Below are 57,671 nucleotides of genomic sequence, written 5' to 3'. Positions count from 1 at the left end.
AAGAAACACGCTGTCGGCGTTGATGCGGTGCAACAGCTGCCAGTCTTCGTAGCTGGTCGTTTCGATGCTGCCGGGCTTGAGGATAGCGGCGTTGTTGACCAGCACGTCCAGACGCCCTTCCTGCTCACGGATGCTGTTGAGTACGCTGTCCCAGTCATCCGGGTCAGCCACATCCATGGTCATGAAACGGGCACAGCGCCCCAGTGCATCGGCTTCGGCCTGCCCGCGGGCTTCCTGCAAGTCGGTCATGATCACACGGGCACCGGCCGCCACCAGGTCTTTGGCTACGGCCAGGCCCACGCCACTGGCCGCACCGGTGATCAGCGCGACCTTGTTATCCATTGAGTTACTCATCGTTGAATTCCTTATACGGTTGCCAGCGCTTCAGGCGCCTCACGTGTTGCACTTGTGTCACCAGCCGCTGCGGCAGCACCGGCACGACGGCCGGAGAACACGCAGTCTGCCAGCGAAAGCCCGCTGATATAGAGATTGGACGGGATACCCACCGCGGTACGGCCGGCGGCGTATAGCCCGGCCAGCGGACGGGCGTCGGCATCGAGTACCTGCCCGCTCTGCTCGTCCACTTTCAGGCCGCCCAGTGTCAGTGCGCCCAGTGGCAGTACCGTCGAGCTGACCGAGATATCGAGAGCATAAAAGGGCCCCTGCCGTAATGGCTGACAGGAATCGGCCGACTTGCCCATGGGGTCGTGCTGGCCACTGCTGATGGCCTGGTTGTAATCCCTCAGTGAGGCTTCCAGCAGGGCTGAATCCATGCCGGTTTTGCGCGCCAGTTCAGCCGGTGTTTTGCCCTTTTTGGCCCCGAGCAGCATCATCACCAGCGCCGGAACCGACTGGAACCACCAGTAACCGCCAAACAGCGCCTGGCGGATGGATTGACGGCGCAGCGGCTTGTCCAGAATCAACCAGGCATTGCCGTTCTGCTTTTCACATATCGCGTGGCCCAGTGTGGCGCCGTAGACTTCCTCGTTACAGAAGCGCTCGCCACGAGTGTTGACGGCGATGCCCTTGGGCCACTTCTGCGGCGGATTGATGAAGCGCCAGGCCGATACCGTATCCAGACGGTCAGCTTCGGCTCCCACGGACATACCCAATCGAAGGCCGCTGCCATCGCAGCCGGTGGCACCGATCTTGAAGTTGCGTCGGTATTTGGGGGCAAAGTGCTTCACCAGCTCCTTGTTGAAGATGAAGCCGCCGGTGCTCAGGATCACGCCCTTTCGTGCACGAACCAGCACTCGGCGTGCATGTTGATGCTCCAGTGTGGCCAGCTTCCCGCGCAGGCGGTTGCAATAGCCCGGCGCCAGATTCTGCAGTTTCTCCGCGCGCTGGCCCCACTTGGCGTGCAACCTGGCGGCCTTGCTGCCCACCGGCAGCGACCAGACTTCGGCACCAATCACACGATTGTCGGCATCAACCACCAGTCGACGGACCGCTGACTGGGTCAGACTGGCGATACCACGCTGACGACAGGCCGCCTGCAGGTGGGAGTAGAGCACCACACCGCCATGGCCCTTGCCGACGGTACGATGGCCGCGGGGTGGCGGCGGCAACTCGCCACGGTAGGCGGGCACCAGCTCGTTACCGGAGTAGTACAGGTAATAGCCGTCCTGCGGGTAGGACGTCTTGCCGCCCGGCGGCATGGTGTGGGTGTAAGGCGTGCCCATGGCTTCCAGCCATTTCAGGTTGGCAACGCTGTCATCACAAAAGCGCTTGAGGGTGGCATCACTGACGACGCCCTGCGTTTCGTGCTTGAGATAGTCGTACATCGCTGCAGGCGTATCCTCGAAACCCGCCTGCTGCTGATGCTTGGTGCCGCCTCCGGCATAGACTACGCCGCCGCTCTTGGCACTGGCACCGCCCCCCTGGAAACGATCTACTACGATCACCTCGGCACCCTGATCATGCGCCTCGATCGCGGCGCAGGCACCGGCGGCGCCCCAGCCGACGACCAGCACATCGCACTGCCGGTCCCAGCTCTGGCTGTCGGGGTTCTCGATCTCCAGCGGCGGCCCGATTTCAGTAATTGCCGATCCGCTCATGCCGATACCTTTTCCGCTGCTTTCTGTTTGGCCAGATCATTGACCGCGATGTAGGCAAAGGTCATCGCCGGCCCCAGGGTGGCGCCCGCGCCCGGATAGGTGGTTCCCATTACGGACGCCGAACAGTTGCCAATGGCGTAGAGCCCCTTGATTGCGCTGCCATCTTCACGCACCACAGAGCCCTGCTCGTTGGTCAACAGGCCGCCCTTGGTGCCGATATCACCGGCATCCATGCGCATGGCATAGAAAGGCCCCTTCTTGATCTGCACCAGACAGGGGTTGGGTTTGACGTTGCTGTCGCCGTAGTAGCGGTCGAATACGTTACCGCCGCGCTGGAAGTCCTCGTCATTGCCGCTGGCAGCAAAACGGTTGACCCGCTCTACGGTATATTTGAGCCCGTCTGCATCCACGCCGATCTCGGCGGCCAGTGCGTCCAGGCTGTCTGCTTTCCAGTAGACCGTCTTGTGCCAGGCCTTGGGCAAGCGGCTGTCCGGCATGACCTGCGACGGCATCAGCGGACCCATCGCATAGTTGAAGCGGAAGTGACCGTCGAAAATCACCCAGGCAGGAACGGTTTTGCCGTTGGTTTTGATGTTGTCCTTGTACATCTCGTCGACAAATTCGAGGTAACCCACGGCCTCGTTGACGAATCGCTTACCCTCGCCGTTAACCACAATGGCGCCGGGGAAAGCACGCTCGGCGAATACACCGCGCGCCTTTTCTTCTTTCGGAACGCTGATGGTCGGAGCCCACCAGGCCCAGTCCAGCATGGCGGTCGCGGCCCCTATGGCCTGCCCGGCTTCCAGCGCCGCTCCTGTGTTGCGTCCAGGTGGCGTGGCGCTCCACTCGACCCTGGTCGGTTTCGGCAAATACTTGTCGCGCAGGGCCTGATTCTGCTCGAAACCGCCAGAGCCCAGAATCACGCCCTGACGTACATTGATCAATTGCTCTTGCCCGTTGCGCTTGACGATCAGGCCGGTCACGCGGCCCTCATCGTTCTGCACCAGTTCACGGAAATCAGTGTTCAGCCACAGGGGAACATTGCGGTCCATCAGTGAGGCGCGCAGAGAAGCGATCAGGGCATTACCCAGCGCGGCACGACGGTCCCGCCTGGTTTTACGACGCTGCTTGAAATCCAGCTTGTAGCGCAGCATCAACCAGACCAGCAGCAGGCGCCAGCCGCGCTCACGGGCCATGGCCTTGTGGGCATGGCGGGCCGTCCAGGCGATCTTGCCCATCAACAGCGTTGTCGGCGAGGCTGGCTGCAGGTTCTCAACTTCATCACCCAGTGCAGTGGTATCGAAGAGTTCCGGGTCCAGGGTACGACCACCGGGTGCGGCGCCGGGCAGATGCTGATAATAATCGGGATACCGTTCCGCCACGGTGTAGTTGAGGCGGGTGTTCTCCTGCAGGTACTGCATCATCTTGGGTGCATTTTCGAGGTAGGCCAGCAGGCGCTTCTCATCCACCTGATCCCCAACAGATGCTTTCAGGTAGGTCAGTGCCTGTTCAAAGCTGTCCTTGCCCCCCTTGGCCTTGAAGTAATGGTTGTTGGGAACCCAGATACCACCACCCGACAATGCCGATGTACCGCCGTACTTGTCGCTTTTCTCAACAATAAGAACACTCATGCCCTGATCGGCGGCAAAAATCGCTGCCGACAAGGCCCCGGCACCGGAGCCCACCACCACCACGTCATAGGTGTCGGTGACTGTAGCCTGTGAAGTCATCTGCTATCTCCATTTTATTATTCTCAACCCGGGGGCAGCCGTGTGGCTGCGACCTGTGCCAACGCCATTGGCACTTGCTCCCCATCATGCGCAAGGGCAACAAGACCAGGCATCGTCAAAGCGGACTAAGCGAATTTGTGAGGCAGACAACGACAAGAAGCGGATACCCGGTGGGTACCCGCCATAGAGGAGGAAAGACAGTTGGATTAGAGGAAGAGCTGTTTTTTGATCTGCTGCTTAAGCAGCTTGCCGGCCGGATTGCGCGGCAGCTTTTCCTGCTGCACGGAAACCATGGATGGTACCTTGTAGGAGGCCAGATGCTCACCGACAAACGCCTGTAGCTCGGCCTCTTCCAGCTCCTCACCCGGCTGGATGGCGACAACGGCTACAACCGCTTCACCGGTTTCCTCATCCGGCACACCCAGTACCGCGGCCTCACGCACCAGCGGGTGACGCAACAGGCAGGATTCAACCTCGGCAGCGGCGATGTTTTCACCGGCACGGTTAATAACATCTTTGAGACGATCAACGATGTAGATAAAGCCATCGGCATCCACATGCCCCAGGTCACCGGTGTGCAGCCAGCCGTCACGCAGGGCGTCACGGGTCGCATTTTCGTCTCCCAGGTAACCGTCCATCAGCGTAATGGATTTCAGGCAGATCTCACCGTCCTGACCGGTTTCCAGAACTTCGCCCGCCGGATCCATCACACGAACGTCCATCAGCGGCGAAATCAGACCTGAAGCGGGTGGTTGCAACCGGAACAGATCACCTGAGATACCGGCGCCGACCCCGTTGGACTCGGTCATGCCGTAGCCAATACCAACCAGCTGATCCGGCAAGGCATCCAGCACTTCGTCGATGAGCCCCTGCGGCAAACCGGCACCACCAAAACCGAGGCCGGCCAGACCGCCCTTGATCTCGTCGGTATGAAATTCAGCCTCACGCAACAGCTGCATTACCATTGAAGGTGCGCCGTTGAACTGGGTAACCTGTTCAGCGGCCATCAGCTCCACTGCTGCCTTAGGATCCCATTTGTGCATGAAGATCAGACGACGGCCGGTACGCACGGCGGTGAGCAGCTGTGCATGCAGACCACTGACATGAAACAGCGGCACCGCAGTCAGAATGACCGGCGCACGCCTCATCTGCTGGATACGCGCCATCGCCTCCGGCGAAGTCATCACCGACATTGCACTGATGTAATCGATATTGAACAGTGCCTGACACACGGCACGCTGACTGGATACAACTGCCTTGGCGCGACTGGTAGCACCTGAGGTAAACAGGATCAGTGCCGGGTCTTCGGGTTTGGGCGTGACATCGGGCAAGGCACCAACCGGCCTTGAGATCACCTGATCATAGGGGTTGCAGCGATGACCATCGTTCTCGGGAGCCGGTCCCACGAGCAAGATGCGCGTGGTATCAGACACCGCCGATGTCTCGATTCGACTCAAACGATCACTGTCACAGGCCAGCACGGCTGCATCCAGACCCTGCAGGGCATCACGCAGCTCTTCACCGAGACCGAAACTGTTCAGGGGTGCAGGCACCGCGCCCAGACGGGCTGCAGCTATGAAGACCGCAACCCACTCGGGACGGTTTCGCATGGCGATTGCCACACGGTCACCGGGCTTGATGCCCTGGCAATACATCCAGGAGGCCAGCGCGTCCACATGCGCATAAAAACGGCGGAAGCTCCAGCGATCCCCCTGGTAGACCATAAAACAATCGTCATCGTCACGACGCGCCTGTCGAATGAGTTCAACCAGGTTGGGAGCTGCATTCTTGTAGACCCGATAGGCGCCATGATCCGTTTCGACGGTGGCCAGTTCGAAAGGCGCTCCAGGCGCTGTCAGTTGAGCCTGAATGGCCGCAACCTTTTCCGCAATGGCATTCATTGTGTTTCCTCTTATTGTTGTATTCAGAATTCAATCACTGTGCGCAGTATCGGTCCATACCATCTTCGCCGCGCTGCCGAAGGAGCTGTCCGGTTCGGCACAGGTAATTCAGGTGCGCCAGGGTTTCACCCTGCGCCAGCATCAGTTCGATCGAATTGAGCTCGCGAGTAAACAGCCAGCTCATCGCCTCCCAGGCGGTAAAGCTCTCTCCCTGGCGGGCTGGCCCCATCAACACGTCTAGCTGACGCTGGTGATGGGCGTGCAGCTGGTCGACGCGGGTATGCAAGCCGCGAAATACCAAACCATGCGCCGGCAGTACCAGCGTGTCTTCTGCCAGCGTTTTGAGCCGGTCGAGCGAGCTCATCCACAGTTTGAGCGGATCGGCCTCAGGCTCCACATCGCTAACCAATACGTTTGAGCTGATACCGGGCAGAACCTGATCCCCGGCCAGTAATATTCTGTCATCCTCAGCATAGAGGCAGGCATGCTCGGGAGAGTGTCCTTCCCCCACGACTACTCGCCACTGGCGTCCTTTTATGGTCAGCTCATCTCCATCACGGAGGCGAATGAAACTGGCCGGGAACTCCGGAATGAAAGGGTCGCGCCGGTGCGAACCCAGCATACGTTCAAACCGCTCCAGCGGCATACCGGTACGCAGAAAAAACTCCCGCTGAGAGTCTTCCTTGATGGTGGTATCGGAGCTGGCCAAAGCTCGCATGGTGAAATATTCACCGTGGGTCATGTACAGGGGCGCGCTGAACTCCTTCATCAACCAGCTGGCAAGCCCGGCGTGGTCATAATGAAAGTGGGTACAGATAATCCCCTTCAGAGGCTTACCCGAGAAATGCCGCTCGGACAAAGCCTGCCAACTGTCACGCGATGCCTGGGTATTGAGACCGGTATCGACCAGGTACCAGCCGTCGTCATCGGCGAGCAGATAGACGTTGATATGATCCAGCGCCATCGGCATGGCGATGCGCGCCCAATAGACGCCGTCAGCCACCTCGACCACTTCCCCGCTGTCTTGAGGGGGCTGGTGTGGATACTCGAGCGCATCCTTTTCGGCCACCTTGCGGGCACGCACCTGCGCTTCGGTCTCACGTTCAAGCATGACTCTCTCCTGTTATATTGGTAGGGGCAGAGCAGTTCCAGAGTCCCATCTGACGCCATCACTCCCCCTTGCCACTACGTCCAAAAGGACGATGCTGCTGTCTGGCAGTCAGGTAAGTTGTCACCAACAACAATAAATCCAAGCGGAGTTCGCCATGTCGATCATGCCACCCAAAGTGACGGTCAGGAGCCACTTTACACTGGTCTTGCTGGCCCTGGTGTACGTGTTCTCTTTTATCGACCGTAACGTCATCGCGATCGTAATTGAACCAATCAAACAGGAATTCGGCGCCTCTGATACGATGATGGGACTGCTGACCGGCCTGGCGTTTGCAGTTCTCTACGGCATTCTTGGTATTCCGCTGGGCCGCATGGTTGACCGAGGCGCCGACCGCCGCAAAATGATCTCCATCTGCTGCGGTCTCTGGAGCATCGCCACCATGGCATGCGGCATGGCATCCAGCTTTTGGCAGCTGCTGATCGCACGTATGACTGTCGCCGTTGGCGAGGCCGGCGGCATGGCACCCTCCGTTTCCATGGTCGCGGACCTCTATCCCAAGTCGCGCCGCTCAATGGCAATGAGCATTTTCATGCTGGGACCACAGCTGGGCATCCTGATTGCGATGGTCGTCGGCGGCTATATCGCCCAGACCTACGGTTGGCGCACCACCTTTCTGGTCTTCGGCATCCCCGGTGTGGCCATTGCCGCCACGCTCTGGTTCTTCACCCGTGACCCGGGCCGAGGGGTATTCGACAGCGCCGAAGAGCGGCGCCAGGCTGAAGCTGCCCGCAATATCAAGGCCGCTCCGCAAATCAAAAGCATCTTCAAGGTACGCGCATTCGTTCTGCTGTGCTTCGGCGTCGCGCTGACCGGTGTGGTGGGCTACGGCTTTGGCATCTGGGCCCCCACTTTCCTGCTGCGCACGTACGAAATGCCTCTGGCGCATGCCGGTTTCCTGTTCGGTATCTCCAGCGGCCTGTTTGCGGTTCTGGGCACCCTGTTCTGTGGCTGGCTGTGTGACCGCCTGATTCGCCGTGACACCCGCTGGCAGATCGCCCTGCCGATGCTGGGCATTCTGATCAGCCTGCCGATGGGCATTGCCTTCCTGCTCTGGCCACAGACTTCCAGCTTCAGCATGGGCCCGTTCAACGTCCCCTACGCGATGTTGTTCTGCGCCGGCTTCGCCTTTTTCCAGAGCTGGTGGCCTACCCTCACCTTTGCCGCTGTCAGCCACCTGCTAACCAGCTCGCAGCGCGCCATGGGGGCCGCTTTCGTCAACCTGTTCATGACATTGATTGGCGCAGGCCTCGGCCCCTTCATTTCAGGCACGCTGAGTGATGTATACACCCGCACGATGGGGCCGGATGGACTGCGCTGGGCGCTGGTCACCGTACTCTGCCTATTGCTGGTAACCGCTGTTCTCTATGCCCTGGCGATCAAACCCTATCAGCGTCGCCTTGAGCAATTGGATGCCAGCCTGAACTGATCTTCTCTATTGACGCAGATCAGGCGCTGGAATCCATATCGTCCAAACAGGGTATGTCCCGTTCGGAACCGAAATTCAGAATCGAACGGGTAATAACAACAAGATCAAGGAGTTTCCCCATGGCAACATCCCAGGACTACCGGCTCGGAGATTTCACGTTCCCCCGTGGCTGGTTCATGATCGCAACTTCCGATCAGATCAACACTCACAAGCCGCTGGCCGTTCGCTTCTTCGGTCGTGATTTCGCCCTTTACCGGGGCCGCGCCACTGGCAAGGTGGTACTGCTTGACGCCTACTGTCCGCACATGAAAACCCATCTTGCGGCACCGAATGACACGTCCTATGTCATCATCGACGGCGGTGGCACCAACATCGAAGGCGACAGCATCCGCTGTCCCTATCACGCCTGGCGCTTCAACGACAAAGGCGAGTGTGACGACATTCCCTATCACGACGGTGCCATTCCCAAGACCGTCTGCGTGAAGTCCTGGACCGTAAAAGAAAGCCTGGGTGCCATCTGGATATGGCACGACCCTGAGGGCGGCGAGCCGGAATGGGAATGCCCGAGCCTGCCTGAGTGGGATGATGAAGCATGGGTACAGTGGAAGTGGGACGACTTGGGCGAGCTGAAACAGCACCCTCAGGAAGTAGTTGATAACATCTGCGACTATGGCCACCTGAGCCCCATTCATGGCTCCACCGTGCAGCGCTATGAAAACGAGTTCAAAGGCCATCACGCCATCCAGCGCCAGTGTGGTCCGCACCGTACGCTGGTCGGTGATGACGGTGTCAGCCCGATCCTGCACACCATCACCAAGTACCATGGCCCGGGCGTTTTGATTTCACACCTGACCGGTTACTACGAGTCGATCCTCATGATCAACCATACACCGATCGAAGACGGCAGCGTCCACGTCTGGCACGCCCTGCTGGTGAAATCACCGAATGGCAATGCCAAAGCCACCGTTGAAGACGAGATCGCCGCCGCCCAGTTCCAGCTTGCCAGCCGTCTGGCGTTTGCACAGGACTTCGAAGTCTGGACCAACAAGGCACCCTGCCTGAACGGCATGTTCATCCCGAGTGACGGTCCGTTCATGAAGGCCCGCATCTGGTACAAGCAGTTTTACAACCCGCGTGAGCGCAGCGCCGAATTCCTCGACAAGTGTGAAGGCGTATATGTACCCAACGGCGCAGAACCCTACACTCAGCGCTGATAATTCCCGTCATTCATGACCTGAAAACGGCCCGAGAGCAGCTTCCGGGCCGTTTTTTTTTGCCATTTGCCAGCCACTCAACACGACTAGTCTTTTTAGACGATTTTTTATCCAGCCAACTCCAGAACAATCAGCGGACAACAACAATAAAACCCACTGCCACCCACTGCAGACACAATCCCGATTATGGCTGACAGCTTGGGTTCACATCTGGAGGCAAGATGAGAAAGCAGCAACTGTGGAAGCCGCTCGCAGCTTCTATCGCATTAGCCCTGTCCGCATCCGCTTATGCCAGCGTTACGCCGCAAGAGGCGTCAAAGCTGGGTAATGAACTGACTTGCATGGGTGGCATCGCCGCCGGTAACGAAGCAGGAACCATTCCAGCCTTCTCCGGCAAATGGCTCGGTACCCCGCCAGGCATCGAGTACACCCCCAATGTGGGTCAACACCCCATTGATCCTTATCCCGAAGACAAGCCACAGTTTCAGATTACCGGTCAGAACTGGGAACAGTACAAGGACAACCTGACAGAAGGCCAGATCGCACTGTTCAAGCGTTTCCCGGATACGTTCCGCATTCCGGTATACCAGGGACGTCGTGACTTCCGCTATCCGGACAATGTCTGCGAAGTCGCCAAGAAAAACGCCGTTGAAGCACAGCTGGTAGATGGCGGTATGGGCTTCAAGGGCTATATGGGCCCGGTACCCTTCCCGATCCCCTCCGGTGAAAACCAGGCGATGCAGGTACTTGCCAATCACAACTACCCGTACCGCGCCTTCACTGAAGTCATGGAACAACGTGACCTGGCCGATGTGAACACCAGCGGTGAGATCACCTGGGGCCGTACCTTCAACTCAACGCTGAACGTCATCACGCTGCCGGACCTGATCGGTAAGCCGATCGGCGACATCATGGCCTACAGTGACACCGGCACCTTGCTGCCGACCCGTGACAAGGGCAAGCGTACCGTTTCCATCGAGCCGATGAACTTTGCTCAGGGCCAGCGTCTGGCCTGGACCTATAACCCGGGTACCCGCCGTGTGCGCCAGCTGCCTGAATACGGCTTTGATACTCCGGCTGCAGGTACTTCCGGCAAGATGACCATCGACCAGGACCGCCTGATGAACGGCTCTCCGGAACGATACAACTGGGAGCTCAAGGGCAAGCGTGAAATCTACGTCCCGGCCAACGCCTACCGTATCCACGAAGAAGGCGTGTCCTACGATCAGCTGCTGACCCCGAACCACGCCAACCCTGACCTGATGCGTTACGAACTGCGCCGCGTCTGGGTGCTGGAAGGCACGCTGAAAGAGACCCACCGTCACAAGTACGGCAAGCGCGTACTGTTCATCGATGAAGACACTTGGCATGGCGTCATGAGCGATTACTACGATACCCGTGGCGAGCTGGTTAACCATGCGCTGCTGAACTACTACTACGCCTATGACATGAGTGCATGGCACGCCGGCACCAGCTTCTACCATGACCTGACAACAGGCGGCTACGTGGCCTACAACCTGTTCCAGGATCTGGAAAAGGGCCCGATCCTGAACGCTGGTGGCCTGGACCCTGAAGATTTCACACCCGCCGCGCTGCGTCGTCGCGCTCACTAAATAGCGAGGAAATATAGTCATGACAGCATTCAAACCGAACCTGTTGGCCCTCGCTGTTCTGGCCGCAGGTATCACTACTCAGGCCCATGCAGGTGAAAGCATTGATATGGGTAACGGCGTTACCCTGGACTGGAAAGGCACCCTGAGCTACGGTCTGGGCGTTCGAGTGGATGACCGGGACGACACCCTGACCAGTAGCGGCAATGGCAATTTTGACCAGGGCGACCTGATCAACAACCGCGTTGGCCTGCTGATGGAAGGTCGCCTGCACAAGGGCAACTCCGGCCTGGTGATGTCAGCCAGTACCTTCTATGACGATGTCTATCAGGATGATGACAAGTTCAGCGATGATGCGGAGAAATACCACGGAGGCTACACCCGCCTGCTGGACCTGTACGGTTATACCAGCTTTGAGTTTGACAACGGCAGCTTCCTCGACCTGCGTCTGGGCAAGCACGTAGTCGCCTGGGGCGAAGCCCTGTTCATGCCCAGCATGTCACTGGCTCAGGGTCCGTCAGACGGCACCAAGGCCGGTATCCCGGGCGTAGAGGTCAAGGATATCCTGCTGCCGGAAGACCAGATCTCCATGCAGCTGGAAGTCAATCCGAACTGGTCCATCATGGCGCATGCCCAGTATAACTGGCACCCGGTTCAGGTGCCTGAGCCCGGCAGCTACCTGAGCACCAGTGAAGCGGTCGGCAAGGGCGCAACCTGTTTGAGCGCACCCCCGGGGGCCCCTTGTTTCTTCGGCTCACGCGGCCGCAATATCGAGCCGGATGAATTTGGTCAGTGGGGTATCGGTACCCGTTTCCGCACCAGTCTGGAAACCGAGTGGGGCCTGTACTACCTCAACTATCATGACCGTATTCCGTTGACTGAAGTCACCATTAACCCGGACTTCAGTGCCGATTACAACGTTCGTTATTTCGATGATATCGAGCTGTATGGCGCGACCATGACCACCAGCCTCGGCATGGCGTCGGTTGCGGGTGAAATCACCTACAAGAAGGGTGCCCCGGTACTGGTTAATACCAGCTTCTTCGGCAGCCCGCTGCCCTCTGCAACCCGGGCAGACATCATGCAGACCAACGTGAATGCCCTGGTCAACTTTGGTCGTTCATGGCTGGCCGATACCACCACACTGGTGGCCGAGCTCTCTTACGTCGATATCATGGATGTTGAAGCGCGTGGCATCAACGGCGTTCCGGGTAGCGAAACGGATGACTTCTACTACTCCGGTCACGGCCTGGCCTTCTCGAGCAGCCTGACACTGAGCTACCCGGGCTTCACCGAGAACTGGGATCTGAGTGTGCCCATGGCCTACTCGCACCAGCTCAGCGGTCGCACCATCACCGGCGGTGTCGGTGGTGAGGGTGATCACCGCTTCAGCATCGGTGCAGACTTCACCCACCGTACCGGTGTTCAGGTCGGCCTGAACTACCTGACCTACATGGGTGACGCTGACGCGGCCATTCCGGTCGAACAGAAGCCGCTGACAGATCGTGACAACATCTCTCTGAGTGTGAAATACGCATTCTGATGCAGAACTGATACAACGTTTGTTCCTTCACTTCATTTTGCGGCCTCTCACGAGGCCGTTTTTTTTGCCAGCCGCGTCTGTCTTGCGCTGTCAGCACCGCGTAATGGTTCATCCCCCGACGCACACCATTCAATGCATCTATCCGTGTGCGACAGCCAGATCGAACACTCAGAATGTGTAATACACGAGCCATTCCCCCGAAGTGGCGTCCTGCACAAACAAAAACGGCCGCTCGATGAGCGGCCGTCGGATGCAGGCTGGCCAGAAGGTTCAGCGATTTACAAACGCCTGCAACGCCTGTTGTGCTGCTTCTCCTTGCAAAAGCTGCTCGAACAGGTCCATTTCCGCCAGCATGAGAGCGTCCAGCTGTTCGCCCGAGGCCTGCTGCAGACGACGTCGGGACTGCTGCACCGCGTCCGGGTCCAGTGCCGCCAGCTTGTACGCAGCCTTGTCGACCTGCCCGGCCAGTTGATCAACCGGCAACACGGCATTAACCAAACCGCACATGGCGGCATCCTGAGCATTGCAGGGCTGCCCCAATACCAGCCACTCAAACGCTTTCACATGCCCGGCCAGCTGCGGGATCAGCTGAGTGCTGCCGCCCTCGGGGCAAAGCCCAAGGGCAACGAAGGGAAATACCAGCGCGGCCTGCTCACTGGCATACACCAGATCACAATGCAGCAACAGAGTAGCTCCAATCCCGACCGCCTTACCGTTCACTTGGGCCACCAGGGGCTTGCGGCAAGCACGCAATGCACGCAACAGCCTCAGCGGCGGGTCGGTACGCCTTCCCTGCTCGGGCTCCGCCAGAAAGTCGGCAATATCGTTACCGGCACTGAAGCAGTCACCTTCAGCCCCGAGCACTACGACTCGAACCTCCGGGTTGCCATCGGCCGCGTTCAAAGCCGCGGTCAGGGCGGCATAGAGATCACGGTCAAATGCATTCCGCTTGTCGGCACGATTAAGCGTCAGCCTTAGAATCCCGGCATCCAGAGTCTGAATCAGCGTTGTCATCCTTATATCCTCAATCCTTGGTGACCTGGGCCCGCATCATCGCTTCGAATTGATCATGGTGCGGCGGTAACATGCCCCATTCCCCTCGCGGATCATACTGAGGCGCACGGAAGACAGTTCGAGCATGACTGAACTCGAGGAACCCCTCATAACCGTGATAATGCCCCATACCTGATGCCCCCACGCCACCAAAGGGCGCCTCGTGCATGGCCGCATGCATCATCAGATCATTAACGGTCACGCCACCGGACAGGGTATTGCTCAGTACCTTCTCCTCCTCATCAGCATCCCAGCCGAAGTAATACAGCGCCAGCGGTCTGCCACGACCATGAATATCCTCGATTGCCTGATCGAGTTCTTCGTAGGGCTTGACCACCAAGGCCGAGCCAAAAATTTCTTCCTGCATGACCAGACTGTCAGCGGGCGGGTTGATCACCAGACGAAGAGGACGCTTGCGAGTTGTTCCCGAGGCTTCAGGATGGCTGGATTCAATGCGTACACCACGCTCACGGGCATCGGTCAGATAGCTTTCCACACGCTGCAGATGGCTGTCATTGACGGCGGCCACAAGGTCCGGGTTGTCATCCACCGTTGGGTAGAACTGGCAAAAGTGCTCTTTCAGTGATGTGATCACGCTCTCCAGCTTGTCAGCCAGGACATAGAGAATGTCAGGACTGATGCAGATCTGACCACCATTGGTACCCTTGGCAATCGCCAGGCGACGGCAGGCATCATCAAGGTCGGCACTGCGCCCCATGATGACAGGGGATTTGCCCCCCAGTTCAAGCGTTACCGGCACAAGGTTCTCCGCGGCCGCACGCATGATCTTGCGCCCTACGGCGGTACTGCCGGTAAACACCAGATGATTGAAAGGTGACGACGCAAAAGCAGCACCGATTTCGGCATCTCCCACTGCCACCCCCACGATCTCGGGATCCAGGTGAGCACTGACCAGTTCGGCGACCAGCGCAGCCGTCTGGGGCACCACCTCGGAAGGCTTGAGGATCGCACGGTTGCCGGCTGCCAGCGCGCAGGCCAGCGGGCTGAACAGCGTAAACAGTGGCGCGTTCCAGGTGCCGATAATCCCCACACTGCCCTTGGGCTGATGCAGCACTTCCGCCTGCCCACCCAGCTGGTCATAGGGCACAAAGGGTTTACGTGGGTCCGCTTTCATCCATTCTTCGAGATGATCACGGGCATGCTTGAGCGACCCCAGCGAGCCCAGAACATCATTCATGATGGAAAAGGCACGAGGGCGTCCCCCGGAGGTTCCTTCACCGAAATCGGCGCCCATGGCATCGGCAAGGGCATCACAGTGATCGACCAGCAGATCGATCACCTGCTGAATGCGTGCCTTGCGGGTTTCGGCGCTGACCGCACCCTCACGATTGAAAGCCTGCTGCTGGACATCCAGAAGGGCATGGATGCCGGCGGGGGTCGTTACGGCTGCAGCCATTATGTTCTCCTTGTTTCATTCAGCCGGACAAGCGGCTGTCTTTATTGTTATGACCTCCACATTACTACCCTTAGATACGGCTGAAAACCTCGTCCAGACGGACGACAGCGGCGACATCCTCTTAGTCCATAAAGACGATGAACCCCCTTGTCACCACTGCAATACTCGGCTGAGACTCACCGGCCAGCAGAGGCATACCATGACTAATAATAATTTCGACAGCAAAGCCTTTCGTGCGGCATTGGGCACCTTCACTACAGGTGTCACCATCATCACCGCCACCGCACAGGACGGCACCAGGGTTGGCATTACCGCCAACAGCTTCAATTCGGTGTCTCTGGATCCACCCCTGGTCCTCTGGAGCCTGGCCAAGTCAGCTAACAGTCTGCCCGTTTTCACTGAAACCAAGCACTGGAACGTCCATGTCCTCTCGGTCGAGCAAGAGTCGCTTTCGGGACGCTTTGCCTCACGTGGCGAGGACAAGTTTGCCGGAATCGAGCTGGATGACGGCCTGACGGACGCCCCATTGCTGCCCGGCTGTACTGCCCGTTTTCAATGTCGCACCGCGTTTATCCATGACGGTGGTGACCACCTGATCTTCATCGGCGAGGTGCTCCGGTTCGATCACAATGACCTGCCACCACTGGTATTCCAGAGTGGTCAATACGCCCTCACCGCCCGCAAGCCCCGAGAAGAGATCCGCCTGACCCGTGCAGAGCCGCCTCCCGAGTGCAGCTATACCGAAGACCTGCTGGGGTATCTGCTCGGCCGAGCTCACTTTCAGATGGTCAACCGTCTCAAGGGCCTGCTGGATGAGCAACATCTGGCCCAGGAGCAGTTCTTTATCCTGTCAGTCCTCTGCATTCGTGACCGCCTGACTCTCGACGACATCAACGAATACATCGCCTACACCGGCTACACCGTGGACCTGAACGACATGGAGGTACTGATAACCGGTGGACACGTTGTCATCGAGGATGGTCGCTACCGCCTTACGGCAGATGGCCGTGAAGCCTCGCTACATCAGATCGCTCAGGCCAAGGCAATCGAGGAAGAGCTCGTGGAAGCACTGGGCCCCGGTGACGCCATGGCGCTGAAACTGCTGCTCAAGCGCCTGATCGAACGTACCGACCCTGGCCTGCCGGATCTCTGGGCCGTCTCTAACTGATTTTGAAGACTGAATAATAACAAGGAGTTGCCATGTCCATTCTCAACAGGTTCAACCTGGACGGTCAGGTTGCCGTGATCACCGGAGCCGGTCGCGGCCTGGGACGCGCCATCGCATTGGCCTATGCAGAAGCGGGTGCCGATGTCGTCTGCTCTGCCCGTACCCTGGCGGATGTGGAAGCAGTGGCCGAAGAAGTACGTGCTTTGGGCCGTCGTGCTCTCGCCGTCAGTTGCGACGTGAACGACCCGTCACAGCGTGAAGCTCTGGTTGCCGCTGCCGTTGAAGGCATGGGCAGGATTACGCACCTGGTCAACAACGCGGGGGGCTCCGGTCCCAACGATCCTCTGAAAATGACAGCGGAAGACTTTGCCGGTGTCCTCGAGTTCAACGTGACGTCTGCCTATTCACTGACCCAGCTGTGTGTACCGCACATGCGTGAGGCCGGCGGCGGCAACGTGATCAACATCACCTCCGGGGCTGCACGTTATATCCAGAAGCATTTCAGCGCCTATGGCACCGCCAAGGCCGCACTGACCCACCTGACCAAACTTCTGGCTCAGGACTTCTCGCCAGAAGTCCGCGTCAACGCCATCGCACCGGGCCCCATCCGTACAGCGGCTCTGGAGAACGCCGCACCTGCCGCCATGCTGGAAACCATGGCCAGAAACACGCCGCTGCAACGCATTGGCGAGCCTGAGGATATCGCGGCAGCCGCGCTGTATTTCGCCACGCCAGCGTCCAGCTGGGTCACCGGCAAGGTGATCGAGGTGGATGGTGGTGCCGAAGGCAGCGTCTGGGGTTAAGGGGAAGCGCATGAACACACCACTGATCAGCCAACTGGGTCAGGAGCTGCACATTGCGCTCAAAGAAGGCTGCACCCTTTCGCCTTTAATCGAGCGCCATCCGGAGCTGAGCATCGACGATGCCTACCATATCTCCCTGCACACGCTGAAATTGCGTGAAGCGGACGGCGAGCGGGTGATCGGCAAGAAGATTGGCGTCACCTCCAAGGCCGTACAGGAGATGCTGAACGTGCATCAGCCTGACTTCGGTTTTCTGACCGATCGCATGCACTTTGCCGATGGTGCTGAAGTGAGCCTGTCCAGGTCCGGATTGATTCAGCCCCGTGCCGAAGGTGAGATCGCCTTTTGTCTCAAGACTGACCTGACCGGCCCCGGCGTTACCGCCGAGGACGTACTTGCAGCCACCGAATGGGTTGCGCCCTGCTTCGAAATTGTGGATTCCCGTATCGATGACTGGCGCATCAGCATTGTCGATACCGTGGCTGACAATGCGTCCTGTGGCGTGTTTGTCATCGGCGAGACCCACACCGACCCGAGCACCCTCGACCTGGCCGCAGTGGCCATGGAGATCGAGAAGAACGGCCAACCAGCCGGTTCCGGTCTGGGGTCAGCGGTACAAGGGCATCCGGCGGAAGCCGTGGCCTGGCTGGCCAATACGCTGGGCGAGTACGGCATCCCTTTCCGCAAAGGGGAAATCATCCTTTCCGGTGCGCTGGCACCGCTGATTCCGGCAGCGGCAGGCGATCATTTCAGTCTCACCGCAGAAGGTCTGGGCAGCTGCTCGATCAGCTTCGTGGAATAACTACCGATTCAAGTAGAAGTGGAACTAACTATGTCCAAAAAACTGAAAGCGGCCATCATCGGCCCGGGTAACATCGGTACCGACCTGCTGATGAAAATGCAGCGCTCGGAATGGATCGAGCCGGTCTGGATGGTCGGGATCGACCCTGAATCCGAAGGACTCAAGCGCGCCGCCGAGATGGGCATCAAGACCTGCGCCACCGGCGTCGATGGTCTGCTGGAGCACGTGATCGCAGACGATATCCGCGTGGCATTCGATGCCACGTCCGCTTACGTACATGCCGAGAACAGCCGCAAGCTGAACGAACTCGGCGTGATCATGATTGACCTGACCCCGGCTGCCATTGGTCCCTACTGCGTCCCGCCGGTGAATTTGGAAGCGCACGCCAAGAACCTGGAGATGAACGTCAACATGGTCACCTGCGGTGGCCAGGCGACCATCCCGATGGTCGCGGCGGTCAGTCGTGTACAGCCGGTGGAGTACGGCGAAATCATCGCCACCGTGTCTTCCCGCTCTGTCGGTCCGGGCACGCGCCAGAACATCGACGAGTTCACCCGCACCACGGCCGGTGCCGTGGAAAAAGTGGGCGGCGCCAGGAAAGGCAAGGCCATCATCGTGATCAATCCGGCCGAGCCGCCGCTGATCATGCGTGACACCATCCATTGCCTGACCGAAAGCGAGCCGGATCAGGCCGCCATTACCGAATCCGTGCATGCCATGGTGAAAGAGGTGCAGAAGTACGTGCCGGGCTACCGCCTGGTCAACGGCCCGGTCTTCGACGGTAACCGTGTGACCTGCTTCATGGAAGTGGAAGGCCTGGGCGACTTCCTGCCGAAGTACGCCGGCAACCTGGACATCATGACCGCGGCCGGTCTGCGCACCGCCGAGATGTTCGCCGAAGAGGTGTCCAATGGCACCATTACCTTGCCTGAGCGTGGCTAACGGAGGAAAGCAAATGAATCTGAACGGTAAGAAAGTCACGCTGCACGACATGTCTCTGCGTGACGGCATGCATGCCAAGCGTCACCAGATCAGTCTCGACGAGATGGTCAATATCGCCACCGGCCTGGATGAAGCGGGCATGCCGCTGATCGAAGTCACCCATGGCGATGGTCTCGGCGGCACGTCGGTCAACTACGGTTTTCCGGCACACAGTGACGAAGAGTATCTGGGTGCAGTCATTCCCAAGATGAAAAATGCCAGGGTTTCCGCCCTGCTGCTGCCGGGTATTGGTACCGTGGATCATCTGAAGATGGCGAAAGACCTGGGTGTGTCCACCATCCGTGTGGCGACTCACTGCACCGAAGCGGATGTGTCCGAACAGCACATCGGTATGGCCGCCAGGATGGAAATGGACACCGTCGGCTTCCTGATGATGGCGCACATGGTCAGCCCGGAGAAGATCCTGGAGCAGGCCAGGCTGATGGTCAGCTACGGCGCCAACTGCATCTATGCCACTGACTCCGCCGGTTACATGCTGCCGGATGACGTGACCGCTCGTATCGGCCTGCTGCGTGCTGAACTGCCGGCGAACGTCGAAGTCGGCTTCCATGGTCATCACAATCTGGGCATGGGCATCGCCAACTCGCTGGCGGCGATCGAAGCGGGCGCGTCTCGTGTCGATGGCTCCGTCGCGGGCCTCGGTGCCGGTGCCGGCAACACGCCGCTGGAGGTGTTCTGCGCGGTTCTGGATCGCATGGGCGTCGAGACCGGGATTGATCTGTACAAGATCATGGACGTGGCTGAAGACCGGGTGTTCCCGATCATGGATCAGCCGATCCGCGTGGACCGCGATGCACTGACGCTGGGCTACGCCGGCGTCTACTCCTCCTTCCTGCTGTTTGCCCAGCGCGCGGAGAAGAAGTACGGCATACAGGCCCGTGACATTCTGGTAGAGCTGGGTCGCCGCGGCACCGTCGGTGGTCAGGAAGACATGATTGAAGACCTGGCACTGACCATGGCCAGGGAAAAAGGGCTGCTCTGACCCCTGCAAGCCCCATTATCGACAAGGAGAGTAGCCGTGGTGACAACCGGTTCCCCCAGTTCCATTCCCGCCTGGCGTCGCCACGGGCTATTACTCCTGCTGGCCGTTCTCTACATGGATACGTTTATCGGCCGCCAGATCATGGCGGTGATGATCGAGCCGATCAAGCAAGAGTTCAACGCCAGCGATACTGCCATGGGGCTTGTATCCGGTCTGGCTTTTGCCGGCGTTTACGCTCTGTTCGGGCTCGGCGCGGGCCGCCTGGCAGACCGCCTGCCGCGTACCCGCGTGCTTGCCGTCTGTGCCCTGATCTGGAGCCTGACCACGGTACTGTGCGGATTCACCACGGGATTTGCCCTGCTGGTCATGGCCCGCATGCTGGTCGCCATCGGTGAGTCGGCCGTAACACCGAGCTCGATTTCACTGATTGCCGATCTTTATCCGGCCAACCGTCGTGCCTTCGCGATCAGCTGTTACAGCACGGCTCCCACACTCGCGGCCATCATTGCCATGAGCGCCGGAGCCTGGCTGGTCGAGGCATATGGCTGGCGTACGGGTTTCATTGTAGTTGGCATTCCGGCCAGCCTGATCGCTCTGGCCATACTGCTGGTACGCGAACCGGCGCGGGGAACCTGGGACCACCCGCCAGCAGAGCCGCGAATGCCCCTGTCCTTAGTAGAAACCCTGAAATCCTTATGGGCACTGAAGCCCTATCGCTTCCTGATATTTGCCGCAGGCATGAGCACGCTGGGTGCCAACGCCTATGGCATGTGGAATGCCACCTTTCTGGTGCGCTCCCACGGTCTGGATCTGCAACAGGCCGGTGTCTTGGCCGGTTTTGTTGGCGGTGGCTCAGCTGCCATTGGCATGCTGTTCAGTGGCTGGTTCACCGATCGACTGATCAGCGCACACCCTCGCTGGCAATTGTTGATTCCACAAGTAGGCCACGGCATTGGAATCTTCGCCATGGCGGCCTATCTGCTTTGGCCTGCGGACAGCCAAATGATGCTCTTCAATCAGTCCCTGCCGACAGCCATGATATGGTGTGCGCTGAACGGTTTTTTTGCCGTCTGGTGGGTAGGTCCCTGTTTCAGCATGATTACGCGACTGGTATCACCTGACAGCCGTGCCGTAGCCATGGCGTGCCAAACGGTGCTTGTGACACTCTTTGGGGTTGGCATTGGCCCTCTGGCAGTCGGCGGCCTGAGTGACATGATGACGCCCTTCCTGGCCACCGAGTCTTTGCGCTACTCCCTGCTGTTGGGCTGTGTGAGTACCTTTGTCGCCATGCTGTTCCTGCAAAGAGCCTACTCGGCTCAGCAACAGGATCAGGCTAGCCGAGGCACAACGGCCGGAGTCAATGCCATAGTCTGAACGGACGAAGAGTCACCCGGACATCACTTGCATAGTCTGATGGGAAAAATGATAAAAATGAGGAATGCCACATGTCCACTATCGCTGTAACCGGTGCCGCTTCAGGTATCGGCGCTGCCGTCTGCAAACATCTCGAAGCGGCCGGTCACACTCTGATTCGCGTTGACCTTCGCAACGCTGACGTTAACGCCGACCTGTCCAGTTCTGAAGGCCGCCAGGCTGCCATCGAGCAAACCCTGAGTGCCTGCAATAACCAACTGGACGCAGTTGTCGCCTGCGCCGGTGTGGGCGTCACAGCTCCATCCATCGGCCTGATTGTCGGTGTCAATTATTTTGGTGTGACTGAATATCTGAACGGTCTTGAAGATGCGCTGAGCGCCAGTGGCAAGGGTACAGCCGTCATCATCGGATCGGTAGCGGGCAGCCATATGGTGGCGACACCCCATCCGATGGCCGAAGCCATGCTGGACAATGACGAAACCAAGGCTCGCCAGATGGCTGAAGAGTTCGGTGACCCTGCCGCTGCTTATGCCGCCTCCAAATACGCGGTAACCGTCTTTGGCCGTCGCAAGTCGGTTGAATGGGGCAAGCGTGGCATGCGTCTGAACATCATCGCCCCGGGAGCCGTTGAAACCCCTCTGCACCAGGCCTCCAAAGAGGATGCCCGTTTTGGCGAAGCGGTGAAAAATTTTGTTGCCCCGATGGGACGGGCCGGTATCCCCGACGAAATCGCCCACGGTGTCGACTTCCTGTTGTCTGACAAATCGGCCTTCGTGAATGGCTCGGTTCTGTTCATCGACGGTGGTATGGACGCGATGGTCCGCGCCAACAAGTTCTGATTCGGGGAGTTTTTATGTCCTGCACCAAACCCGGCCTGCTGCTGGCGGCCCTGTTCGGTTTATCCACACTGTCGGCACAGGCAAGCCAGTGCCAGGCACCTGCCGAGACGCAATTTCTGCCTGCCAAAGAGTCCGTCCCTGAGGAAATGGGCTGGATGCAGGGCAGCCCGCCGCCTGTTGACCGTCGCGTCAAACTGGCAGATGGATCTTTCTTCAAGTTTCCGGCGCTGCGCTACAGTGTTCGCCACATGAACGAATTCCTGCCCACGACGCTGGTCAGTCGGCGGAATACGCCGCCCAATGCGCTTCCATACGCACTGGATGAAAGCCTTGAGCAGCACACCTATACCCCTTGGGGATACGAGCAGCCGATCAGTCTGGAACAGGCTCTGCGCGAGACCTATACCGATGGCCTGTTGATCATGCATAAGGGTCAGGTGGTCTACGAACATTATCTGGACGGTTTCAAGGATTACGAACGTCATCTGCTGATGTCGATGACCAAGGCGGTGACCGGCACACTGGCACTGGATCTGATCAAGCGCGGGCAGATTGATGAAAACCTGCCGGTGAGCCACTACATTCCGGAACTGAAGACTTCGGGATTTGGTGATGCGACCGTCAAGCAGGTACTCGATATGACGACGGGTATCGATTTTGACGAAAACTACGCCGATCCCAAGTCCGAGATTTGGGTTTTCTCCGCTGCCGGTAACCCGCTGCCCAAACCCAAGGGCTATCAGGGCCCGACCGGATACTATGAGTACCTGCCGATGGTACAGAAGAAGGGTGAGCACGGCGAAGGCTTCCACTATCGCACGGCCAATACCGAGGTCATCGGCTGGCTGGTAGCGCGTGTCACCGGCATGTCTGTGGCCGATTATCTGGAAGAGAAAATCTGGAGCAAGATCGGCATGGAGCGCGCGGCCGTGTTCCAGATTGATGAGTACGGCACGCCCTTCTCCGGTGGTGGCCTTAACGCCAGCTTGCGTGATCTGGCCCGGTTCGGCGAACTGCTGCGCAACAATGGCCGTTTCGGTGATGAGCAGATTCTGCACCCGGATGTGCTCAAGGACATTCGCATGGGCAGTGCCTTCCCGGCTTTTGAAGCCCCCTTGCATGAAAGCATGGCCAGCTGGTCATTCCGCAGCATGTGGTGGGTTACTGGCAATGAGAATGACGCGTTTATGGCCCGGGGTGTCCACGGCCAAAGCCTCTACATTGACCCGGCCCGTGAGCTGGTCATCGCCCGCTTTGCCTCTCATCCGATAGCCGCCAACAAGTCGAATGACTGTCTGAGCCTGCCTCTTTACCAAAGCCTGTCTGACCGCTTCGCCAACCACTGATCTCCATTTCGGCCTCCAGTCATGGAGGCCTTTCCCCTAGTCAGCCTCTCCTTTACGCATTTGCAACAAGTGATACTTTTTTGACTCGAGTCAAATAACCACACTATCTAAACGGGTTACCTGACACCCGTTTTTATCCTCTACAGCGACCTCTCAATGGATCGAAATTTAATTTAAGTAATTGTTTATAAAACAAACCATTGGTCATTTTGCATATTTCGTGCCCACCCATAAAGTGATACGGAATGGATTTTTTTTGTGTTGATTTATGTATCACTTAAATCTAGATTCAAGTTGTCCTTAACAACAAGAACAGCTCAATACAGAGGTAAGATCCATGCACGATAAAATCGCTAATACCATGGAATTCCCGCCGGAAACGCCGCAGCCGAACATCTACCCGCTGCGCTGGGAAACCAAGACCTCCAAGATGGAAGAGATCTGGGATGCGTCTCTGCGTGAAGCCTGGAACCCGAAAGACCTGCCCTGGGATACCCTTGATGTCTCCAGCTATTCCTGGGAAGAGCGTGAGGCGATCGCCTACTGGTGGACCCTGCTCTCTGTATTCGATGCATCTGCACCGCCGGTATTTGCCGAAGCCTTTATCAAGACCTACGAAGACCACGAAGAGGATGCCATCCGTCGCTGCTTCTTCTCCGTGACCCGTGATGAGCAGAACCACGAACAGATGTGTGGTCTGGTGATCACCAAGATGCTGGAGTCTGCCAGCCCGCTGGAATATGAACCGAAAACCGATCTGGGCCGTCGCCTGCAGAAAAACGCTCGCTGGTTGTATTACAACGGTGGCCGCTACTGGAATGGCTACAAGCAGGCCGTGCCCAAGTACAACCTGGCGGTCCTGTTCAGCTCCTTCCTGATGGGTGAAATCGCGGCTGCAACCATCTTCAAGCAGATGTCGCAGAGCTGTGAAGAGCTGGTGTTCACCGAAGCGTTCAAGAACATCGGTCGTGACGAAGGTCGTCACATGGCGATCTGCCTGTCGCTGATGGAGCGTGACTACCCGAACCTGTCTGCCGAAGACAAGAAAATCATTACCAAACAGATCCGCGCTGGTTACCTGTTCCTGTCTGCGGTCCTGTTCGAGCCGCCGGCCGAGTTCTGGGACCTGCCGGAAGACTTCATCGCCACCCAGCGTGAAGCCGAAGCAATTGCCCGCGAAGCCGGCTTCGGCATCCCGAGCTACGAGGACAAGCTGGACAACTGGCGCAGCGCCATGCTCAACCTGAAAGCGGTACTGGACAAGTACGACACTCCGTTCCCGGCGATCCCTGAAGTGGACATCACCGGTGAAGAAGTGACTCAGGCCGATCTGGACTCTGCAGACATCATCCCGATCTTCTGATCCGTTCTGCACGATTCTGGCAGCAGCCGCCCGGCAGGTCCGGCCGGCTGCTTTCCTGTCCCCATTTCAGTTTTACAGGGTTACTGCAACACAGTGCCCGGAGGTACCCATGACGACGATCCGTTTATCCCCGTCCGGCAAGGAAGTGGAAGCCAAAACCGGTGAAACCGTACTCGAAACGCTGGAAAATGCCGGCTACGCACTGCCCAACAACTGCCGTGCCGGTGCCTGTGGCGAGTGCAAGGTCAAGGTTCTGGAGGGTGAATTCGACCAGGGCATGGTGCTGGACATGGCGCTGTCTCAGGAAGAACGTGCCGAGGGCTATGGCCTGATGTGCATGTGTAAGCCCTTGGGCGAAGTGCTTGAAATCGACTGGGGCACCGATGATGCCAAGCCCAAGCTGTTTCCGCCACGCGAAAATGTACGCTGCATGGTCGTGGATCGTATCGAGCGCACCGACCGTATCGCCGAGATTCGCCTGCGTCCCATTGGTGAACCTCTGCGATTCTGGCCCGGCCAGTACGTCAGCCTGACCGATACCCAGAAAACGGTGACGCCACGCTCATACTCCATTGCCAATGCACCTCGCCCGGACGGTGAAATCGTGCTGCAGATCACACGAGTGCCTGAAGGCAAGACCAGCAACTGGGTGCATCAGGACGTTCGCCCGGGCAGCATGGTGAATCTTTCAGGTCCCTATGGCACCTTCATTGGCGATCCGAGCACGGATGGCCCTGTACTCTGCCTGGCCGCCGGTACTGGATTGGCACCGATTCTGAGTCTGACCGACGCAGCCCTGAGACGTGGCTTCAAGCAGCCGGTGCACCTGATGTTTTCGGCACGCACCGAGGCTGATATCTATTGCCGCGGCCTGCTGGAGCTGTGGAACACGCGCCATCGCCGCTTCAAGTTCATTCCAACGCTGACCCGGGAAGAAAAGGAAGGCACCTTGCATGGCCGCATTCCCGAACTGATTGCCGGACAGTATCCGGACCTGTCAAAGCATGCCATCTATATCGCCGGCAGCCCCGAGTTCGTTGAAGACTGCATTGCCGCCGTCAAGGCACAGGGCGCTCAGGCTGACATGATTCATACCGAAGGCTTCTTTGATCAGGCACAACCGGAAACGCCTTCAAGTGACCGACTGGTCGGCTAAAACGAGCCAGTCACTTCTTTCGACAGCCCCGTGCAAGACAGGGCTGTCGCCCCCTTTTTCACCCGCTTTCACGCCTTGAACCCTTCCCCAGAAAAAATAGTTGCTAAAAAGAAACATTGATGAAATAAACAGGTGATTAAACTCTCATTTTTCACTATACCTATACAAGCCCCCGCATTTTTGTGAGCGGTTTTATGACTGATTTTTCTGTGACTTCAGTTTCCAGCCAACATGATCAGCTGAGCATGGGTCTCCTGCTGAGCCGACATAACCCCAAAATGCGCGGTTTAATTCTTTTGATCTGGGCTGCCAGCGGCTTCCTGTCCGTGATCCTTGGCGTTGCTGCAGTTGAATACAACTGGTCGGCCCTGCCGATCGATCTGGGTCCGCATACTTTTCATGTCACCCTCTATCCACCACTGATTCTGGCCATGTTCTGGCTGCTGTGGTTCGGGTTCTGGTGGGCGGCGATCCCGACCTGGCTATCCACCTTCCTGTTGGCCAGTTATTACGGCATGCCGTACGAATGGGCGCTGCTTTTCGCCTGTTCCGACCCTTTGGGGCTGGCCCTGATTGCCATGATCTACCGGGCTCAGCCCCATACCGCCGATTTCAGGCGTCCCAGTAACATTGTTCTATTCATCCTGATCAGCTTTGCGGCTGCCGTGCTCAGCTCCATCGGCGCCTTCATCTGGAGTCATGCCACCCAAGCTGATATCACCAGTCTTTATGAGGTCTGGGAAGGCTGGTGGATGGGCTTTCTGCTTCAGAACATACTGGTGGTATTGCCGGTTCTGCTGCTGAGTCTGACATTCATCCGCCGCTGGCAGCGAAGTACCGGGTTCTGGGTTGCGCGGCAATCCAGCACGGATGGCCTGCGCATGACGCTGGTGGTCGCCGCAATACTGGTATCGACCGCGATGCTGTTTACCTGGCTCAGTACCAACTTGACTAAAACCGCTATCAGTACTGCGGCGTACAGCCGTGATCCCCAGCTTTGGCAACCGGTCGCCGACATGGTTCAGGACTCGGTGGATGCGCTGATGACCGTGTTGCTGATCCTGATGAGCGCCATGTCGCTGTTCGGTATTTTTCTGTTCCGCTACTGGTCCAAGCGGCTTACACAGTCAAACCAGATGCTCAGCCGCAGCAACCGTCTGCTGAGCGCCGAAATCCGCGAGCGAGAAAATGTGCAGGCCGAATTGCAGGAACGCTACCAGATGCTGAACCTGATGGCTGAACTGGACTCCCGGCTCCACTCGGCAAGTTCGGCGCAGGAAATTATCGATGCGCTGACTGAATATCTGCCCCGCCAGCTGCCGCAGTTGGAAGGGGTGCTGTGTCGCTTTACCCAAGATCAGCGGCTGGAAATTCTGACCCACTGGGGACGCCACGCCCTCATCGGCGCGCATTATGCCGCCCAGCTGGAACTGCCGGACGAGTCGGAGCACTGGGAACAGGTTTCTCTCTACGACCCCGAGGGAACACGCAACATTCATCGCGTACTGCCCCTGAAATCAGGACGCAAACTGATCGGTGTCGTTCTGCTGGGAGCCGAACCACCCGGTAATACGGCGATCAGCTTCGTTCTGCAGATGTTGTCCGAGCACCTTTCACTGGCTCTGACCAACCTGCAACTGCGTGAGCAACTCATGCAGGAAGCCACGCATGACCCCCTTACCGGATTGTACAACCGACGCCATCTGCACAACTGGCTGGGATCAGAACTAGCACGGTGCAACCGTCATGGGCGGCCCATGTGCCTGATGCTGATCGACATTGATCACTTCAAACGTCTTAACGACAGCCTGGGGCATGAAGCCGGTGACGAGGCCCTCAAAGGCATCGCCACCTTCATCACCGAGCGGATTCGTGAAAGTGATATCGCCTGCCGCTTTGGCGGGGAAGAGATTGTCGTGGCCCTGCCCGAAGCAAGCCTGTTCCACGCTCAGGACCGTGCCCTGGACCTGCTGCAGGGTATTCGTCAGCTGACGCTGTGTACCTCGTCAGGTGATCCCCTCCCTCCTTTGACGGTTTCCATTGGCCTCGCCGCCTACCCGCAGCATGCCGACAGTGTCGATGCGCTGATTCGTGCTGCCGACAAAGCCATGTATCAAGCCAAATCGGCAGGTCGTAACCGTTTAATGATCGCCGACAGCTCGCCCAAGCTTGTGTTCTCCTCTCCCGGAACCTAACGTAAGAGAAAAGCCCAGCGGAAACACCTTATGTCTGCAGCGGATTTTCTGCCCCGTTCAAGCCTGTCGTCCCTCATCGACCTGCTCCAGCAGCAGGGTTATCGGGTAGTGGGTCCGCAAGTCATCGATGGCGCTATCCTTTACCGCCCTTTACAGCAAGCCGATCAGCTTCCTGCGGGAATTGAACAGATTCAGCAGCCTGGCCAGTACCGGCTGATCAGGACCCAAGGTCCTCGCCTGTTCAGCTGGGCCAATGGCCCGCAGGCACTAAAGCCCCTGACCTTTGCACCACGTGAAACCCTTTGGCGTTCGCACTTGCAAGCGGACGGCAGTCTTCGCTTTGAAGAGGTCATCGAGACAACTGAACCGACTGCAGTACTGGGGGTTCGCGGCTGTGACCTAGCAGCCCTCTCGCTGCAGGATCAACATTTCTCAGGTGACCCCTATTATCAACAGCGACGTGATTCTCTGTTGCTGATCGCTGTGGACTGCTCACATCCGGCAGACACCTGTTTCTGTGCCAGTACAGGTGACGGGCCGGATGCCAGGGCCGGTTACGACCTGGCACTTGTCGAACTGGATGACGGCTACCGGATTCGTGCCGGGAGCCCAAAGGGACAGAGCCTGATGGACAATCTGCCATTGGACGCTGCAACCCCGGAACAGCAACAGCAGACTGACGAGCAACACCAAAAAGCCTGTCAACAACAGCGACATCTGCCTGCGTTTGAGCCGAGCAGGTTGATCCATCAAGGCCAGCACCCGATCTGGGACAGTCTTGCTGAAGCCTGTCTCAGTTGCGGTAACTGCACATCGGTCTGTCCCAGCTGCTTCTGTTTCAGTGAAAGCGAAGTTCCCGAGCTGGATGGCACGACCTCCGGCCATCAGCGCCAGTGGGACTCCTGTTTCAGCGAGGGACACAGCTACATTCACGGCCACCGTTTCCGTCCCGACACCAAGAGTCGCTATCGCCAGTGGCTGACGCACAAGTTTGGCAGCTGGGTCGAACAGTATGGTCGCAGTGGCTGTACCGGCTGTGGCCGCTGCATCAGCTGGTGCCCTGTAGGTATCGATCCGCTTGAGGCTTTGACTGAATTGGGCAGAGAGGACGTTGAATGAGCAATCCGGCACTGCCAACCGAAGCCGTGGTCCTGAATCGGATTCAGGAAACCGAGGATATCTTTACCCTCCAGCTGCAGTTGACCGACCCGAGCCAGCAGTGGCGGCTGGGTATTCAACCGGGCCAGTTCAATATGCTCTACCGTTATGGCGTGGGTGAGATCCCCATTTCGTTCAAGGCGATCAGCGAAGATGATCAGGGCCACCCGGTACTGGAACACACCATTCGTGCCGTTGGCCGTGTCAGCCGATCTCTGGCCGAGCTGTTGCCGGGCGATCGAATCGGACTGCGCGGGCCCTTTGGGCAGGGCTGGCCATTGGAACAGGCCGAAAACAGGGACCTGTGCGTCATTACCGGCGGTCTCGGCTGTGCCCCTGCGGTTTCCATCATTGAGCATGCTTTTGCCAACCGGACGAGCTACGGGCACATCCATATCATTCAGGGCGTCAAGCACTCGGCCGACCTGCTCTGGCGCAGCCGTTACGAATTCTGGGCACAGCAGCCCAATACCACGGTGTTGATGGCCGCCGACGTCGCTGCCCCCGGCTGGCCCTGGTACAGCGGGCGGGTAACCGAGCTGATCAAACGCCTGCCGCTCAAACCCGATAAGACACTGGTGTGCTGCTGCGGCCCCGAGCCGATGATGCAGGCCAGCGCAGAGCAGCTGATCCGCCAGCATGTCCCGGCCGAATCCATCTGGCTCAGCATGGAGCGCAACATGCAGTGTGCAACAGGCCACTGCGGCCATTGCCAGTTCGGTTCCGACTTCATCTGTCACGACGGCCCGGTCATACCCTACCCTCGACTGTGCGGGCGTCTGGGACTGGAGGGAGTCTGATGGCCAAACCACGTATTGCGGTTCACAAGTTCAGTTCCTGCGACGGTTGCCAGCTGGCCTTTCTCAATCTGGGCGAAGCTCTGCTGCAACTGAATGAGCAGGTCGAGATACTGCACTTTCTTGAAGCCGGTATGAGTGATGTCTCGGCCGACGTCGATATCGCTTTTGTTGAAGGCAGCCTGTCGACTCCTGATGAACTGGAACGCATCCGGCAGGTCCGCGCCAACAGCCAGTATCTGATCACCATCGGTGCCTGTGCGACAAGCGGTGGCCTTCAAGCATTGCGTAACCTTGATGGGCACCATGATGAGTGGCGTGATGCGATCTATGCCCAGCCTGAATTTATCCACACGCTGAAAAACGTTGTGCCCATCGCATCCGAGGTAAAGGTGGACCTTGAACTCTGGGGCTGTCCGGTGAACAGCGTCCAGATTCTTGCTGCCGTCCGTGCCCTCTTATTCGGGGTAGCGCCGGTGGATGATCGCGACAGGGTATGCCTGGAATGCAAGCGCCAACAGACAGTCTGCGTCATGGTCACTCAGGGAACCCCCTGCATGGGGCCCGTCACACGCACGGGTTGTGGTGCCCTGTGTCCGCGCTTTGGCCGTGATTGTTACGGCTGCTACGGCCCCAGTGAAACGGCACAGTCTGAAACGCTGGCCCGTCGCTTTGCCGGCCTTAGTCTCGTACCCGATGCCATTGCCCGTCGCTTTCTGTTGATTAACTCTCAGGCACCCGCGTTTCTGCAGGCCGGAGGTGTCTTTTACCGCTCAGGGGCTGAAGACCCGCGAGCAGGAGATCAGGATGACTAGTCGCCGAATCCGTATCGACGTGCCGGCACTGACGCGTGTTGAAGGTGAAGGCTCACTCAGGCTGGAGATCAAGGGAAACAAGCTTGTGGAGCTGGGACTCTCGATTTTTGAACCACCCCGTTACTTCGAAAAGTTTCTGGAAGGCCGAGAAGCGAGAGAGGTGGTCGATATCGTTGCCCGCATCTGTGGCATCTGCCCGGTGGCATACCAGATCAGCGCACTTAACGCGCTGGAGTCCCTCTCGACCCAAGCCGTCTCACCCTGGGTGCAGCGGATGCGTCGTGCCTTCTACTGTGGCGAGTGGCTGCAAAGCCATGCGCTGCATATCCACCTGCTGGCACTGCCCGACTACCTTGGTTTTGATAATGCCATCGCCATGGCAGAACGACACCCGGAGGAGGTCAAGCGTGGGCTTAAGCTGCAAGGGATGGGTAATGCACTGATTCGGCTATTCGGCGGCCGTTCGGTCCATCCGGTCGGCGCTCGATTGGGTGGTTTTCATCACGCACCCTCGGCAGAAACGGTTGCTGATCTGGTCGAAAAACTGAAGGGGGCTCAGGAAGATGCGCGGAACCTGACCCATTTCTGCGCCAGCCTGCCACTGCCGGATGACCCACAGAGCTTTATCTGCGTGGCTCTGCACCACCCTGATCATTACGCCATGGAAAGCGGAGAGATACATACCAGTACCGGTCTGGTTCTTAACGCGGCCCAATTCGAGCAACATTTCCACGAGCACCACAAACCTGACTCCACAGCGCTCTGGTCCGATCTTGACGGCCACCCATACCTGACCGGCCCACTGGCACGGCTGAATATCAACCACGCTCAGCTACCCGACTTCTTGCAGGCGCGGCTGCAGGAAATCGGTTTTCAGCTGCCGTCATCCAATATGTTTCACAGCCTGATTGCACGGGCGCTGGAGATTGAACTGGCGCTGCATGAAGCCATTCGGTTATTGGATGAATACGCATACCCCGATGCCCCCTATAACAGCCTGTTTCTCGAGCCAGGCATCGGTTTCGGCATGAGCGAAGCCCCCCGCGGCCTGCTTTGGCATCGCTACGCGCTCGACGATCAGGGCCTCATCCAGGCTGCGCGTATCGTCCCGCCCACCAGCCAGAATCAGGCCCGCATTGAAGAGGATTTGCACCGCTCACTGAGTCGCTTTGGGCTCAACCATGATGAAGATGCCCTCAGACTCAGGGCCGAGCAGGTGATTCGCAACTATGACCCGTGCATCTCCTGCGCCACTCATTTTCTTCGTCTGGAGAAACATGAAACGTGAGCACCCACTTGCATCTGATCATCGGTATAGGCTCACCTTTCGGAGACGATCAGGTCGGCTGGCGAGTGATTGATCAATTACGCCAAATGGGACTGCCGTCAGCGATACAATTGCTGAGCCTTGACCGTCCCGGACCCGAACTGATTGAGCAGATGCAGGGAGGCGCCAGCGTAACCCTTATCGACGCCGTCATCAGCGAACAGCACCCGGTCGGCTGTTGCCTGGAATTGGACCCTGACCAGTTGGCGCAGCTGGACACCTGCTCCAGCCACGGCTTCGGCCTGAGCAATACACTGGCGTTGGCACAACAACTGGATCAACTGCCCACAAGGCTGAGAATTTTCGGAGTAAGCATTCGCACACCCGGAATGGGCGATGGAGTATCCGAGGAAATCAACGCTGCTGCGCACGCACTGGCGCAGCAGCTGGCTGAGGAGTATCAGACCGCAATCGGCATGGGCGGTGTTGGGTGTTTGGGATCATCGTCGTCATCATCGTCGTGATCGTTAGCCGCTTCCAGATATTCCAGAATGGCGGCCGACACCTGTTGGCTTAAGCCTTGAAGCCCTGTATTGCCGAACAGCCGGTTGAATTCCAGCAAATAGGGGTAGCCTTCTACCATCGCGACATCAAATCCCGCATGGTCGATTTCCAGCTCCTCGGCCACCTTCAGCACCAGATCAATCGCTGCCTGAGGCAGAGGCGTCTCCGCATCCACCGAACCACCCTGTGACAGATTGTTGTGGAAGCCATCATGTCCCTGGCAACGCCAGAACCCGGCCACCAGCTTGCCGCCCACAACCACCAGTCGAAGATCCCGGTCAATCGGCAACAGTTCCTGTGCGTAAATAACCGGGGTCTTGGCCAGGTAGGCATTCCAGTCCGCCCGGTTCTCGATCAGAAACACACCCTGCCCCATACTGCTTTTGGGTATCTTGGCGACAAAGGGGGAAGGCATCTGATCCCAGACTCGCTCGGCGTTCTGCGGGTCATTCGGCTCGATGAGCGTCCAGGGAGTATGACCCGGCACCACCATCTGGAAGGCGCGTGTCATCTGCACCTTGTCATGACCGATCAGATAGGCCGAAAGACTCGGAAATATCCGCTTCTTCAGGCCGAACACCAAGGCATTGACCTGCCAGTACTCCGGGAAGAGCACCCATTCGGCCGCCTCGATTTCAGCGCGCTGGCGAAACATGTGTTCAGGCTTGATGTAGTGGACATCAGGGAGGTGAAGAGTTCGGAACGCATCGAAGGATACGTATTTCATACCTGTCTACCAAGGCAACCAAAGCGCAGAATAATAGTGCGATTTTCAACCAGCTCAAAGCATTTTCAACGGCTCTTCGAGCAACTTTTTTCAACCCGGGAGCTGCAATCTGAAGAGATAAAATGTAGCCTTAATTACATTTTTAAAATCCGCTCATCAGGAGTGCACATGAGCCCCCAACGACGCCATCTAGACTTCTTTGCCGTCAGTATCCTGCTGGTGCTTTGCCTTGGCTGGGGTTTCCAGCAGATCGCCATCAAACTGGCCGCAGCGGATATCGCTCCGACATTGCAGATAGGTCTGCGCTCAGCCTTTGCTGCCATCGTTTTGCTGCTGCTGATGCTGCGCAGCGAAGGGCTGCGAATGTTCAGTGATGGCACCTTGAAAGCAGGGTTGCTGGCCGGTCTTATGTTCGGTATCGAGTTTCTGTTCGTGGGGGAGGGACTGGTTCATACCAGCGCCTCCCATATGGTGGTGTTTCTCTACACCTCACCAATTTTCACGGCACTGGGCATGCATTTTATTCACCCTGACGAGCGCTTGAGCCGAATCCAGTGGAGCGGCATCGCCCTCGCCTTTGCCGGGGTTTGCATCGCGTTTCTGGGCTCAGGCAACAGTGAAGGTACCAGCCTGCTCGGAGATGCCTATGCGCTGGCTGCCGGTGCCACCTGGGGCTTAACGACCGTGGTGATACGAGGCTCGAAGCTGTCCGAAGCCCCTGCCGTCAAAACCCTGTTCTACCAGATGGCAGTAGCAGCAGTGTTACTGATCGGTGCAGCCTTCCTGATGGGTAATGGTGCAATGAACTGGACCCCGGAAACAACGGTGAACATGGCATTCCAGGCAGTGCTGATCGCGCTGGCCAGCTACCTGACCTGGTTCTGGCTACTCAAGCGTTATCTGGCCTCCCGTATGGCCACCTTTGTTTTCATTACCCCGCTGCTGGGCGTGGTATTTGGTGTACTGATTCTCGACGAAGTGCTGACAACCAATTTCGTATTGGGTGGAACGCTGGTGTTGGCGGGAATTTTCCTGGTCAGCGCCAAGGACCTGCTGAACCGCCGCAAGGCACGCCGGGTCAGGGAGGCGCTGGATTCCTGAGGTCGATTGGGTACCGCCACTGCCCATGCGGTGGCCCCCCAAAACTCCGCTGGAAGCATATAGACGGTGTTGAACGATTCAGGCCAATAAACCTTGTGCTCCAGAACATTTCTATTGTCGTAGATCATTTGACTGTTCTCGACATTCAAACATCCATAAATTAATTTATGGACACTAGTGTCTACTTTTACAGACAAAGCAATGGAGCTGCTGCTGATATGACCTAATACAAAAATAATAATCAGGAGTATGTATGCATCTCGTTAAAGACCTTATCGACAGCCGTATTGTCTATTATTGGGTTGATGACGACGGCGAGACCAAAAGCCCCCTGCTATCGACTTTTACACTTGCCGAGCACTGGTGGAAAGAAAAGATGTTCGCCCGCCATCAGGGGCTGGAGCGGCGCCGATCCGTGATCGACCGACGGTCCAACAACGAGAAGCGCAGGAGGATGCACGAGAATCATCCTTTTGCCTCGATTAACCCTCAGGGTCGACGTTCTACCGATAAACCGCCGGAGGTCACGTTCGATTTGGCCGCCTCCAAACTCAGAAGACTCGCTGCCGGTTAGAGCTGTCGACACGCCGAATGGCCCCCTCCCGGATGAATGTTGTGCTTCAGGCGCCGCTATCCAGCTCCAATCGCGCCTTGTCGACCAGTTCTGCCGGCAGCTCTTTCTGCACGGACACGCCCAGGTCCTTGAATTCGGCGGCCTGCTTGATCAAATTGCCCCGTCCGGAATACAGCTGAGCGAAGGCTCTGTCGTAACTGGCACGGGCACCATCCAGCTTCTTGCCCACATCCTGCATGCTGGTCAAAAAGCTGTTGAGCTTGTTGTAAAACTTCTCGGCCCGCTCCGCCAACTCGGCGGTATGGCGGCTCTGATCCTCAAAACGCCACAACTGACGCACGATGTTCAGACTGGTCAGCAACGTGGTCGGCGTCGCTACCAGAACATTCTGCTCCAGGGCTCGCTGGTAAAGTGTTTCATCAGCCTTCAGTGCTTCCACATAGGCAGATTCCACCGGAATGAACATGATCACGATCTCCGGAGAATTCAGACCCGGCAACTTGTCGTAACGGCGCTCGGCCAGCTCTTTGATGCGGTCTGATACCGCACGGGCATGTTCACGCAAGGCCTGCTGTCGCTCACTTTCCTGCTCGGCGTTGACATACCGGGTGTAAGCGGCCAAAGAGGTTTTGGCATCAATAATCAGGTGCTTGTCACCCGGCAGATACACGATCGCGTCCGGTCGCTGCCGTCCCTCCTCGGTGTTGATGCTGACCTCACGCCGATAGTCATGACCCAGTCGCAGGCCCGCATTATCGAGCACATTCTCCAGCATCAATTCGCCCCAGTTGCCCTGTACCTTTTTCTGCCCCTGCAGCGCCGTCGTCAACTTTTCGGCCTGATCTGTAATCGCCTTGTTCAATTGCTGCAGATTCTGCAGTTCGGTGCGCAACTGCACCCGCTGCTCGGTTTCACGCAAATGAATATGCTCGACTTTCTCACGGAAGCCTTTCATTTCATGCTGGATCGGATTGAGCAGCTGGTTCAGACTTTGCTCACTCATCTGCGTAAACGCCTTGCCCTTGCGTTCAAGAATCTCGGCCGCAAGCTGCTCGAACTCTTTTTTCAGCAGTTCACGGCTCTGCTCCAACTGCCTGAGTTGCTCACGAAAGTGAAGCTCCTGCTGCTCTCGGCGTGACGAGAGAGCACTGTGTTCGGATTGAAGTTGCTGGAATTCAGCCTGCAGTTGTTGATAACGCTGCTGTTCCTGCTGCCACCATGTCTGGTACTGCTGCAGGGTCTGATCACGCTCTTCGGCTCGGGTCTGCAACCGTCCCAGCTCCACCTGCAGCTGCCCCTGCTCCTGCTGCAGCGACAGGCTCTGATCACGCAGCATGTCAGCCTCGTCCTGAAGCTGCTCAGCCTGTTGCTGCAACTGCTCATTCGCAACCTTTAACTGCTGCAAGGTAGCAGACGCTTGCCAACGGGTCAGGGCCCAGACCGACAGGGCCACCAGGCAGGAGGCCAGGATGGCGGGAAGCAGGCTTTCCAGTGTCATCGTTTCGATCCACAGCAAAGGTTATCAAGGGTTTAGACGCATGTTAGCAGACAGTCGGTACCCGCTCATCCGTAGCCGGTTGATTCTGGAGTACAATCTCCCTTTTGTAATTCAGATACGAGCCTCGTAATGCAAGCCGTCATTCTGGCCGGTGGAACCGGCAGTCGCCTCTGGCCCCTTTCGCGCCAGCACTATCCGAAACAGTTTCTGACTCTGGACGGGAGCCAGGCATCGCTGCTGCAACAGTGTCTGCAAAGAGCCGCCCAACTGTGCCATCGGCCTGCGCTACTGATTGGCCAGGATGAGCACCGTTTTCTGCTTGCCCAACAACTGCAGGAAAGCGGTCTTGAAGGCCAAATCATTCTGGAGCCGGAAGGTCGCAACACCGCCGCGTCGCTCACGCTTGCCGCGTTGGCCTGCACCGAAAACGGTGCGGCGGATGAATTGCTGCTGGTCCTCCCGGCTGACCAGCGTATCAGGCCGATTGAAGCGCTTGCCAAAGCGGTTGATAGCGCTACGAGCGCCGCACATGAAGGCGCTTTCTGCGTCTTTGGCCTCCCCCCCTGCCGTCCGGAAACCGGCTACGGTTATATACTGGCGCAAACAGATGGTCGGGTGGAACGCTTTGTGGAAAAACCGGATGTGGACACTGCTGCCGAGCTGATCAGCGCAGGAGCCCTGTGGAACTCCGGGTTGCTGCTGTGTCGCGCTGACCGTTGGCTGAACGCTGTGCAGCAGTGCCAGCCTGCATTGCACGACGCCTGCCGCCGTGCCTGGCAACAGAAACAGCGCGATCTTGATTTCATTCGTGTTCAACCTGATGCATTTCGGCAGTCACCGTCGATCTCCATTGACTACGCCGTTCTGGAACACGAATCCCATCGCCACTGCACCCGCCTTGATGCCGACTGGCAGGACCTGGGCAGCTGGGAAGCACTGGCCAAACTTCACGATCATCAGTCTGATGAGCGTGGCTGCTTAAAGCTGGGTGACACCCTGCTGGAAGGCTGTGCAGATACGCTGGTATTTGGTGACAAGAGATTGATCGCCGGGGTCGGCCTTGACCGGCTACTTGTAGTGGATACACCGGATGCTCTGTTACTGGCCAACCGTGATCATATGGACCGTCTTGCCCCGCTGCTGCAGCGACTCAATGATCAGCAGCGACGTGAGTTGCGACTGCATCCACGTGTTTATCGCCCCTGGGGCTGGCACGAAGTGCTGTCGGAAGGGCTGGGGTTCAAGGTCAAGATCCTGCACATCAAACCGGGCGAGTCTCTATCCCTGCAACGTCATGAGCATCGTACCGAGCATTGGATCGTGCTGTCCGGCACCGCCAGGATCACACGGAGCGATCAGTGTTTCGATCTGGGGGCTAACGCGTCCACCTTTATCGCTCGCGGCGAACGGCATCGGCTGCAAAACGCCACCGATCAGGAACTGCTGATTCTGGAAGTGCAGTCCGGTGAACGTCTGGATGAAGAGGATATCGAGCGCTTCGAGGATCGGTACGGCCGAACGTAAAGGCTGTACCTCAGCCCTGATCGTGGTAGTCTGGGGTCCTTCGCGGGTGTAGCTCAATGGTAGAGCAGAAGCTTCCCAAGCGTGCGACCTGAGAGTCGTGGAGGTAGCTAGCCTCCTCACCACGCATTGTTAGCGTGAGGAAAATAGCAATCCAAATGTGGTCTCAACCTTCGTGCTGAGTCCTTTCCACGGTGTAAGCCGTGTAAGTAATTGTCCGGCGGGTCTTGTACCCGTAGAGGACCGGATGTCCGACCATCCGTAACCTAGGAGCGGTGCGTGGCGGGTAACTGCCGGGTACTAAGCGCTCTGACAATGTAATCACCCTCACGGGTCTGCTAAGGTCCGTGAGGGCCAAAGCAGGATCTTGCTTCCGCAAGCAGGTGAGATGCTAGGTTGAGCTGAAGGGTTAGCGCAAGCGAACCATTATCGAAGCGTCGTCAAGCTGAATGGGCTTACGCGGATAAGTGGCCCATCCCCTCTGGGGAGTGGTTGGTTAGAGCACTGCTTGGTTGCTCTACGTTGGCAAAATAACCACCGGCGTTAAGATGGAACCCTCTCAGCCCGTGTTACTTACACGGAACAGGGTAAGACCGATACCATGTCCTTGAGACTAGCGAACCGCAAGGGGCTGCGAAGTGGTAGCGGTTAAAGGATGGCGGAAAAAGCGAATGCCGTGCTGTAATGGTGCGGATAGGGGATGCAATGATTGCCCCAACCTGAAAGGGTGCTGACTTCCGCTTGGTGGTCTGTTGCTAGACAGACTCTGCAAATCAAAGAACCCAAATGGGCAATCATGACGCCCATTTGGGTGAAATGTTTGCCTTCATGGGTATTCCCATGAGCGGGCGTAGCTCAATGGTAGAGCACTTGGTTCCCAACCAAGGTACGGGGGTTCGATTCCCCTCGCCCGCTCCACTTCCTAAATAAGTGGAGGCAGATATGGACGCGAGTAATCGTGATGTCGTCTCCCCCCAGTGGTCAGAATGGCACTCTACGGAGTGGCGATCTGTCATCATTCGGGTCAGGAGATTGCAAGTCCGAATAGCAAAGGCGACCATGGAGTGCAACTGGCGTAAGGTCAAACAGCTCCAACGCCTTTTGACACGGTCAACGAGTGCGAAGGCGTTAGCCATCAAACGAGTAACCGAAAATAGAGGCAGCAAGACCCCTGGTATTGATGGGGTTGTGTGGTCCACGCCTAAAGCCAAAATGCTTGCGCTAAGTAACCTCTCAACAAGAGACTACAAAGCCAAGCCCCTACGCAGAATCCATATCCCTAAAGCCAATGGCGGTAAACGGCCACTCGGTATTCCAACTATGGGTGATCGTGCTATGCAGGCTCTATACCTGCTGGCGCTAGAGCCCGTATCGGAAACAACGGGGGATGGAAATTCCTATGGGTTTCGCCCACATAGATCCACTCAGGATGCGATGGCACAGTGCTGCAATGCACTATCTCGTCAAAACTCCCCACAGTGGATTCTGGAAGGTGATATTAAAGGATGCTTCGATAACATCAGTCACGAGTGGTTGCTGAATCATGTGCCGTTGGAGCGGCCCGTGCTGAAGCAATGGCTCAAAGCTGGTTTTGTCGAACTGCGTAAACTTTTCCCAACTGACTCGGGAACGCCACAGGGAGGAATTATCTCACCCGTGTTGGCAAACCTGGCACTGGACGGTATGGAAGGAATGCTCAAGAAGCATTTCCCGAGACGCCGGAAAGTAAATTTCATTCGCTATGCCGATGACTTTGTCGTCACAGCCACCGATCCAGAGACTTTGGAAACGGCCAAGCGCCTGATCCGTAACTTCTTGGCTGAACGTGGACTGGAGTTGTCAGAGCAGAAAACCAAAATAACCCATATCAATGACGGGTTTGATTTCCTGGGTTGGACGTTCAGAAAGCTCAAAGGCAAATGGCGTATGACGCCCTCACAGAAAAACCAGAAAAGGTTCTACGCAAATGTCAGAGATGTGGTCAGAACTCATCGGGCTTCGTCCCAAGATGTACTGATCTCTAAACTGATCCCTGTTATCAGGGGCTGGGGGATGTACCACAAGCACGTCAGTGCTACACGTACGTTCAACCAGGTGGACCACAAAATCTGGTACCTGCTCTGGCGCTGGGCGCAAAGAAGACACCCAAACAAAGGCCGAAGATGGATCAAGCGGCGATATTGGTCGCGCATCAAAAGCCGGGATTGGGTGTTTGTCAGTCGAGGGCTCGAACTGTTCAGGTTATCGCGGATCCGGTGCAACAGGCACCTAAAGATCCGGTCCGATGCCAACCCCTATGATCCTGCCGACGAGGTTTACTTCGAAAACAGGGTCAAACGGAACATGATCGAGCAGGCCAAAGCCAAGATAAACCGCATTTGGTTGGCCCAAAAGGGAAAATGTCCGATTTGCCAAGAACTGATCACTCAACAGACCACATGGGATATACACCATAAAGTCTGGAAGAGTCTCGGAGGAGGCGATGAAGACGCAAATCTGGTGCTTCTACACATGAACTGCCACAAACAAGTTCATGCTAGAGGCTGCACGACATGGCCGCCGGCTTGGCTGAAAGGTCAGGCTTAACGGCTGCTTGAGCCGGATGCAGGGAAACTTGCACGTCCGGTTCTTAGGGGGGAGGATGACCGTGAGGTCATCTTCCTACCCGACTTAAGACGAGGGTTCGATTCCCTTCACCCGCTCCAGCAGTTTCATCGAACATTTCTCAAAAGTGCTGGCCAGTTTTTATCCCAACAGCAATGGTGACTGTAACCTGGAACTATTTCAAAACCGGGTTTCATACTACCTGGGAAACGGTCAACAAACTGCTGCACCATGGTCGGTGGGATAATCTGATCATCACTACCCACGAAGTGCCATTGGCGCACATGCTTCAATACTTGAACTTCGTCAGCGGGGTTGAGCGAACCCTGTAATGGAGTTATTCGATGGTATCGAGTCCAGTACTCGGTATCCAGATTTCCGGCAACAGTCACCAACCCATCAACATCCTGCCTCCTTGCCGCCAGCAGCGCAGCAATGGCTCCTCCTCCCGAATATCCGATTAAGGTAAGCGACTGGGCGCCCTGGCGCCGCTTGAGTTCGTCCAACGCCAGGTTGTAAGAGTGAATAACCTCGGGAGAAAAACGCTCTCCTAACCAGTAACGAGAAGAACAGTCTATGCCTGGAGTGTATTGGCAAGGTCTGGCCAGATATATGACCTCAGTTGTGGGGTCGGACAGTGCCAGTTGCAATGCCATTGGATTTACCGGTGTCGGATTGGACGAAGGACGGCTGCGACTCACCCAGGCAAGTCCATCCCCCTCAATGTAGATACGAAGCTGCTCATTTCCTCTTGCATGGTTCGGAGCATACCCCGTTAACTCAAAAATACCTGCCTGTATAACAAACCTTGACCACCCGTGTTGAGCAGCCAAATGAGCTGCGTGGCTTATGCGCTCTTCAGGGGAAGGAATACTGGTGCAGGCCGAAAGCATAACAGCCGCTATTCCCCATAACAGGTATCGCCAAAAGCGGCTTTCAACAGCTGCATTTATCATCACATTAACGTCGTTCCATGAATAAAAAAGGCCATGAGCACTGCTCATGACCTTCATCCTAACAAGTGACTGTGGTGTCCAGCATAAATAATCAGGCTGTTTTTTGACGCCAGAGCTCTTCGTTTTTGAGCATGGTATTGAGCACGACAATGAGCTTGCGCATGCAGGCAATGATGGCCACTTTGGGCAGCTTACCTTGCGCCTTCAGGTGCTCGTAGAAGCGTTTGAACACAGGGTTACATTGGATTGATGACAGCATCGCCATAAACATGACTGTGCGGATACGGTGACGACCTCCCCGGATGCGTCGCTTGCCATTCCAGGTACCGCTTTCGCGGTTCATGGGGGCGACACCAACCAGGGCAGCGATCTCTTTGCGGTTGAGTTTGCCGAGTTCTGGCAGCTCGCTGAGCAGGGTATAGGCGAGGACTTTTCCAACGCCGGGTACACTGGTCAGGATCTCGGTTTTGACACGCCAGTGCTTGACCTGCATAACCGCTTCATCGATCTGTTTGGTGATGGTGTTGATCTGAGTTTGTAAGGAGCGCAGCAAGGTTTTGATGGAGCGGTGTAGCGCCTTGGGTAGGATCTGGAGACGGTTTTTTTCCATCGTCTGCATCTCAAGGAGCTGGCCGCGTCGAATCAGCAAGTCCTTAATAAGACGGGATTGTTTGTCTGGAATCGGCTTGATCTCGGGCTGTATGGTGGCCGCGAAGCGAGCGATGACACCGGCGTCAATCTTGTCCGTTTTGGCCAGTACCCCAATGGCCTGCGCATAACGTCTGACACTGATGGGGTTGACGACGACAATGGGTAGATTCGCCTGGTCGCAGGCAAACACGAAGGCGTGTTCATAGCGCCCTGTGGCTTCGACCACGATGCGTTCGATGTTGCGCTTTTTCAGCACGTGAACGACCTTGAGAATGCTGTCCTCGTCGTTCGGAATTTGAAAATGGAGGTCCAGCGGATGCAGGACGATATCGAGTTTGGATTTGCCGACGTCTACGCCGACGTTGATGCTGATTTGGCTTTCCGTGTTCATGGTAATAAGCTGACTCTGCCTTGCTATGCGGGCTCGGGGCCCCGATGACTGTTCGAGTTATCGCTAAAGAGTCATGCAGCGCTACACACTTGTTATCGGTCTCTCGCAAGAGGAGCCGGCGCTACACCGAGCTGCTGCATGAAGGCCCTCAATGGCCGTTGAGGGTGGGTCCCAATTTACCCGGAAAACACACGGAATTATCCATACAACCGCTTTATGACATTAGAATGCCATACGCAGCTTCAGTGAAGCGGTATGACTCAGGTAGTCCGAGCGGTATTCGGCGTTGTAGTCAGCACTGATTTCGGCACCGCTCTCCGTGGTGTGGAGCAGGCCCAGGCCGACATTACCGATCCAGGGATTGGGATCGATACCCTTAGTGATGAACTGTGCACCCGGCGCGCCGGCAAAGGCGGAAGTGATGCTGGCCTGTTCATTGATCAGGTCATAGCCCACACCCAGCTTGGCGGTGAGGTCGGTGGTCGGATTCAGGGTATGAATCAGCTGACCTTCAACACCCGCAACCAGCGCTTCGGTGGTATTGCTGTCCACATCCAGGTTCAGCAGGCCCGCACCCGTCTCGGTGTAGGACTCATCCTTGATCCAGGTGTAGTCAGCCTTAAGGGTTGCCGTTGCACGGCTGGTGTCGTTGATGGCGTAGCCACGGACAATCCCCATGCCCAAATGGGCCGAGTAGCTGTCATAGTCGGAGTCCGCAACGCTGCTGGTGAAGGCGATCTGACGCTTGCCTTCGTTCTGGTTCTGGCCGAAGTCGACCTGGAAGGTCAGATCCGTGTTTTCATCCAGCGAGCGAGAGCCGTAACCGATCAACTGATAGCTGTCGATATCCAGATTGTGCGGCGCAATTGACGAGTTGCCGTCCACGTTGGTGGTGGCGTAGGCGAAGGCCACACCCAGGCGGGTTGTGTCGTTGATCTCGCTGTCCAGACCGATGACCAGACCACCGGTGTTGGCGTCATAACCAGACACGCCATTGCGATCATCCTGCTCGGTCCAGGTGCCGAACGGTTTGATCCAGAAATGCTTGTCGCTCAACATCACATCGCCAGAAGACTTGCCCAGGTTGGCGTTCTGACGTGCAAGCACGGCACCATTGATACCGTAAAGCGCGGTACGGGCCGCGAAGAAACCACCACCGGTCAACAGCGGAAGGGTTTGAGTTGCCGCATCCGACATTTCCATGTTTCCGCTCATTCCAGCAAACAGATCTAACAGCTCGGGAGTTGCATCAATGACTTTGCCAGCGTTGTATGCGGGGCTATTGACCTGGCTGAGTGCTGCATTATAGACGGACGGATTCAACTTCTGTGTAAGGACATCTGAATTCCATAAACCACCAATAATATTAAGTAGCCAACTGTTTCTATCATCACCCAGTGATGAATAGTCCGTTTGAGTATGCCATTCATCTGCTGTAAGACTGCTGTATATGATATAGCCATCTCCGTATTTATACCCGGCCACTATAGGGACTACAGAGTTATCATAGTTAGTATTTCCTTCGATGAAGATTATCAGCTCTACACCATCATCTGCCACAACATAATTGTGAGAAAGATCATAGCCAGCTCTTTCATAATAGATTATTTCATAGTCAGTAAAAACTGTTTTACCAACATCTGTTATCTGTCCACTAGCAGCAGCAGTAGTATTTTCTGGCCATCTATTAAGAAACAGCTCAGCATCACCAAGCCTAACAGAACCATTAGTTCCTGCTGACTCAACCAGCAAGCTTCCCCCATTTGAAACCCAATCTAACACCGAATCTTCGTAAAGATTAATAAAATGATTCAAGGATGTATCATAACTATCACTTCCCTGAAGATATACAAATTCTGTTGATGCTGAAAATATTGAATCAACATTTAGGCCAGCGGTAGTATAATTATCATATAAACTCCAGCCATCACTTCCAAAAACCACATTCATTGCATCTTTATCGTACGTCTTCCCCCATGGGGATTGACTAATCAAGTAAACATCCGCATTAGCTGATGGCAGATGCAAGCCACCAAGCCCCAGAATCATCACTGGTATTACGCTAGAAAGTTTCTTACGGAACAACATCGTCTTATCCTATTTGAAGAGGTGTAATTTTATTAAGATCACTATCCTAATGAAGCCATAAATCATCGATACCAGACTACAAAGGTATGGCAAATGACTGGCACTTGACGACTGGCGGATCAACGCTGAAGTGTATCAATCTATTGACACCAAAAGCTGACATTTCCTGACATCCCTGTTGACAGATATCAATAACCACCCACCAAGGCGTGTACGGCGTTCTTAACCGATGCTGTCCTGGATAATTATTGTCAAAACGTAAGTCAGATATCATCTGAAGTCTGTCTTACAAAACGAAACTCCAGCGTCTCACTAATCGTTGCATTTCCGTCGTTCCATGAATAAAAAAGGCCATGAGCACTGCTCATGGCCTTCATCCTACCAACTGGCTGCTGACATTAGCATGCCCTGCCCGCTCTCAACGAGGCGGTATTGGTCCTTTCTGGTTGTCTCTTGATGCTTTCCTGTCAGTCATATCAATAACGATATTGCCAGGCCACACCCAGAATGTTCTGGCTCATTTCCAAATTGGCTTCGCCACCGCCCAGAGCACCCGGAATTGAACTCTGTCCACTGACCTTTTCCTCCAGTGCACGGGTGTATGAGAAGCTGATCGACTGCTCAGGACTCAGCTGCCAGCTGGCACCGATACTGGCGTGGTTCTGAATCACACCGGGTGCCAGAATATTGAGGAAGGTCTGGCTTGCCGGGATCGGCTGGTCGCTGTGACTGATGCCGGCACGCAGGGTCAGTTGCGGGCTGGCGGCGTAGATCACGCCCAGCTTGAAGACATCAATATCCTGCCAACCGAAACCGGCACCTTCCGCAGCTCCCAGAGGTGCATCAAAGGCCAGGGGATTGCCGACAGACTTGATCTTGCTGTACTCAATACGCTCCCAGTCACCGGCCAAAGTCCAGCGTGGGTTCACCTGCCAGGCAAAGCCGATACCGTAACTTTCCGGTACATCAAAGCCGCCCTGCTCGGCAAACAGACCGCTGTACTTGTCGAAGCGGTCAGTCTCGATGCGCGATGACCAGCTGACACCCAGTGTCAGCGTATCCGTCACCTGGCCCTGCCAGCCCAGTTTGATCCCCCAACCATCGGCACTGTCATAGCCGTTATTGGTTACGGAACCCGGGGACGCACTCCAGATGGGGTTATCAAACGCCTGCAGCCCTTCAGCGGAAAAGCGCTGGTATACGTAGGTTACACCGGCACCGATGCTGTGACGTTCACTCAGCTTATAGGCCAGTGAGCCGGTGACGAACATCTGGCTCAGATCAACCCCGGCAGCACCACTGGAGCCGAAGTTGGCAAAGGGGTTATTGGTGTAAGAGGTGTTCATGCCGCCATTGGCATACAGAGCGACACCATAAGCCAGGCGATCCGAATGGCGACGGGCGAAGCCGGCTTCGGGGATCCAGAAGGGACCGTCCGCATTGCCGTCATAGTGACCATCTAACCCGAACCCGCTACCGTTGATGTCGGCACTGCGCTTGGGATCAAAAAAGGTGAGACCCGCATCATACTGGCTGCCCAACGCGATCAGGGACGCCGGGTTGCTGGCAGACTTGATGCTGTCATGGGCCAATGCCAGGCTGACACCCGCCATGCCCTGTGCCTTGACGCTGCTGCCATGCATGAAATAGCCGTTGGTCGCCAGAGCGGTCAGCGGCAGGGAGGCAAGGGTCAAAACCAGGGTGGAACGCAGCGCGGGTGTCATCTCGATCTCCTTGGATCTTGGTTATTAAGACACGCGCATTTTATTCAATTAGGTTATAAAAAATAAATATTGTTTTGTTATTAAGGTATATCTAATTAAGACACCTCCAAACCAGCAACTGCTTATATGCCTCCACTGCAGCGCTGACGTCAAACCTCCGGCAAGCGGTCGATCTTTGCCGCCAAAACAAAATCATTCTCGTGCAGCCCGCCAATCTTGTGGGTCCAGATCTCGACACTGGCGTAGCCCCAGCCGAAACAGATTTCCGGATGATGCCCCATCTCCTCTGCCAAACGCCCTACGTGGTTCACAAAGGTCAAGGCCGTGTTGAAATCGGGAAAGCTGAATTCACGCCGGATGCGGCTAGCATTTTCTGACAGCTGCCAGTTTTCCACTTGCTCCAGATAGGGTGCAATCTCTTCCCGTGACAGGGTCGGCACACCCCCCCTGCACGGTACGCAACGCTTGTCTGCCAAAGACATCTTCATTCTCCTTATCCGGGTCGATCACTTTCAGTCTAGCCGCTTCGATCAGGCCGGGGGCCACTGGATGTGTATCACTCTCCGGCATCCAACAGTTCAATCCAGTGCTGAACGGGAACCCTTGCTTTAGATCCCAGGTGCAGCTGGCAACCGACGTTGGCCGTTACGATGCGCTCGGGGTTATCACCCGTCAGTGCGTTCAACTTGTTATTCAACAATCGCTGGCTCATGTCCGGCTGAAGAATGGAATAGGTCCCCGCCGAACCACAGCACAGATGACCCTCTCGGGTTTTCGCCAGCTTGAACCCTGCTTCCGCAAGTATTTTTTCTACCGTCCCGCCCTGTTTCAGCGCATGCTGAAGCGTACAGGGACAATGCACCGCAACTTTACCTTCGTCGATGGTCGGTTTAAGCAGACCAAGATTCTCTTGCAGCAACACTTCACTCAGGTCCTTGGACAGCTCACTGATTCGCTGCGCCTTGTCGGCGTATTCGGCATCATGCCTGAGCAAATGACCATACTCCTTAACCATGGCCCCACAGCCGGAGGCGGTCATCACAATCGCTTCGCAACCTGACTCAACCGCCGGCCACCAGGCATCAATATTGCGGCGCATGAAATCCAGTCCTTCCTCATGCGCCGACAGGTGATAGCTGATGGCACCACAACAACCGGCCTCGGGTGCTTCCACCAGGGTAATTCCCAGCCGGTCCAATACCCGTGCCGCTGCCGCATTGGTGTTGGGGGTTGACACCGATTGGGCACAACCGGCCAGTGCCAGCATCACTCGCGCGTGCCGCTTTGCCGGCCAAGGGGATGCAGGCTTATGTTCAGGCACCTTGCGTCTCAAGGCCTCCGGCAGCAAGGGCCGAGCCCATTGTCCCAACTTCAGCAGTGGTGCAAACCGACCCGGAAAGGGCAAAACCTTGCGGATCGCCCATCGCTTCCATTTCTCGCCGGCAGGACGATCCAGCTTCTCCTCAACCAGCCCACGGCCGATATCGATCAGTCGGCCATACTGGACGCCTGAGGGACAGGTGGTTTCACAGCTGCGACAGGTCAAGCAACGATCCAGATGGGTGCGCGTCTTGTCGGTGACTTCGCCGGTTTCCAGCAGTTGCTTGATCAGGTAAATGCGTCCGCGGGGGCCATCACGCTCATCACTCAGTTCCTGATAGGTCGGACAGGTGGCGGTACAGAAGCCGCAATGGACACAGGTTCGCAGTATGGCTTCTGCTTCCTGCCCTTCGGGCCGAACCCGGTAATGTTCGATCAGATCTGTCTTCATGTTAGGCCTGCTTACATCCAGCTATAGACACGTCCGGGATTGAACAGATGGTCAGGGTCAAATGCCCGCTTCAGCCGCTGCTGCAGCTGTTGCATGGCAGGTGACAAGGCGTGCATCACCTCCTGCTGACGATCACCACCACGATAGCGGCTGACCTGCCCCCCCGCCGCCGCTGCGATCGCCTCCATGCGAGCCTGATCGGCATCCCCCCGATACCAGCGTTGAGCCCCGCCCCAGTCCAGCAGCCATTCGCCATCCAGATCAGCCAGAGGTGCACAGGGGTTAACCGAAAAACGCCACAGGGGCTGGTCGTCGTCGAACAGCGCCAGCTGCTGATCGCGTAGCTGCTGCCAGAACCGATCTCCGGCCTCGTCAACTTCGCCGTTCCAGCGCAACAGAGTTGCCTCCACTGCCGAATGCGCTCCGCTGAGCCGCAGGTAGAGGTTGCCCTGATACCAGCAGGCCGCGGTCAGGGGCCGGGACTCCAGTGCGCGACGATTCATGATTTCGATCGCCTCTTCAGGCCCCACGGCCAGCTTGAGCGTGCGGCTCGCGGCCGGTTTGGGCAGTACCTTGAGACTGACTTCCGTAATCACCCCAAGCGTCCCCATGGCGCCCGCCTGTAGCCGGGATACGTCATAACCGGCCACGTTTTTCATCACCTGACCACCAAAACGCAGGTGCTCCCCCAACCCGTTGATCATGCGGATGCCCAGCACCTGATCCCGCACCGAGCCCCACCAGGGACGACCGGGCCCGGACTGGTTACAAGCCAGAGTGCCCCCGATGGTCGCCGCTGGCCCCAGCCGGGGCGGCTCGAACGACAACATCTGGTTCTGCTCGGCCAGCGCCGCCTCCAGTTCAGTCAGAGGGGTACCTGCCCGCGCCGTCAACACCAGCTCAACCGGGTGATAGGTCAGAATTCCGCTGTGCCCCGACAACACCAGGCGTTCACACTCCACATGCGTGGACCTGCCCATGAAAGCTTTGGTATCGCCCCCCACAATCGATAGAGGGCGGCGGTCTGCTCGAGCAGCGAGCACCTGTTGCTGCAATTGTTCACTCAGATCAGCCATGTCCTTCCTCCAGATGAGAATGGGCCTGAGCCGCAACCGAACTATTGGGTTCCAGCCTGGGGTTGAGCGACCGGTATTCCTGACACTGGCGCAAGGTCGGAATACCCTTGCCCGGATTCAGCGTTCCCGGAGGATCGAACGCTTCCTTGATGCGATGGAACTGGGCAATCTCCTGCTCATTGAACTGCACCGGCATCTGTCGAATTTTCTCAATACCGACCCCGTGCTCACCGGTAATACAACCGCCGACTTCCACACAAAGTTCCAGAATCCGGCCGCCAAACTCTTCCGTTTTCTCAAATTCGCCCGGGGTATTGGCATCAAACAGAATCAACGGATGCAGATTGCCGTCACCGGCATGGAAAACATTGGCCACACGCAGACCATATTGCTGAGACATTTTCTGCATTTCGGTCAGCACATGCGCCAGCTGACCTCGGGGAATGGTGCCATCCATGCAGTAATAATCGGGCGATATTCGGCCCACGGCCGGAAAGGCCGACTTGCGTCCCTTCCACAACCGCGCCCGCTCCTCCTCGGAATGAGACGTCCTCACCGAGGTAGCGCCGAGGCTGCGAAACAGGTTTTCCACTGCCTCAATATGTTCGTGAACTTCCTCTTCGGTACCGTCCACTTCACACAGCAACAGCGCTTCGGCTTCCACCGGGTAGCCAGCCTGAGCAAAGGCTTCGGCAGCGACAATGGCATGACTGTCCATCATTTCCAGACCACCCGGGATAATCCCTTCGGCGATAATCCGTCCCACTGCATCACCGGCGGTCTGCACGGAATCAAATCCGGCCATCACCACCTGTGCCACCTCCGGCTTCGGCAACAGTTTGACCCGCACCTCAGTGACGATGCCCAACAACCCCTCGGAGCCGGTCATCAACGCCATCAAGTCCATACCGCAGCTATCGAGCCCCTGACTGCCCAACGTCAGCTTTTCGCCTTCTACCGTCAAAAGATCGATGCTGAGCAGGTTATGCACCGTCAAGCCGTACTTGAGGCAATGCACGCCGCCCGAGTTTTCCGCCACGTTACCGCCGATGGTGCAGGCGATCTGTGACGAGGGATCGGGCCCGTAGTAAAGACCGAACTCGGCCGCCGCCTCACTGATCGCCAGATTGCGTACCCCGGGCTGCACCCGAGCCGATCGTGACGGGGCATCAATCTCGAGAATCCGGTCAAAACGCGCCATCGACAGCACGACACCCTCTGCATGCGGCATGGCACCCGCGCACAACCCGGTGCCCGCTCCTCGAGCCACCACCGGGATCGCCTGCTGATGACAGATTTTCAAGACCTGTTGTGCCTGTTCGACGGTCCCCGGCAGCACGACCAGCAAAGGCATCTCGCAGTACATCGACAGGCCATCGCACTCATAGGGACGCAGGGTTTCGTCATCACTGATCACATACTCGGGCTCGATGAACGCCCGAAAACGCTCTACCAGGTCGCGTCGTCGCGCCTCGCGTCCGGCACTGTTTACCTGAGTCATACGCATTCTCCGTGTCGGTTCAGGCTAGCCTCTGATCGTGAGGAAATGATCGATACCGGCCTGGGCACAGACCATATCCTGATCCGGCGTTCCTGAGCTCAATCCGATACCGCCGACCACCTCACCCTCGACACTGACAGGCAGGCCGCCACCCACCACACAGAGTCGTCCTCCCATTGCCGTATGAATGCCGAACACCAGACTGCCCGGCACACACTTTTCGTTGTACTCATGGGTCGCCTTGCGCGCCGCTGCGGCGGTGAATGCCTTGTCCTGGGCGATGGTGACGCTGGTAATCTTGCCGCCATCCATGCGTTCGAATGCAACGAGATTACCGGATTCATCCACGATCGCGATGCACATGGGCACCCCGATTTCATCAGCCTTCTGCCGGGCACCTTCGATCAGCAGGCGGGCATCCTGCTGGTCCAATCGATTGACGGTTAACATGCTCTGGATACCTTCAATAATGGATTCAGCAATACGACGGGGCTCATCGCCCCGCCGCCTGTTTCAGCATACGACGGTGATGGTGCAGCAGGGGCTCCGTATAACCGTTGGGCTGCTCACACCCCTTGAAGATCAGGTCGCAGGCGGCCTGGAACGGAATACTGGCATCGAAGTCAGACGCCATATTGGTATAGGCCGGATCCCCCGCATTCTGTCGGTCCACCACCTCGGCCATCCGTTTCAGCGTTTCCATCACCTGATCGTCGGTACAGATCCCGTGTTGCAGCCAGTTGGCCAGATGCTGGCTGGAGATACGCAGTGTGGCACGGTCCTCCATCAGACCGACATTGTGGATATCAGGCACTTTCGAGCAGCCAATGCCCTGTCCGACCCACCGCACCACATACCCCAGAATCCCCTGCACGTTGTTGTCCAACTCTGCCTGGATCTGTTCGGGGCTCAAAGCGGTATCCCCCAGTAACGGCGGGGTCAGCAGCAATTCCAGCGGTGCCAGCTGACGCGTCATCAGCTCCTTCTGGCGAGCCTGTACACTGATCTGATGGTAGTGAGTCGCGTGCAAAGTGGCCGCCGTAGGTGAAGGCACCCAGGCACAGTTGGCTCCGGCACGGGGATGTGCCAGCTTGGCACTCATCATCTTTTTCATCTCGTCCGGCATCGGCCACATGCCCTTGCCGATCTGGGCGACACCTTCCAACCCACAGGCCAGTCCGATATCGACGTTGCGGTCTTCATACGCCTGAATCCAGGGCTGGGCCTTGATCGTTTCCTTGGGTAACACGGGACCGGCTTCCATGCAGGTATGGATCTCATCGCCCGTGCGGTCGAGGAAACCGGTGTTGATGAACATCAGGCGGTTGCGCACTGAACGGATGGTTTCCCTGAGGTTAGCCGAGGTGCGTCGCTCTTCATCCATGACCCCGACTTTCAGGGTATTGGCGGGCAACCCCAAGGCCTGCTCCACCCAGGTAAACAGTTTGTCAGTCAGCGCCGACTCTTCCGGCCCGTGCATCTTCGGTTTGACGATATAGATGCTGCCGGTGCGGCTGTTGCAATAGCGTCCGAGCCCCTTGAGATCATGAAGGGCACAGAAAGTGGTGACCATGGCATCCAGGAACCCTTCCGGCACCTCCTGGCCATGTGCATCCAGCACCGCATCCGTTGTCATCAGGTGCCCCACATTGCGCACCAGCAGCAGACTGCGGCCATGCAGGGTCAGACTGCTGCCATCGGGAGCCGTGTAGGTGCGGTCTGCATGCAGGCGTCGGGTCAGTTCCCGCCCCCCCTTGACGAAGCTATCTTCCAGCGTGCCACGCATCAGCCCCAGCCAGTTGCGGTAGACCCCGACCTTGTCTTCGGCATCGACGGCCGCCACCGAGTCCTCGCAATCGATAATGGTGCTCATCGCCGATTCCATCAGCACATCGCGTACGCCAGCCGGGGACAACTGCCCTATCGGGTGCTGAGGGTCAATTTGCAGCTCCACATGCAGACCGTTATTGCGCAACAGCACGCCGCAGGTTGCACCCTCCTCGTGATAGCCGACGAAACGGTCCGGGTGCTGGAGTCCTGTCAGGGTACCATCCGCCAATTGCACGCTCAGGCTGATCGCTTTGCCCTGTCCCTTCTGCACCCGGTACTCAGTCACATCGGCGTGAGCCCCCTGCGCCAGTGGCGCCACGGTATCCAGAAACGCGGATGCCCAGGCGATCACCCGGCGTCCCCGTTCCGGGTTGAACTGGCTGCCCTTTTCACAGCCGTCAGCTTCATCAATGACATCGGTACCGTACAGCGCATCATAGAGACTTCCCCAGCGCGCATTGGCGGCATTCAGGGCGAAGCGCGCGTTGCTGCAGGGCACTACCAGCTGAGGACCCGCCACTCGGGCAATTTCGTCATCCACGTTTTCGGTACCGATCCGGAAAGGCTCCCCCTCCGGAACCAGATAGCCAATATCCCTCAGGAACTGCATGTATTCGTTAACATTGAAAGCGGTGTTCTTGTGCGCCTTGTGCCAGGCATCGATTTCAGCCTGAAGACGATCCCGTTTCAGCAGAAGAGCCCGGTTTTCTGGACCGAGGTCGTTCAATATCTGCTCAAACGCTCGCCAGAATTCGACGGGATCAATTCCTGTTCCGGGGGCTATTTCATCTTTAACAAGGCTATAAAGGGCCGAGTCGACCTGCAGGCCACCCGCCTGGACTCGATTATTCATATCCAGATCTCTTTTCTGATTATTGTTTTGGGTCTGGCGGGGCGACAGCCCCGCGACGGGACATTCAATTCATCAGCCGTACACCAGATTGGGCAGCCAGGTGATCAGTCCCGGGAACAGGATGCAAAGCATTAGTCCAACAGCCTGCAACGCCAGGAAGACCAGTGAAGAACGGAAAATGGTTCCCATGGAAATTTCCGGCGGACAAACGCCACGGATGTAGAAGAGTGCGTAGCCGAAAGGCGGACTCAGGAAGGACATCTGCATGTTCACCAGATAGAGCACGCCGAACCAGAGCACCACATCCTCCCCCGGCACTGCCGGGAGCCCAAACAGCCCATCAAACTCGAGTGCCTGCACGATCGGGATAAAGATCGGCACTGCCAGCAACAGAATGCCTACCCAGTCGAGGAACATGCCCAGAATGACCAGCAACACCATCAACAGGAACAGGATGCCATAGGGGGACAGGCCTGTGCCCAGAATGGTCTCGGTGATAAAGCTCTGGCCACCCTGCAGGATGTAGAAACCGACGAAGACCGAGGCACCGAACATGATCCAGAGCACCATCGCAGAAGCCTTGGCAGTGGTGATCGAAGCCTCGCGCAGCGTCTGCACCGAGAAGGATCCATGTTTCCAGGCCACCAGCATCGCACCGAAGGAGCCTATGCCTGCCGCTTCAACCGGCGTAGCGACACCGCCGAACAGTAGCCCAAGCACCAGCATCACCAGAATGATCGGAGCAATCAGGTCTTTCAGCAGCATCAGTTTCTGCGAGAAGGAGATGCGCTCCTCCACCGGCACAGGCGGCCCCAGCTTCGGGTTGAGCATGGTGCGGACCAATACATAGGCGATATACATGCCGGAGAGCAGCAATCCCGGCACCACGGCCCCAAGATACAGTTCCCCCACTGATTGCTGGGCCACAACAGCGTAAAGGATGGCCAGAATGGAGGGCGGAATCAGAATCCCCAGGGTGCCGCCCGCCATGATCGACCCCAATGCAATCTGGTGATCGTAATTGCGCTTGAGCATGGCCGGCAGAGCAATAATTCCCATGGTCACGACTGCCGCACCAATGACTCCGACCATGGCAGCAAGGATCGTGGAGGCAATGATGGTCGCCGTTGCCAGACCACCACTGAGGCCGCCCATCCATTTGTAGACCACATTGAACATCTCCTCTATCAGGCCTGCGCGCTCCAGCATCGATGCCATGAAGATGAACAGTGGAATAGCCGCCAAATCCGAGTTGGTCATCATCGGGAAAATACGTCCCGGGATGATATTGAGCATGTTGGCGTCACCCACCAGGTAGATGAACATAACGCCCAGACCACCGGTCACGAACGCCAGCGGCAACCCCATCATCAGGGCCACTAGAAGGGAGCCGAACATCAGATAGGTCAGCGGACCAATGGCGACGTTTTCCAGCACACCCGCCAATCGAAACAGGAAGTATTCGTCTCCGTAGGGGTCATAGAACAGGGTGTTGATGGTTTCAACCAGGATGACGAAGCCCAGCCCGATGGTGGCGACGATCATAAGCCAGGTTCCCAGCTTGCCGACCACGGGATTGTGCCCACGAGCACGGGTCGTTTCTGCGGATTGAGCGTTCATTTAGCAGCCTCCCGTCCCATGCGCACAAAGAGCACGATATCCTTGATGAGTCGCGAAATACCCGCCAGCAGGATCAGCACCGAGCCCAGCAGCATCATTCCTTTCACCGGCCAGTACTGAATTCCCCAGGTTTCAACTGTCGTTTCACCCATCTGATAGGCGTCGTTGAAGAAGGTCCAGGACGTCCCGGCCAGCGCCATGGCGAAAATAAAAAAGAACATCGACGTAAAGATATCCATGCCCACTCGGCCCCGTTCCGGCAGCAGGTTGTACATCACATCCACGCGCACGTGCGCGCCATGCAGCAAGGCATAGGCCCCCGCCAACAGGTACTGCATCCCCAGCAGCAGGAAACTGGCCTCGTGGACCCAGATGGTCGGCATATTGAAGAAGTAACGCATGACCACTTCATAGAAGTAGAAGCACACGGCATTCACGGTCCAGAAAGCGACAAACACTCCCGACTTTTCACTGATCCAGTCCACGACCCGAGTGAAAGCATTGCCTTCGAAGTGCAAACGAATCACCGGATCCTCGTCGGCTTGCAGCTCCCCCATCACAGGGTGCGGCTCTTCGGCCTCATCCGCTTTTGTACTTCTGCTGAGTGCCATTAGAACCAGTGGCATCACTGCCAGCCAACCCCAGTAGAGCCAGTGGGGCAGAACAAAGCCAAAACCTTCCAAATCAGACATGATTGACTACCTCATCACACTGCGGGGGAGTGCCCTCCCCCATGTCGGTTTCATCTTCAGGGGAGGTCGTCACTCCATCCCCTTGATGTCCTCTTCGGAAACGTAACCAACGGTGTCATTCATCATGAATTTGAGCTGCAGGTCGAAGATGGCACGAGCATCCGCATCCTTGTTGGCCCACTTGTACCAGATCGGAATCGCTGCCTTACGGAAGCGCATCATGTCCTCCTGACTCAGCCGTGAAACCTGATCGCCAGCGGCTTTGAACTTTTCCATCGCTTCGATATTGCGCTTCTGGATCGCCAGGTAATGCCGCTGCGAGTAGTTGCGCACCTCCTCTTCGACGATTTTCTGAATCTTGGGATCCAGCTTGTTCCAGGCTCGCAGGTTAACGGTCAGGTCCATCAGGTCCACCGGCTGATACACCGACATGACCCCCGGAGGACCAAACAGGATGTAATCGGTCACCTGGGAAAAGCCCAGCTCCCAGTTCACGGCCGGTCCTACATAGTCAGCCGCATCGATGGTGCCCTTCTCCAGTGCCGGGAAGATATCCGAGCCTGGAAGACTCACGGTCGATACACCGAACTGCTGGAACACTTCTGCCACCATGCCTCCGGGCAGGCGGATCTTCATGCCCTTGAGGTCATCCAGGCTGCTGACCGGCTTTTTGGAGTGGATAATATTGGCGTCATGCTGGATCGGACCGACGTAAAAGAGGCCGAACTTCTTGTAGATCTCTCGGGTTTTTTCCAGCATGCCCATCGAGTAGAACATGGTGTCCCACTGATGAGGCTGGTCGGGGCCGGCCGGGTAGGATGACAGGAAAACAGAGGCCGGAATCTTGCCAGACCAGTAAAGAGTAAACGGGTTCATCCCCTGAATGACACCGTTACGCACCGCATCAAACAGCGCATTGTTGTCGGCAGCCACTGATTTGGCCGGGAAGGGTTTGAAGATCAACTCACCGTTGGTCTTCTCTTCCATTTCGTTACACCATTCCTCAAACAGGCTGTAGCCCACGGTACCGGCATCCCAGACCGACTGAATTTTCCAGGTCTGGGCGGCATGCGCCGGTGTCGCTGCCAGCATCGAGGTGCCAGCCACCAGCGCGCCGGCCAGCGCGACAGATTTCAGAAATCCGCGTCTGGGCTTGAGCCCTTCCACGGAAACATGCAGATTTTCTTTGCTCATGTTGGTTCTCCATGATTGTTATTGTTCGAGCGGAAAACAGAACGTGGCGGCATATCCACAGCGCTTGGGCAGCGTGGTCAGACAGCCGTGGCGTGCGCGAAGAATAATTGGCGAGGGCTGAAGGTACGTCCAGCGAATGCCAAACTGGTCGGACCAGTTTTTTGTCTTCATTCGTGGACGCTGACGGCTGAATGATCGATATTTACTTGAGCAAAACCTGCCCCCACCGGTTTTTGAGAAACAATAACAACAACTGGTCGAACCAGTGGACAAGATGCCTAACAAACAATCATGCTCGACGGCTCAGTCGATCGCCCATCATCTGGAAAAGATGATCATCGACGGCAGCCTTGCACCTGACCGCAAGATCCCTTCCGAACGCCAATTGTCCAGCCGACTGGGCGTGTCCCGTGCCATTGTGCGTGAAGCGCTGCATGAGCTGCATGGCCGAGGCATGATCGAAACCCGACATGGCAAAGGCTCTTTTGTCACCTGCGCGCTGCCACAACTGGAAGAGAGCAGCCCGTTGATGCAGGCCTTTTCCGG

The 57,671-nt window shown here is 57.1% G+C and carries 47 protein-coding genes and 1 tRNA gene (2 of these 48 only partly in view); 26 read left to right on the top strand and 22 right to left on the bottom strand.

What is annotated here, in order from left to right; all coding sequences use genetic code 11:
* The 5 genes from LN244_RS04840 to LN244_RS04820 form a co-directional block, all read right to left on the bottom strand.
* A protein-coding gene (locus LN244_RS04840) for an SDR family oxidoreductase (RefSeq protein WP_239041719.1) crosses the window boundary here: on the bottom strand, nt 1–354 show its 5' portion. The gene continues 405 nt to the left of window position 1, outside the view; the window shows 354 of its 759 coding nt (coding positions 1–354); it begins with the start codon at nt 352–354; its stop codon lies off the left edge, out of view.
* Nucleotides 355–365: 11 nt separating this feature from the next.
* The gene (locus LN244_RS04835; protein WP_239041718.1) at nt 366–2,057 is read right to left on the bottom strand and encodes an FAD-binding protein; all 1,692 of its coding nucleotides are present in this window, start codon (nt 2,055–2,057) and stop codon (nt 366–368) included.
* Complete coding sequence (locus tag LN244_RS04830) at nt 2,054–3,787, bottom strand: FAD-dependent oxidoreductase (RefSeq protein ID WP_239041717.1); 1,734 nt, start codon at nt 3,785–3,787, stop codon at nt 2,054–2,056. Before LN244_RS04830 ends, LN244_RS04835 begins: the two co-directional genes overlap by 4 nt.
* Before the next feature lie 206 nt (nt 3,788–3,993).
* Nucleotides 3,994–5,688: a class I adenylate-forming enzyme family protein gene (locus LN244_RS04825; protein WP_239041716.1), complete on the bottom strand. Its 1,695-nt coding sequence runs from the start codon at nt 5,686–5,688 to the stop codon at nt 3,994–3,996.
* A gap of 34 nt (nt 5,689–5,722) precedes the next feature.
* Entirely contained in the window at nt 5,723–6,799 is a 1,077-nt protein-coding gene (locus LN244_RS04820) for an MBL fold metallo-hydrolase (protein WP_239041715.1), read from the bottom strand.
* A 154-nt stretch (nt 6,800–6,953) separates the two neighbouring features.
* Between LN244_RS04820 and LN244_RS04815 the strand changes: the two genes are divergently transcribed.
* From LN244_RS04815 to LN244_RS04800, 4 genes are all read left to right on the top strand, one after another.
* Entirely contained in the window at nt 6,954–8,285 is a 1,332-nt protein-coding gene (locus tag LN244_RS04815) for a spinster family MFS transporter (RefSeq protein WP_239041714.1), read from the top strand.
* A gap of 119 nt (nt 8,286–8,404) precedes the next feature.
* Entirely contained in the window at nt 8,405–9,499 is a 1,095-nt protein-coding gene (locus tag LN244_RS04810; protein ID WP_239041713.1) for a Rieske 2Fe-2S domain-containing protein, read from the top strand.
* Between the two features lie 221 nt (nt 9,500–9,720).
* Entirely contained in the window at nt 9,721–11,112 is a 1,392-nt protein-coding gene (locus LN244_RS04805) for a DUF1329 domain-containing protein (protein WP_239041712.1), read from the top strand.
* Nucleotides 11,113–11,131: 19 nt separating this feature from the next.
* Nucleotides 11,132–12,652, top strand: coding sequence for a DUF1302 domain-containing protein (locus LN244_RS04800; protein ID WP_239041711.1), 1,521 nt, complete (start codon nt 11,132–11,134; stop codon nt 12,650–12,652).
* Nucleotides 12,653–12,922: 270 nt separating this feature from the next.
* On the opposite strand, the gene LN244_RS04795 is transcribed toward LN244_RS04800, so the two are convergent.
* Together LN244_RS04795 and LN244_RS04790 are read right to left on the bottom strand one after the other, a co-directional pair.
* On the bottom strand, nt 12,923–13,666 hold the full coding sequence (locus tag LN244_RS04795) for an enoyl-CoA hydratase-related protein (protein WP_239041710.1): 744 nt from the start codon (nt 13,664–13,666) through the stop codon (nt 12,923–12,925).
* A 10-nt stretch (nt 13,667–13,676) separates the two neighbouring features.
* Nucleotides 13,677–15,122, bottom strand: coding sequence for a coniferyl aldehyde dehydrogenase (locus tag LN244_RS04790; RefSeq protein WP_239041709.1), 1,446 nt, complete (start codon nt 15,120–15,122; stop codon nt 13,677–13,679).
* 199 nt (nt 15,123–15,321) lie between these two features.
* Here LN244_RS04790 and LN244_RS04785 point away from each other — a divergent pair, with 199 nt between their 5' ends.
* The 16 genes from LN244_RS04785 to LN244_RS04710 all read left to right on the top strand — a co-directional run bounded on the left by LN244_RS04785 (nt 15,322) and on the right by LN244_RS04710 (nt 32,713).
* Nucleotides 15,322–16,290 (top strand): flavin reductase family protein, encoded by a 969-nt coding sequence (locus LN244_RS04785; protein WP_239041708.1) that lies wholly within the window; start codon nt 15,322–15,324, stop codon nt 16,288–16,290.
* A gap of 32 nt (nt 16,291–16,322) precedes the next feature.
* Nucleotides 16,323–17,093 carry a glucose 1-dehydrogenase gene (locus LN244_RS04780; protein ID WP_239041707.1) on the top strand — a complete coding sequence of 257 codons (771 nt, stop codon included), beginning with the start codon at nt 16,323–16,325 and terminating at the stop codon, nt 17,091–17,093.
* A gap of 10 nt (nt 17,094–17,103) precedes the next feature.
* Nucleotides 17,104–17,895 (top strand): fumarylacetoacetate hydrolase family protein, encoded by a 792-nt coding sequence (locus tag LN244_RS04775; RefSeq protein ID WP_239041706.1) that lies wholly within the window; start codon nt 17,104–17,106, stop codon nt 17,893–17,895.
* A gap of 30 nt (nt 17,896–17,925) precedes the next feature.
* Nucleotides 17,926–18,837, top strand: a complete 912-nt coding sequence (locus tag LN244_RS04770; protein ID WP_239041705.1) for an acetaldehyde dehydrogenase (acetylating) — start codon at nt 17,926–17,928, stop codon at nt 18,835–18,837.
* Between the two features lie 13 nt (nt 18,838–18,850).
* On the top strand, nt 18,851–19,879 hold the full coding sequence (dmpG, locus tag LN244_RS04765; protein WP_239041704.1) for a 4-hydroxy-2-oxovalerate aldolase: 1,029 nt from the start codon (nt 18,851–18,853) through the stop codon (nt 19,877–19,879).
* Between the two features lie 36 nt (nt 19,880–19,915).
* Nucleotides 19,916–21,253 (top strand): spinster family MFS transporter, encoded by a 1,338-nt coding sequence (locus LN244_RS04760; RefSeq protein WP_239041703.1) that lies wholly within the window; start codon nt 19,916–19,918, stop codon nt 21,251–21,253.
* 71 nt (nt 21,254–21,324) lie between these two features.
* Nucleotides 21,325–22,092, top strand: coding sequence for an SDR family oxidoreductase (locus LN244_RS04755; RefSeq protein WP_239041702.1), 768 nt, complete (start codon nt 21,325–21,327; stop codon nt 22,090–22,092).
* A 14-nt stretch (nt 22,093–22,106) separates the two neighbouring features.
* Nucleotides 22,107–23,438 carry a serine hydrolase domain-containing protein gene (locus tag LN244_RS04750; RefSeq protein ID WP_239041701.1) on the top strand — a complete coding sequence of 444 codons (1,332 nt, stop codon included), beginning with the start codon at nt 22,107–22,109 and terminating at the stop codon, nt 23,436–23,438.
* A gap of 337 nt (nt 23,439–23,775) precedes the next feature.
* A complete protein-coding gene (locus tag LN244_RS04745; RefSeq protein ID WP_239041700.1) occupies nt 23,776–24,801 on the top strand; it encodes a hypothetical protein in 1,026 nt (341 codons plus the stop codon).
* A gap of 109 nt (nt 24,802–24,910) precedes the next feature.
* Nucleotides 24,911–25,957, top strand: coding sequence for a 2Fe-2S iron-sulfur cluster-binding protein (locus LN244_RS04740; RefSeq protein WP_239041699.1), 1,047 nt, complete (start codon nt 24,911–24,913; stop codon nt 25,955–25,957).
* A gap of 194 nt (nt 25,958–26,151) precedes the next feature.
* Nucleotides 26,152–28,152, top strand: coding sequence for a sensor domain-containing diguanylate cyclase (locus tag LN244_RS04735; protein ID WP_239041698.1), 2,001 nt, complete (start codon nt 26,152–26,154; stop codon nt 28,150–28,152).
* A 30-nt stretch (nt 28,153–28,182) separates the two neighbouring features.
* Nucleotides 28,183–29,271 (top strand): 4Fe-4S dicluster domain-containing protein, encoded by a 1,089-nt coding sequence (locus LN244_RS04730; protein ID WP_239041697.1) that lies wholly within the window; start codon nt 28,183–28,185, stop codon nt 29,269–29,271.
* Nucleotides 29,268–30,110 (top strand): FAD/NAD(P)-binding protein, encoded by an 843-nt coding sequence (locus LN244_RS04725; protein ID WP_239041696.1) that lies wholly within the window; start codon nt 29,268–29,270, stop codon nt 30,108–30,110. Before LN244_RS04730 ends, LN244_RS04725 begins: the two co-directional genes overlap by 4 nt.
* A complete protein-coding gene (locus LN244_RS04720) occupies nt 30,110–30,922 on the top strand; it encodes an NADH-quinone oxidoreductase subunit B family protein (RefSeq protein WP_239041695.1) in 813 nt (270 codons plus the stop codon). Before LN244_RS04725 ends, LN244_RS04720 begins: the two co-directional genes overlap by 1 nt.
* Nucleotides 30,915–32,210, top strand: coding sequence for a Ni/Fe hydrogenase subunit alpha (locus LN244_RS04715; protein WP_239041694.1), 1,296 nt, complete (start codon nt 30,915–30,917; stop codon nt 32,208–32,210). Before LN244_RS04720 ends, LN244_RS04715 begins: the two co-directional genes overlap by 8 nt.
* A complete protein-coding gene (locus tag LN244_RS04710; protein ID WP_239041693.1) occupies nt 32,207–32,713 on the top strand; it encodes a hydrogenase maturation protease in 507 nt (168 codons plus the stop codon). The genes LN244_RS04715 and LN244_RS04710 overlap by 4 nt, the downstream gene beginning before the upstream one ends.
* Here the strand turns inward: LN244_RS04710 and LN244_RS04705 are convergent.
* Nucleotides 32,650–33,480, bottom strand: a complete 831-nt coding sequence (locus LN244_RS04705) for an ATP-grasp domain-containing protein (RefSeq protein ID WP_239041692.1) — start codon at nt 33,478–33,480, stop codon at nt 32,650–32,652. The genes LN244_RS04710 and LN244_RS04705 overlap by 64 nt on opposite strands.
* Nucleotides 33,481–33,648: 168 nt before the next feature.
* Between LN244_RS04705 and LN244_RS04700 the strand changes: the two genes are divergently transcribed.
* Together LN244_RS04700 and LN244_RS04695 are read left to right on the top strand one after the other, a co-directional pair.
* On the top strand, nt 33,649–34,581 hold the full coding sequence (locus tag LN244_RS04700; protein WP_239041691.1) for a DMT family transporter: 933 nt from the start codon (nt 33,649–33,651) through the stop codon (nt 34,579–34,581).
* 253 nt (nt 34,582–34,834) lie between these two features.
* Entirely contained in the window at nt 34,835–35,155 is a 321-nt protein-coding gene (locus LN244_RS04695; protein WP_239041690.1) for a hypothetical protein, read from the top strand.
* A gap of 46 nt (nt 35,156–35,201) precedes the next feature.
* Here the strand turns inward: LN244_RS04695 and rmuC are convergent, their stop codons facing one another.
* Nucleotides 35,202–36,653, bottom strand: coding sequence for a DNA recombination protein RmuC (rmuC, locus tag LN244_RS04690; RefSeq protein ID WP_239041689.1), 1,452 nt, complete (start codon nt 36,651–36,653; stop codon nt 35,202–35,204).
* 129 nt (nt 36,654–36,782) lie between these two features.
* On the opposite strand from rmuC, the gene LN244_RS04685 reads away from it, so the two are divergent.
* The 3 genes from LN244_RS04685 to ltrA all read left to right on the top strand — a co-directional run bounded on the left by LN244_RS04685 (nt 36,783) and on the right by ltrA (nt 40,760).
* The gene (locus LN244_RS04685; RefSeq protein WP_239041688.1) at nt 36,783–38,177 is read left to right on the top strand and encodes a mannose-1-phosphate guanylyltransferase/mannose-6-phosphate isomerase; all 1,395 of its coding nucleotides are present in this window, start codon (nt 36,783–36,785) and stop codon (nt 38,175–38,177) included.
* A gap of 841 nt (nt 38,178–39,018) precedes the next feature.
* Nucleotides 39,019–39,092 (top strand) — tRNA-Gly (locus LN244_RS04680).
* Between the two features lie 24 nt (nt 39,093–39,116).
* Nucleotides 39,117–40,760, top strand: coding sequence for a group II intron reverse transcriptase/maturase (gene ltrA, locus LN244_RS04675; RefSeq protein ID WP_239041687.1), 1,644 nt, complete (start codon nt 39,117–39,119; stop codon nt 40,758–40,760).
* 125 nt (nt 40,761–40,885) lie between these two features.
* Here the strand turns inward: ltrA and LN244_RS04670 are convergent, their stop codons facing one another.
* The 13 genes from LN244_RS04670 to dctP all read right to left on the bottom strand — a co-directional run bounded on the left by LN244_RS04670 (nt 40,886) and on the right by dctP (nt 57,125).
* Nucleotides 40,886–41,782: an alpha/beta hydrolase gene (locus LN244_RS04670; protein WP_239041686.1), complete on the bottom strand. Its 897-nt coding sequence runs from the start codon at nt 41,780–41,782 to the stop codon at nt 40,886–40,888.
* Nucleotides 41,783–41,825: 43 nt separating this feature from the next.
* Entirely contained in the window at nt 41,826–42,776 is a 951-nt protein-coding gene (locus tag LN244_RS04665) for an IS110 family RNA-guided transposase (RefSeq protein ID WP_239040020.1), read from the bottom strand.
* A gap of 222 nt (nt 42,777–42,998) precedes the next feature.
* Nucleotides 42,999–43,979 carry an autotransporter outer membrane beta-barrel domain-containing protein gene (locus tag LN244_RS04660; protein ID WP_239041685.1) on the bottom strand — a complete coding sequence of 327 codons (981 nt, stop codon included), beginning with the start codon at nt 43,977–43,979 and terminating at the stop codon, nt 42,999–43,001.
* Between the two features lie 1,361 nt (nt 43,980–45,340).
* Nucleotides 45,341–46,588, bottom strand: coding sequence for an OmpP1/FadL family transporter (locus LN244_RS04655; RefSeq protein WP_239041684.1), 1,248 nt, complete (start codon nt 46,586–46,588; stop codon nt 45,341–45,343).
* A 149-nt stretch (nt 46,589–46,737) separates the two neighbouring features.
* The gene (locus tag LN244_RS04650) at nt 46,738–47,070 is read right to left on the bottom strand and encodes a 4a-hydroxytetrahydrobiopterin dehydratase (protein ID WP_239041683.1); all 333 of its coding nucleotides are present in this window, start codon (nt 47,068–47,070) and stop codon (nt 46,738–46,740) included.
* Between the two features lie 74 nt (nt 47,071–47,144).
* Nucleotides 47,145–48,359, bottom strand: coding sequence for a glycolate oxidase subunit GlcF (glcF, locus tag LN244_RS04645; protein WP_239041682.1), 1,215 nt, complete (start codon nt 48,357–48,359; stop codon nt 47,145–47,147).
* A gap of 11 nt (nt 48,360–48,370) precedes the next feature.
* Nucleotides 48,371–49,435 carry a glycolate oxidase subunit GlcE gene (gene glcE / locus LN244_RS04640; RefSeq protein WP_239041681.1) on the bottom strand — a complete coding sequence of 355 codons (1,065 nt, stop codon included), beginning with the start codon at nt 49,433–49,435 and terminating at the stop codon, nt 48,371–48,373.
* Complete coding sequence (locus tag LN244_RS04635; protein WP_239041680.1) at nt 49,428–50,936, bottom strand: FAD-linked oxidase C-terminal domain-containing protein; 1,509 nt, start codon at nt 50,934–50,936, stop codon at nt 49,428–49,430. The genes glcE and LN244_RS04635 overlap by 8 nt, the downstream gene beginning before the upstream one ends.
* A 24-nt stretch (nt 50,937–50,960) precedes the next feature.
* Nucleotides 50,961–51,386, bottom strand: coding sequence for a GlcG/HbpS family heme-binding protein (locus LN244_RS04630; RefSeq protein WP_239041679.1), 426 nt, complete (start codon nt 51,384–51,386; stop codon nt 50,961–50,963).
* A gap of 43 nt (nt 51,387–51,429) precedes the next feature.
* Complete coding sequence (locus tag LN244_RS04625; protein ID WP_239041678.1) at nt 51,430–53,619, bottom strand: malate synthase G; 2,190 nt, start codon at nt 53,617–53,619, stop codon at nt 51,430–51,432.
* Nucleotides 53,620–53,691: 72 nt separating this feature from the next.
* Nucleotides 53,692–55,239: a TRAP transporter large permease gene (locus tag LN244_RS04620; RefSeq protein WP_239041677.1), complete on the bottom strand. Its 1,548-nt coding sequence runs from the start codon at nt 55,237–55,239 to the stop codon at nt 53,692–53,694.
* Nucleotides 55,236–55,931, bottom strand: coding sequence for a TRAP transporter small permease subunit (locus LN244_RS04615; RefSeq protein WP_239041676.1), 696 nt, complete (start codon nt 55,929–55,931; stop codon nt 55,236–55,238). Before LN244_RS04615 ends, LN244_RS04620 begins: the two co-directional genes overlap by 4 nt.
* 69 nt (nt 55,932–56,000) lie before the next feature.
* A complete protein-coding gene (dctP, locus tag LN244_RS04610) occupies nt 56,001–57,125 on the bottom strand; it encodes a TRAP transporter substrate-binding protein DctP (protein ID WP_239041675.1) in 1,125 nt (374 codons plus the stop codon).
* 274 nt (nt 57,126–57,399) lie between these two features.
* Here dctP and LN244_RS04605 point away from each other — a divergent pair, with 274 nt between their 5' ends.
* Nucleotides 57,400–57,671 carry the 5' portion of an FCD domain-containing protein gene (locus LN244_RS04605; protein ID WP_239041674.1) on the top strand. 502 nt of this gene lie beyond the right edge of the window, so the window shows 272 of its 774 coding nt (coding positions 1–272); its start codon is at nt 57,400–57,402; its stop codon lies beyond the right edge, outside the window.

The organism is Marinobacterium sediminicola (assembly GCF_022343685.1).
GTDB lineage: Bacteria > Pseudomonadota > Gammaproteobacteria > Pseudomonadales > Balneatricaceae > Marinobacterium > Marinobacterium sediminicola.
Note: the sequence above shows the minus strand (reverse complement) of the source record. Positions and strands in the feature narration are given on the sequence as shown.

Excerpts from the sequence above, each read along its gene's own strand:
- LN244_RS04835 (WP_239041718.1), bottom strand. The coding sequence starts at position 2,057 with ATGAGCGGATCGGCAATTACTGAAATCGGGCCGCCGCTGGAGATCGAG.
- LN244_RS04830 (WP_239041717.1), bottom strand. The coding sequence starts at position 3,787 with ATGACTTCACAGGCTACAGTCACCGACACCTATGACGTGGTGGTGGTG.
- LN244_RS04825 (WP_239041716.1), bottom strand. The coding sequence starts at position 5,688 with ATGAATGCCATTGCGGAAAAGGTTGCGGCCATTCAGGCTCAACTGACA.
- LN244_RS04820 (WP_239041715.1), bottom strand. The coding sequence starts at position 6,799 with ATGCTTGAACGTGAGACCGAAGCGCAGGTGCGTGCCCGCAAGGTGGCC.
- LN244_RS04815 (WP_239041714.1), top strand. The coding sequence starts at position 6,954 with ATGTCGATCATGCCACCCAAAGTGACGGTCAGGAGCCACTTTACACTG.
- LN244_RS04810 (WP_239041713.1), top strand. The coding sequence starts at position 8,405 with ATGGCAACATCCCAGGACTACCGGCTCGGAGATTTCACGTTCCCCCGT.
- LN244_RS04805 (WP_239041712.1), top strand. The coding sequence starts at position 9,721 with ATGAGAAAGCAGCAACTGTGGAAGCCGCTCGCAGCTTCTATCGCATTA.
- LN244_RS04800 (WP_239041711.1), top strand. The coding sequence starts at position 11,132 with ATGACAGCATTCAAACCGAACCTGTTGGCCCTCGCTGTTCTGGCCGCA.
- LN244_RS04795 (WP_239041710.1), bottom strand. The coding sequence starts at position 13,666 with ATGACAACGCTGATTCAGACTCTGGATGCCGGGATTCTAAGGCTGACG.
- LN244_RS04790 (WP_239041709.1), bottom strand. The coding sequence starts at position 15,122 with ATGGCTGCAGCCGTAACGACCCCCGCCGGCATCCATGCCCTTCTGGAT.
- LN244_RS04785 (WP_239041708.1), top strand. The coding sequence starts at position 15,322 with ATGACTAATAATAATTTCGACAGCAAAGCCTTTCGTGCGGCATTGGGC.
- LN244_RS04780 (WP_239041707.1), top strand. The coding sequence starts at position 16,323 with ATGTCCATTCTCAACAGGTTCAACCTGGACGGTCAGGTTGCCGTGATC.
- LN244_RS04775 (WP_239041706.1), top strand. The coding sequence starts at position 17,104 with ATGAACACACCACTGATCAGCCAACTGGGTCAGGAGCTGCACATTGCG.
- LN244_RS04770 (WP_239041705.1), top strand. The coding sequence starts at position 17,926 with ATGTCCAAAAAACTGAAAGCGGCCATCATCGGCCCGGGTAACATCGGT.
- dmpG (WP_239041704.1), top strand. The coding sequence starts at position 18,851 with ATGAATCTGAACGGTAAGAAAGTCACGCTGCACGACATGTCTCTGCGT.
- LN244_RS04755 (WP_239041702.1), top strand. The coding sequence starts at position 21,325 with ATGTCCACTATCGCTGTAACCGGTGCCGCTTCAGGTATCGGCGCTGCC.
- LN244_RS04750 (WP_239041701.1), top strand. The coding sequence starts at position 22,107 with ATGTCCTGCACCAAACCCGGCCTGCTGCTGGCGGCCCTGTTCGGTTTA.
- LN244_RS04745 (WP_239041700.1), top strand. The coding sequence starts at position 23,776 with ATGCACGATAAAATCGCTAATACCATGGAATTCCCGCCGGAAACGCCG.
- LN244_RS04740 (WP_239041699.1), top strand. The coding sequence starts at position 24,911 with ATGACGACGATCCGTTTATCCCCGTCCGGCAAGGAAGTGGAAGCCAAA.
- LN244_RS04735 (WP_239041698.1), top strand. The coding sequence starts at position 26,152 with ATGACTGATTTTTCTGTGACTTCAGTTTCCAGCCAACATGATCAGCTG.
- LN244_RS04730 (WP_239041697.1), top strand. The coding sequence starts at position 28,183 with ATGTCTGCAGCGGATTTTCTGCCCCGTTCAAGCCTGTCGTCCCTCATC.
- LN244_RS04725 (WP_239041696.1), top strand. The coding sequence starts at position 29,268 with ATGAGCAATCCGGCACTGCCAACCGAAGCCGTGGTCCTGAATCGGATT.
- LN244_RS04720 (WP_239041695.1), top strand. The coding sequence starts at position 30,110 with ATGGCCAAACCACGTATTGCGGTTCACAAGTTCAGTTCCTGCGACGGT.
- LN244_RS04715 (WP_239041694.1), top strand. The coding sequence starts at position 30,915 with ATGACTAGTCGCCGAATCCGTATCGACGTGCCGGCACTGACGCGTGTT.
- LN244_RS04705 (WP_239041692.1), bottom strand. The coding sequence starts at position 33,480 with ATGAAATACGTATCCTTCGATGCGTTCCGAACTCTTCACCTCCCTGAT.
- LN244_RS04700 (WP_239041691.1), top strand. The coding sequence starts at position 33,649 with ATGAGCCCCCAACGACGCCATCTAGACTTCTTTGCCGTCAGTATCCTG.
- LN244_RS04695 (WP_239041690.1), top strand. The coding sequence starts at position 34,835 with ATGCATCTCGTTAAAGACCTTATCGACAGCCGTATTGTCTATTATTGG.
- rmuC (WP_239041689.1), bottom strand. The coding sequence starts at position 36,653 with ATGACACTGGAAAGCCTGCTTCCCGCCATCCTGGCCTCCTGCCTGGTG.
- LN244_RS04685 (WP_239041688.1), top strand. The coding sequence starts at position 36,783 with ATGCAAGCCGTCATTCTGGCCGGTGGAACCGGCAGTCGCCTCTGGCCC.
- ltrA (WP_239041687.1), top strand. The coding sequence starts at position 39,117 with ATGGACGCGAGTAATCGTGATGTCGTCTCCCCCCAGTGGTCAGAATGG.
- LN244_RS04670 (WP_239041686.1), bottom strand. The coding sequence starts at position 41,782 with ATGAGCAGTGCTCATGGCCTTTTTTATTCATGGAACGACGTTAATGTG.
- LN244_RS04665 (WP_239040020.1), bottom strand. The coding sequence starts at position 42,776 with ATGAACACGGAAAGCCAAATCAGCATCAACGTCGGCGTAGACGTCGGC.
- LN244_RS04660 (WP_239041685.1), bottom strand. The coding sequence starts at position 43,979 with ATGGAAATGTCGGATGCGGCAACTCAAACCCTTCCGCTGTTGACCGGT.
- LN244_RS04655 (WP_239041684.1), bottom strand. The coding sequence starts at position 46,588 with ATGACACCCGCGCTGCGTTCCACCCTGGTTTTGACCCTTGCCTCCCTG.
- LN244_RS04650 (WP_239041683.1), bottom strand. The coding sequence starts at position 47,070 with ATGTCTTTGGCAGACAAGCGTTGCGTACCGTGCAGGGGGGGTGTGCCG.
- glcF (WP_239041682.1), bottom strand. The coding sequence starts at position 48,359 with ATGAAGACAGATCTGATCGAACATTACCGGGTTCGGCCCGAAGGGCAG.
- glcE (WP_239041681.1), bottom strand. The coding sequence starts at position 49,435 with ATGGCTGATCTGAGTGAACAATTGCAGCAACAGGTGCTCGCTGCTCGA.
- LN244_RS04635 (WP_239041680.1), bottom strand. The coding sequence starts at position 50,936 with ATGACTCAGGTAAACAGTGCCGGACGCGAGGCGCGACGACGCGACCTG.
- LN244_RS04630 (WP_239041679.1), bottom strand. The coding sequence starts at position 51,386 with ATGTTAACCGTCAATCGATTGGACCAGCAGGATGCCCGCCTGCTGATC.
- LN244_RS04625 (WP_239041678.1), bottom strand. The coding sequence starts at position 53,619 with ATGAATAATCGAGTCCAGGCGGGTGGCCTGCAGGTCGACTCGGCCCTT.
- LN244_RS04620 (WP_239041677.1), bottom strand. The coding sequence starts at position 55,239 with ATGAACGCTCAATCCGCAGAAACGACCCGTGCTCGTGGGCACAATCCC.
- LN244_RS04615 (WP_239041676.1), bottom strand. The coding sequence starts at position 55,931 with ATGTCTGATTTGGAAGGTTTTGGCTTTGTTCTGCCCCACTGGCTCTAC.
- dctP (WP_239041675.1), bottom strand. The coding sequence starts at position 57,125 with ATGAGCAAAGAAAATCTGCATGTTTCCGTGGAAGGGCTCAAGCCCAGA.